Genomic DNA, 56,141 nt, shown 5'->3' with positions numbered 1-56,141 from the left:
ATCGTTGACGCCAAAGGCCAGACCTCGCTGCCCGGCGTGTTTGCCGCGGGGGACGCCACCACCGTGCCCTTCAAGCAGATCATCATTGCGGCCGGCGACGGCGCCAAGGCGGCCCTCGGCGCCTTCGACCACCTGATGCGGACCTCGGCACCGGCGGCCTGACAGCGCGGGGAGCGGACCTGCCGCTCCCCACTGCAAAGAAGAACGGCTATCACTCCCATTCGCGCTCATACCGCGCGAGAAGGGTTATGCATTTCCTCTTGCCCAATGGCGCCGGCCTGCCGACAATCGGGGCATTCAAAACAAAAAAAGGAATCGGCATGAAAGGCGACGCACAAGTCATCACCCACCTGCAGGCCCAGCTCAAAAACGAGCTCACCGCCATCAACCAGTATTTCGTGCACTACCGCATGTACAAGCACTGGGGCCTGGACAAGCTGGCCAAGAAGGAATACGAAGAGTCCATCGGCGAGATGAAACACGCCGACAAACTGATGGACCGCATCTTCATGCTTGACGGCCTGCCCAACCTGCAGGACCTCGGCAAGCTGATGATCGGCGAGGACGTGCCGGAAGCCCTGGCCTGTGACCTGAAGGCCGAAACCGGCGCCCAGGCCACCATCAAGGACGGCATCGCGCATTGCGAAAGCGTGCGTGACTATGTCTCGCGCGACCTGCTGCAAGGCATCCTGGACGACACCGAAGAGCACATCGACTTCCTGGAAACCCAGATCGAGCTGCTGACCAAGGTGGGCGTGCAGAACTACCTGCAAAGCCAGATGGGCGAACTCAGCTAGGCAGCACCCTGCGCAGCGCCGCAAGCGCTGCCTTGTTTCACGGCCGCCAAGGCCCTGCCTGAATCGAATGGCAGCCAGCATCTCCTGCAAACGAGAATAACTCTCATTCATGGGTTAAGCTATAGCCCCCGCCAGCCGACATGTTCATGTGAAGCCAGCCAGCAACCGGCCTGTGCTTCACCATGTCACTCCCCTCCTCTTTTTCTCACTCAAAAACCCTTCCAGCCCATGTGCAGCGGGTGCGAACAGCTAGCAAATTTGTAGCAACCTTCGTCCTCACGCCGCTGGCGCTGTGTGTGGCGCAACTGGGCCGGGCAGAAACGCCGCCGGCTCCGGCCACCGCCGCACCTGCCGGCAGCGAGCTGCCGCAGCTGCGTGAGGTGCGCATCAACGCCACTGTCGAAAAAGACGAGGGTTTTGCGCCCAATCAGGCGCAAAGCGCAGGCAAGGCGCCGATGCGCCTGCTGGAGACACCGCAGTCCATCAGCGTGGTCACACGCGAGCAGATGGAGTCGCGCCAGGCAACCAATCTGCAGCAGACCCTGCAGACGGTCGCCGGCGTCAGCCCGGTCAACTTCGGCCGGCGCGGTTTCGACGACATCAACATCCGCGGTTTCCGCTCGACCGAGTCCATCCTGATCGATGGCCTGGTGCAAAGCCCCGGCATGTGGACACGCCTGACGCCCTACGGCTATGAACGTTTCGAGGTGCTCAAGGGTGCAGCCTCGGTGCTGTACGGCCAGGTGCAGCCCGGCGGCATCGTCAACGCCGTCAGCAAGCGGCCCAAAAAGGAAGCGCTGTCCGAGGCTTCACTGGAGCTGGGAAGCTTCGGCCTGAAGACGCTGTCGGCCGACCTGAACCGCCCGCTGTCCGATTCGGGCAAGGCGGCATTTCGCATCAACGCCCAGATGTCCGACACCGAAGACCCGACCGACCTGGTCTACCGCAAGGACAGCTGGGTGGCGCCCTCGCTGGCGCTGGACCTCGGCCCGCAAACCGACCTGGTGCTTTTTGCCACCTACAGCCACAGCCAGTGGATGCGCCAGCAGGGCATCACCCCGTATGGCACGCTGCTGCCCAATCGCAATGGCGCCATTCCGCTGACGCGCTACACCGGCGATCCGGGCTTCGGCGCCTACGACATGGAACAGACCACCGTGGGTTATTCGCTGGAGCACCAGTTCAACCCCGATGTGGTGCTGCGCCAGAACGTGCGTTACGAAGAGGAAAAAGGCACCGGCAACTTTGTCGCCAACGGCACGCTGCAGGCCAACCAGCGCCTGCAGAACCGCACCGCCACCCGCCAGTACATGGACTACGACCTGCTGGCCACCGACACCTCGCTGCTGACGAGCTTCGAGGCGCTGGGCCTGAAGCACCGCGTGGTGACCGGGCTGGACGCCCGCACCGGTACCAGCTCGCAGGCCAGCCGCAGTTGCACGATTGCGCCCATGAACCTGTACAACCCGGTCTACGGCGTGCAGGCCACCTGCCCCGCAAACCTCACGAGCGACGCGCCATCGAAGCTCACGGCAACCGGGCTGTACGTACAGGACCAGATCAAATTCGGCCAAGGCTGGACGGCGCTGCTGGGCCTGCGCCACGACCATTCGACGACCGACACCGACAACCGGCTAACCAACCGGCGCACGGTGCAAAAGGACAAGGCCAACACCTTCTCGGGCGGCCTGGTTTACGAATTTGTGCCGGGCTGGTCCACCTACGCCAGTTATGGCGAATCTTTCCTGCCGGTATCGGGCCTGGCCTTTGACGGCAGCGCTTTCGTTCCGGAAACCGGCCAGCAATGGGAAGCCGGCCTCAAGTACGAGACGGCCAACCGGCAGGTCACCGGCGCACTGGCCGTGTACGACCTGCGCCGCCAGAACGTGACGACGGCCGACCCGGTCAACACCAATTTCAGCGTGCAGACCGGCGAGCAGCGGGCGCGCGGCTTGGAGCTGGAGCTGGGCGCCGACCTGCGCAACGGCTGGAAGCTGACCGCCGCCTACGCCTACACCGATGCGGAAGTCACGCGCGACAACAACGCCGCCATCGTCGGCAAACCCATCAACCTGACGCCCAAACACACGCTGGCCACCTGGGCCACCTACCGCCTGCAGGACCTCAAGCGCGTGACCGTGGGCCTGGGCGGGCGCTACGTCAGCGAGCAGGTGGGTGCGCTGCCGTTCACGCTGCCCTCCTACTTTGTGGCCGACACCTCGCTGAGTTACCACGGCGACCGCTTTCGTGTGACGGCAGGCATCAAGAACCTGTTCAACAAGGTGTATTACGCGGGCGCCATCAACGCCAACGTGGTCTCGCCGGCCGAACCGCGCAGCTTCGCGCTGAGCACCACGTTCTATTTCTGACACTCCCACCGAAGCCTGTCGTTTTTTGCCCTCAAAGGCAGCGCCACACAAGATCTCAAACGCGAATAATTCTCATTATTGTGTTAAGATTTGTAGATCGCCAGCCGACATCTCCGTGGAAATGTGAAGCCAGCCAGCAACCTGCCTGAGCCGTGCTTCACATGTCCTTTACATCCCGTTTCCTTGCGTCAAAAACCCACCCAGCCCTCGTCCTTCGAGCGCCGACAGCTACCAAACTGGTAGCAAAATTCAGCCTCACCCCGCTCGCGCTGTGCGCCGCGCAACTGGTCGGCGCCCAGGTCCTGCCGGACATCACCATCCGCGCCGACACCGAACAGGGCTACTCCCCGTCCAGCAGCACCGCCACCAAAAGCAGCGCGCCGCTGCGCGACATTCCGCAGACCGTCAACGTGGTGCCCGGCCAGCTGCTGCGCGACCAGGCCGCACGCTCCATGGAAGATGCGCTGCGCAACGTGCCCGGCGTGGCGGCCAGCCATGGCGACGGCCAGCGCGACCAGGTGATGATCCGCGGCTTCACGGCGATTACCGACCAGTTTTCCGACGGCCTGCGCGATGACGCCCTGTACTTCCGCGACCTGTCCAACGTCGAGCGCATCGAGGTGCTCAAGGGCCCTTCCGCCGTGCTGTACGGCCGGGGCTCCTCGGGCGGTCTGATCAACCGCATCACCAAAAAACCAAAATTCGGCGAGACATCGGGCGAGGCGGCGCTGATCCTGGGCAGCAACAAGCTCAGGCGCGTGGAGGCCGACGTGAACCTGCCGCTGGGCGAAGCGGCGGCCTTCCGCCTGAACGCGGCGCGCGAAGACTCCGGCAGCTACCGCGACCAGCAGTTCGTGGACCGCTACAGCTTTGCGCCGTCGCTGGCGCTCAAACTCAGCAACCAGACTTCCCTGCTGCTGCAATACACCCAGGCACGTGACCAGCGCGTGACAGACTTCGGCATCCCGGCACTCAACGGCCGCCCGGTCGATGTGCCGGCCAGTACCTATTACGGCTCGGGCAATGCCCGGCGCGACGACACCAGCACCAGCCTGGTCGACACCTACACCGCCACCCTGAACCACAGCTTCAATGATGCGTTCAGCGTGCGCAACACCACCCGCTACTACAGCTACGAGCTGGACCGCTACAACACCCTGCCCAGCGGCACGACGGACCCGGTAGCGCTGACGATAGGGCTGACCCGCAGCGCCGTCTTCCGCGACGAGTCGGGCTGGTTCAACCAGACCGACTTCACCTACAGGAACACGCTGGGCGGATTCAAGCAGGAGTGGCTGTTCGGCCTGGAAATGGGCCAGCAGAAGCGCCGCGCCGAATCGATCGCGGCCGGCACGGTGGCACGCGTGTCCATCTTCAACCCGGGCCTGGTGTCGGTGCCGTCATTCACCGCGGCCGCCAGGGCTGCCGACAGCGCCATACCGAACAACACCACGCAGGACGTGCTGGGCCTGTACCTGCAGGACCAGGTCACGCTGGCGAAAAACTGGAAGGCGCTGGCAGGCATCCGCTACGACGAGTTCAAGCAGTCCACCACTTTCGAGCGCAAGCTCGCACCGCTGGCCCGCACCGACCGCAGCTTCAGCCCACGCGCCGGCCTGGTGTGGCAGCCTACCGATGCGCAGTCGCACTACGTCTCGTACAGCCGCTCGTTCCAGCCCTCGGCCGAGGCCTTTGCCCTGGCCGGCAACAACGTGGCCAACGAACCGGAGATCACCCGCAACGTCGAGATCGGCAGCAAGCTCGGTTTCCTGGACGGCGCTCTCAGCGTGACGGCCGCCCTGTTCAACCTGCAGCGCAGCAACATCAAGAACACCGACCCGGCCAATCCCAGCCGGCAAATCAACGTGGGTACGCAGCGCACCAACGGGCTGGAGCTCACGGCCAGCGGCCGCCTGCCGGGCCGCTGGGACGTGAGCGCGGGTTACGCCTACCTGGACGGCGAAATGGTGGAGTCGGTGGCGCGTGTCACCTCGCTGCAGCTGCCGGTTGTTTCGGTGCCGTCGCTGGGCAAGGTTCCCGCGCTGACGCCGCGCCACTCGGCCTCCTTCTGGGCCATGAAAGACCTGGGCGACGGCTTCAGCGTGGGCGGTGGCCTCAACTACATGGGCGAGCGTTTCGCCTCGCTGACCAACCTTGTCGTGCTGCCGGCTTACCTGACCGGCGACCTGGCCGGCATTTACCGGACCGGCCGCTATGAATTCGGTGTGAACCTGAAAAACGTCACCGACAAGAAATACATCGTCTCCAGCCACGGCAGCAACGACAACCTGATCCTGCCCGGCGCGCCGCGCGAGCTGCAGCTGACGTTGCGCACCAGGTTCTGACCACCCCTTTGACGAGTCAAGCCATGAAATCACTTCAACTTCATCTGCTTTGTACGGCTGTGCTGGTACTTGCCGGCCAGGCCCACGCCCATCAAGTCTGGATCGAGCAAGACGCCCGGGGCGCCAAGCTCTACTTCGGCGAGTTTGGCGAGAATCTGCGCGAGGCCTCACCCGGGCGGCTGGACAGGTTTGTCAATCCGGTGGCGCACAAGCAGTCGGCGCAGGGCATGCAGCCGCTACACGCCGTCAAGACGGCCAATGGCTTTGCCCTGTCCGCCCGCGCGGCGAAAGGTGAGTCACTGTTGGCCGAGGAGCCCGTCTTCCCCATCGCCGAACGCAGGGATGGCGACAAAACCATCCGCAGCCTGTACGTGCCCGCCGCCCGGCTGGTGACGGGCCATGGCCGGCTGCAGCCCAAGCTGACGCTGGACCTGGTGCCTACCGGCCAGCCGGGCAAGGATGGCATGGAGGTGCAGGCTTTCTACATGGGCCAGCCCCTGCCCAAAGCCAAAGTGGCCGTGGCCACGCCTTCGGGCTGGACGCAGGAACACCGTGCCGACGAACAGGGCAAGCTCACCGTGAAGCTGCCGTGGAAGGGCCGCTACGTGCTGGAGCTTAAACACACCGGCGGCGCCGGCGAGCGCGCCGGCGAGCAGTACGACCGCGCCAGCTACGTCACCTCGCTCACGACGATGCAGCACCGCGGTTTGCCGGCCCTGCCCGCAGCGCCGCAGGCCTCACCGAACAAAAACTGACAAAGTCGGGGCCCAGCCATGCGATCAAGCCGGAATAGAGAGACAAATCAGTCCGCAGCCCCTATACATCGGGCGCAAGCAGCTATTGAATCAATAGCAAGTCTGGCCTGGCTCAGGATTTTGCAACGTGTTGCCGGCGCGCTGCTCGGCGGCTACGCCTTCACCGCGGCGCTGGTGGCGCTGCTGACCGTTGCGCTGGTGTACGCCGGCCTGTCGCGCAGCGAGGCCGTCGTGAGCGCGTCGATGTCCGGCTTTCTGGTCTACCTGTTGGTCTTGCTGTGGGCCTTCAGCGTGCGCAGCCTCACGCGCCTGTGGGCCATGCTGGCGGGCGCGACAGCGCTGACCTATGTGCTGACCTGGGGCTTGCTTCAGTTGCTTCGCTAAAGGAGTTCAGCGATGGAGACCACCTTCCGCAAATCCATGGCCTGGCTGCACACCTGGACCGGCGTGGTGATCGGCAGCGTCCTGTTCGCCATCTTCTGGATGGGCTCACTCAGCGTGTTCGACCGCGAAATTGACCGCTGGATGATGCCGGGCACGCGGCTCACGCCGGTCACCGCCGCGGCGCCTGTCAGGCTGGACGGCGCCATCAGCGCGCAAGCCCGGCTTTTTGCCAAGGGCTCCTCGCAGTGGTTCATCCGCCTGCCCAGCGAACGGGTGCCGGTGGTAGAGCTGGGCTGGCGCGACGAAGGCAGCAAACGCGTTGAGCGGCGCTACCTGCACCCGCAGACCGGCGCACTGCTTGAACAAACCGACACGCTCGCAGGCAGCGGCTTCATCTTCCCCTTCCACTACCGCCTGCACATCAAGTGGCTGGACCTGGGTTACTGGCTGGTGGGGTTGGCCGGCATGGCCATGCTGCTGCTGATCGTCAGCGGCGTCATCATCCACCGCAAGATTTTTGCAGACTTCTTTTTGTTCCGGCCCAAAAAACGCCTGCAGCGCGCCAGCCTGGACCTGCACAACCTGACCGGTGTGCTGGCCATGCCGTTTCACTTTGCCACTGCGCTGTCGGGCATCGTGATCCTGTTCACCATCTACTGGCCGAGCGCTTACCACGCAGCTTATGCGCAGGCCAAGGCTCCGCAGCGGGCTTTTTCCGCCGAGGGCTTCGGCCAATACCGCCGGCCCAAGGCGAATACACCGGGCCAGCCGCTGGCATCGCTTGACGCCATGCTGGCGAAAGCGGAGCAGCAGTGGCAAGGCGGCCGGGCCAGCTTCGTGCGGGTCTGGCACCCGGGCGACGCCAACAGTTATGTCGAGCTGCGCCGCGGTTATGCCGACAGGGTGACCATGAACCTCGACCAGCTCTACGTCGACGCAGCCACGGGCACCGTGCTGCGCAGCTTCGAGGCCGCGCCGGTGATGACGGTGCAGCGTTTTATCAGCGGCCTGCATTTCATCCAGTTCGACCACTGGACCTTGCGCTGGCTCTACTTCCTGGCCGGCTTGTCCGGCTGCGTGCTGATTGCCACCGGCAGCCTGTTCTGGCTTGAGGGCCGGCGCGCCAGCCATGCAAAAAAAGGACTGGCCGGCGTGCGGGTGGTGGAGGCGCTGACGGTGACCAGTGTGCCCGGCATCGTTATTGCCACGCTGGTGTTTTTTGCGGTCAACCGGCTGTTGCCGGCCGATGCGTCGCTGGCCGGCTGGAGCCGCGGAGAAGTCGAAGTCTGGGCCTTTTACCTGGCCTGGCTGACGACCCTGGCCCACGCCGCCCTGCGCGGCCGCGCGGCCTGGCGCGAACAAGCCTGGGCCGTGGCCGTGCTGGCCCTGCTGGCCGTGCTGCTGAACTGGGTCAGCACCGGTGACCACCTGGCCCACACGCTGGGCCAGGGGCTGTGGGCGGTGGCCGGCATGGACCTGCTGCTTCTGGCGATGGCCGGCCTGGCGTTTGTCACGGCGCGTCACCTGACCCGCAAGGCGCTCAGTGCAGCGCGCGCGCCGGCCGCTGCCGCCGAGCTGCCCGCCGCCTTGAAGAACCGCAACACCACCAGCCATGCGTGAAGTACTGCTGATGCTGGCCGCCTGGGTGGTTCTGCTGCTCGGCATGGCGTTGCTGGCGCTCAGCCAGGAGCGCCATCGGGATCGCATTTTTATATCAAACAGGCCTGCAGCCCTCGATATCCGGGCGCAACGAGCTACAGCTTTTATAGCAATCGGTCTGGGCCTGCCTGCCTGCATCGCCAGCCAGGGGGCCAGCTTCGGCAGCCTGTTGTGGCTGCTGCTGCTGTCCGCCGCCGCCCTGGCCGTGGCGCTCACGCTGACTTGGCGGCCGCAGTGGCTGCGCCCGCTGGCTGGCGCGGCACAAACAGTTTTTCAACGTCCATCCGCCTCAACCTCTAGGAGTTAAACCATGTTTCAAACCCTGCTGATCGCTTTTCGTGAGGGCCTCGAAGCCCTGCTCGTGGTGGCCATTGCCACGCTGTATTTGCGCCGCACCGGCCGGCTCCATTTGCTGGGAGCGATTCGCAGCGGCCTGGCCGTGGCCGTCTTGTTGTCACTGCTGCTGGGCTATACGCTGTCGCGCATCGGCGCCATGTCCCCCACGGCCGAGGGTGTCATGGCCCTGCTCGCCGCAGCGACGGTGCTCTGGTGTGTGGTGCACATGATGAAAGCCGGCAAGACCTTGGGCCGGGAAATCAACGCGCGACTTGACCGCGCCACCCTGCTCGACGGCTCCCGGGCCTGGCTGGCGGTGTTTGGCTTCACGCTGTTCATGGTCGGACGCGAAGGCGTGGAAACCGCCACCATGCTGGCCTCGCTGGCCTCCAGCGCCGAGCTGGGTTACATGGTCTGGGGCGGACTGACCGGCCTCGCTCTGGCCGCGGCGATTGCAGGGGCCTGGGTGCGTTACGGCAAGGCGGTGGACCTGGGCCGGTTTTTCCGCGTCACGGCCTGGTTCATGATGGTGTTCGCCTTGCAGCTGGTCATCTACGCGTTGCACGAATTCACCGAGTCTGCGCTGGTCCCCGGCATCGACAATGCCTGGTGGCATGCCGCCACCGAGGACCTGGCCGAAGGCACAACTGCGCAACTGGTTTCGCTGGCGCTGGTTCTGGTGCCCACGGTCTGGCTGGCGCTGGCGCACTGGCAGGACAGCCGCAGCGCTGGCAACACTGCCGTCAGGAGCTGAAGGCAGGTGCAGCTCACGCACCTGGCGGACAGAAAACCGCCAGAAAAGTAACCTGTTTGCACCAAGGTTATTGCAAATGCGATCGATTCGCATTTATACTTCAGACATCGACTTAACCACCAGCAAGCCAATCCCATGATCGTCTGTGTCTGCCGCCGAATCTCCGACCGCGAAATTGCCCGTCACGCCCGCGCGGGCCTGGGCTTTGACGAGATCCAGTTCGAACTCGGCGTCGCCACACAGTGCGGCCAGTGTGAAGGGTGTGCCCGGGACGTGGTGGCGCAATGCAGCGCCGCCTGTCCCACGGCCCACATCAAGCCGGGGATGCCTTTCCCCGCTCCCGCCGTGCGCGGCGTGGCTTTTGCGGGATGAGCCGCGAGGCGCAAAAGCCAAGGCAAGGCTGGGCGCCTTGCCTGATTTTGCAACGAAGTGGATTGCCCGCAAAACCACGCCCCTTCGGGTTCGGACCAAAACGGGCGCTTTCCTCACCAAACCCCTTGCGTGTGCCTTCGGGCACACGACGCGGCGTGTTGGCGAGCAAATCGTCCCGTTGTGGACCCGAACGCGCATGGCGGCAGTGGGGAGAGGCATCCCAACCACCACCCAACGGAAGGCCGCCCATGGAATCCTCTCTCACCCTCTTTGCAAGCCTCGCCGGCAGCCTGATCCTGGTGATCAGCCCGCTCTGGTGGATTTTCCGCCGCTAGCGCGTCCTTCGTTCCCGCACACGCGTTCCCCTTCGCATCCACTAGACTTCCGATGAACGCTCCCGCCATTTCGGGCTCCAACACCCCTGCACTTCCAACAAGCCCCGTGCGATTGCCGATCAGCCGCAACATCGTTATTGCCGCCAGCGTGGTCATCTTCCACGTGGCGGCACTGTGGGCGTTGCAAAACGGCCTGCTGCGCCGGGCCGTGGAACAAGTGGTGCCGGCCGAACTGCTGACGCGTATCATCGAAATCGAGCCGCCCAAGGTGGCACCGCCACCGCCACCGCCGCCCCCCAAACCCGCGCCGAAAACGGCCAAGCTGCCGCCGCCACCCATGCCCGTGGCCGTGCGGGACCCCGTGCCGGCGCCCCAGGCGCCCACCGGCGTGGTTGAACCCCAGCCGCCGGCACCCGCGGTGCTGGCGCCGGTGGCGCCCGCACCTGCGCCCCCCGCACCGCCGGCCCCGGCGCGCCTGGTGGAAATCACCCAGGGCGAAACCGAATACATCCGGCCGCCGCGTCCGGTCTACCCGGCCCTGAGCAAGCGCAGCGGCGAATCCGGCGTGGTCATCATTGCCGTTTACTACAGCAGCTCCGGCCACGCCAAACGTGCCGAAGTCTTCAAGTCCAGCGGCTTCGAGCGCCTGGACCGTGCGGCACGCGATGCCGTGATGGCCTCGCAGGTCACCCCTTTCCGGCGGGCGGGCGTCAACGAAGACACCCAGTTCCTGCTCAAAGCCCCGATTAATTTTGTTCTGGAGTAACTCATGAATTCACAATTTGGCCTGATGAACGTCTGGGCGCAAGGCGACTTCGTCACCCGGGCGGTGGCCCTGCTGCTGATCGGCATGTCGCTGGTGTCCTGGATCGTCATCCTCACCAAGACCCTGGACGTGCTGAAGTACAAGAAGATTGCCCGCAGCGCGGAAGACTTCTGGCACAGCGAAGACTTCGCCGCCGGCCTGGCCCGGCTGGGCAGCGACCCGGCCAACCCCTTCCGCCAGCTGGCCATCGAAGGCCGCGAGGCCACCGCCCACCACCGCAACACCAGGGCGCACCTGCACGACACGCTGGACGTCAGCGACTGGGTCACGCGCAGCCTGCGCAACACCATCGACGAGTTCACCTCGCGCCTGCAGTCGGGCCTGGCCATCCTGGCGTCGGTCGGTTCCACCGCGCCCTTCATCGGCCTGTTCGGCACGGTCTGGGGCATTTACCACGCGCTGCTGGCCATAGGCACGGCCGGCCAGGCGACCATCGACAAGGTGGCCGGCCCGATCGGCGAGTCGCTGATCATGACGGCGCTGGGCCTGGCGGTCGCCATTCCGGCGGTGCTCGGCTACAACGCGCTGGTGCGCGGCAACAAGGGGGTGCTGCACAAGCTCAACCGTTTTGCCCACGACCTGCACGCCTACTTCGTGACCGGCGCACGGGTCAGCAGCGGCGGCGCTGCCAATGTCGTGACCATGAAAAAAGCCTGACGCAGAAGGAGCACGCAGCATGGCCTTCGGAACCCAGGACGACACCGACGAGGTGATGAACGAGATCAACATGACGCCGCTGGTTGACGTGATGCTGGTGCTCCTGATCATCTTCATCATCACCGTGCCGGTGATGAAACACGCGGTCAACATCGATCTGCCGCGCGCCACCAACGAGGCGCAAAACGTCAAGCCCGAGACGGTGCGGCTCACGGTGGACGCCGACGGCGCCTACTACCTCAACGAGGCCAGGGTCGAGGATGCGGCGCTGGCGCCCAGTTTCCAGGCGGCGGCCGCGAAGGAGCCGCAGCCCGAACTGCACATCCGCGGCGACAAGGCGGTTCGCTACGAACGGGTGGCCCAGGCCATGGCCGCGGCGCAGCAGGCCGGGCTGCGCAAGATCGGCTTCATCACCGAACCCGTCAAGCCCTGACGGCCAGCGCTTGCGCCCTTCCGCATGACCACCTGGCGCTTGACGGCGCCAGGTTTTTTTCTGCGCGGCCCGTGGTGACCGGCACCCACGCCGACGCATTTTTTCAGGAAAAAATCGGGACCGGCGCTTGACTTTCAATTGAGAATAGTTATCATTACGATAACGACAACTCATCAGGTCCACCAAGGTCAACCATCATGTCCCCTGCACAACCTGCCTCCGCCACCCTGAGCCTGCCATCTCGCCGCAACGATCAGGCGGGAACCGCCACCCCGGCCGCCGCGCCCAGCTACAGCGCCACAGGCTCTGCCGTGGACAGCAACCAGTTGCTGCGCGGCCAGAAGGCCGTGGACATCATGCACAACGGCTCGACCTACCGCCTGCAGGCGACGCGCCTGGGCAAGCTGATCCTGACCAAGTAGCCGACAAATTTCATCGTGGGACGATCCGGGGCCGGCAACGGTCTCACAGGTCGTTTTTGCCAGCCAGCCAGCTGCCTTTCGGGCAGTTGCATTAGCCAGGCTTTTTTTCTCCACACGCCATGCAAAAAGCCGACCCGAGGGTCGGCTTTTATCATTGAAATCAGGCCCCGGCCCTTTTCCCGCCAGCGCGGTCAGCTATCAATTAAATAGCAAACACCCCCGGCAAACAACCGTTACAGACCGATGGCGGCCATGCCGGCACGCGCGATCTGCGCATCTTCGCTGGACTTCACGCCGCTGACGCCGACCGCGCCCAGGCACTGGCCGTCCTTCAGGATGGGCACGCCGCCCTCGAGCAGGCCCTTGAGCTCCGGCGCGCTCAGGAAAGAAAAGCGCCCGCCGTTGATCATGTCTTCGTAAATCTTGCTCTCGCGCCGGCCCATGGCCGCGGTATGGGCCTTGGCCGGTGCAATGTGGGCAGAGATGGGCGCGGCGCCGTCCAGCCGCTGCAGGTGCAGCAGGTGGCCGCCGTCGTCAACGATGGCAATCGTCACCGCCCAGCTGTTTTTCGTCGCTTCTGCGGCAGCGGCAGCGGCGATCGCCTGCACATCGGAAAATTCCAGCACTGTTTTTGATTTCATGGTGTTCCAGGGTTTGTTTGGGCAAAACATCAAGCATACGCAACTTTGCGGGCCGCAGCGGGTCCTATTGCGTACTTGGAAACTTGGAGAACCCTGACAAAAAGTAGGCAGTGCGCAGGGTTACTCCTTGAAAACCGCCACCGTCCCCTAAAATAACCTTGCCCGCATATGCAGGCCTCTAATGGAGAAGACCGGATGAATGACAATGTTCAAACCTTGGACCATGGCTACGTTGGCTCTGCCGAGCAACGCAACCGGGTCTTGCGCAACACTTACTGGCTGCTGGCGCTGAGCCTGCTGCCCACGGTGCTGGGCGCCTGGGTGGGCGTGGCCACGGGCATCACTGCCTCCCTCAGCGGCGGGCTGGGCCTGATCGTGTTCCTCGGCGGCGCCTTCGGCTTCATTTACGCTATTGAAAAGACCAAGAACTCTGCCGCCGGCGTGCCGGTGTTGCTGGCCTTCACTTTCTTCATGGGCCTGATGCTGTCGCGCATGATCGGCATGATTCTCGGCTTCAGGAATGGCAGCGAACTGATCATGACCGCCATGGGCGGCACCGCCGGCGTGTTTTTTGTCATGGCCACCCTGGCCAGCGTCATCAAGCGCGACATCTCCGGCATGGGCAAATGGCTGTTTGTCGGCGCCCTGGTCGTGATGGTGGGTTCCATCATCAACGTGTTTGTCGGCTCCACCGCCGGCATGATGGCGATCTCGGTCGCCGTGATCGGCATCTTCAGCGCCTACATGCTGTATGACCTCAAGCAGATCCTCGACGGTGGTGAAACCAACTACATCAGCGCCACGCTGGCCCTGTACCTGGACCTGTTCAATGTGTTCCAGGCCCTGCTGGCCCTGCTGGGCATCGCCGGTGGCGAGCGCGACTGAGCTTGTTCCCGTTCAGAAAAAGGGCCTTCGGGCCCTTTTTTCATGGGCACCCCTCGCCGGGGAAGCTCTGCAACCGATGGCGACCCGGCGTCAAGCCCGACAACACACCAACCGGGGCGCCGCCAATAGCTATCTATTCAATAGCAGCCTTCCCTTGCACACAAAGGGACGAGGTCAGATTTGATTGAAACCCAGCCACCAGGCCAATTTGCGCTGGATCAACAGAGCTAGCGTTAACCCCTATAAAGATGCACAACAAATACATCTTCTTACTACACTGGATGCAAGCACCCGGGCAACAGAGATCCGGATGCTTTCAAAGAAGAAAGAAGGTTGTTTGTATGCGTACCCCTCATTCAAGGAATTTTTCGCTGCTGGCCCTCGCGGCCGCCATGGCACTTGCCAGTCTGGGCGCGGCTGCGGCGCCGCCCGCAGCCACCCAGAGCGGCGCATCGCGCGCGCCGGCAACTGAGCAGGCCAAGGGCGCCGTCAAGAAGTACACGCTCGAAACCGGCATCGTCAACGGCAAGATGGTGTTCATCGACGACCGCGGCCAGGTCAACCCGGTGCTGCGCGCCAATGTGGGTGACACGGTTGAAATCCGCCTCAAAAGCGGCGAAGGTGCGCAGCACGACATCGCCATTCCCGACCTGAAGGTTCAGTCGCAGAAATTCGACGCCGCCAGCGGCCCCACGACCGTGCGTTTCACCGTCACGCAGGCGGGCAAATTTACCTACTACTGCACCATCGCCGGCCACCGCCAGATCGGCATGGAAGGCGTGTTCGAGGTCGCCGGCACCAGCATCGCCGGGGCGACACCAAAGGCCACCGCGAAGACCACCGGCGTCCCCGGTGCCGATCTGTACACCGCACCCGCCGTGCGGCCCGCCGACGCGGCCGCCGTGAGTGTGGCGATGGACCCGGCGGCCGTGCCCGCCCCGATTGGTGCCCGCGCGCCCCAGCACCTGAAGTACCGCATGGAAACCGTGGAACTGGCCGGCAAGCTTGACGACGGCACCAGCTTCACGTACTGGACCTTCGACCGCAAGGTGCCCGGCCCCATGCTGCGCGCCCGCATCGGCGACACCATCGAGCTGACCCTGGCCAATGCCCGCGACAGCAAGATGATCCATTCCATCGACCTGCATGCGGTGACCGGTGGCCATGGCGGCGGCGAACACACCCAGGTCGGCCCCGGCCAGGAAAAAACCATCACCTTCAAGGCGCTGAACGCCGGGCTGTATGTGTACCACTGCGCCACGCCGCTGGTGCCGCAGCACATCTCGGCCGGCATGTACGGCATGATCCTGGTCGAGCCCGAAGGCGGCCTGTCCAAGGTGGACCGCGAGTACTACGTGATGCAGGGCGACATGTACACCACACGGCCGCACGGTGCCAGGACGCACCAGGATTTCGACCTGGACAAGATGGCGGCCGAGCTGCCTGACTATTACGTCTTCAACGGCGCGGTGGGCTCGCTGACCAAGGAGCACAAGCTCACCGCCCAAGTCGGCGAAACCGTGCGCATCTTCTTCGGTGTCGGCGGCCCGAACAAGATCTCGTCCTTCCACGTGATCGGCGAGATCTTCGACAAGGTCTACAGCGAAGGGTCGATCAGTTCGCCCAAACGCGATGTGCAGACCACGCTGGTCGCCCCCGGCGGCGCCACCATCGTCGAGTTCAAGGTGGACTACCCGGGCAGCTACCTGCTGGTGGACCACGCCCTGTCGCGGGCCGGCAAGGGGCTGGTCGGCATGCTGGAAGTCACGGGTGCCGCAGACGCGGGCATCTACAAGGCACACTCGCCCGGCAAGGTCGGTGCCACGCACTAAGTCCACGCCGGTCAACGGCTTGTTCGGGGCTGTCCGCTGTCATGGCGGACAGCCTTTTTTACGTCCTCATGGGACGGCGCCGACCGGAAGCCGCTCAAACACGGCCATCGATTCCACATGCGCGGTGTGCGGGAACATGTTGACCACACCGGCGGCGGTGCAGCGGTAACCCGCGTCATTGACCAGCACGCCCGCATCACGCGCCAGCGTCGCCGGGTTGCAGCTGACATACACGATGCGCTGCGGTGGCGTCCAGTCGCCGATCTGCAGGTTTTGCTGCCCGCCAGCATCGTCGCAAGGCACACCGGTCACGGTTTGCTGATGCAGCGCGGCCAGCGCCTTGAACAGCTCGAACGCGCCTTCGCGCGGCGGATCGACCAGCCACTTGTCAGCGGCGCCGTCTCTGACCAGCATGCCGGGGCTGATCTCGAAAAGGTTGCGCGCTACAAATTTGGTAGCTGCCAGCGCCCGCCCCGTCCGGGCTGAGGCCTTGTTTGACGCATAGTTTTCGCGCGAGCGGGCGACCAGCACCTCGCTGCCCTCGATGCCCAGCACCTCGCGCGCCTGGGTGGCCAGCGGCAAGGTGAAATTGCCGAGCCCGCAAAACCAGTCGATCACACGCTCGTGCGCCTGCACGCCGAGCAGGCGCAGCGCGCGCGACACCAGCACCTGGTTGATGTGCGGGTTGACCTGGGTGAAGTCGGTCGGCTTGAAGGGCATGGTGATGCCGTAGTCGGGCAGGCCGTAGGCCAGCTGCATTGGGTCAGCCTGCCCTGAGCCTGTCGAAGGGTCGAGCAGCTTGACCGTCTCCAGCCCGCCGGGCTGCAGCCACCATTGCAGGCCGGGATGGGCCAGCGCAAAGGCGCGCAGTTTCGCCAGGTCGCCGCCGGACAGCGGCTCCATGTGGCGCAGCACCATGGCCGTCACCGTGTCGCCGCAGGCCAGCTCGATCTGCGGCAGGGTTTCCTTGGCGTCCATGCCGGCGATCAGCGCGCGCAGCGGCAGCAGCAGGTCGCTGACATGCTTGGGCAACACGTGGCACTCGCGCATGTCGGCGACATAACCGCTCTTGCGCTCATGAAAACCCACCAGCACCTCGCCCTTCTTGCGCACAAAACGCACCGACAGGCGGGCCCGGTAGCGGTAGTTCCACGCCGGTCCTTCAATCGGCCTGAGCACCATGTCGGCCTTGAGCTTGCCGATGTGCCAGAGGTTGTCTTCGAGCACACGCTGCTTGACGGCCACCTGGGCGCCCACCTGCAGGTGCTGCATCTTGCAGCCGCCGCAGGCGCCGGTGTGCAGGCCGAAGTGCGGGCACTGCGGGCGCACGCGCTGCGAGGACTCGTGCAGCACGGCCATCAGCGTGGCTTTCTCGAAACTCGGTTTCTTGCGGTAGACGCTGGCGCTGACGGTCTCGAAGGGCAAGGCACCTTCGATGAACACCACCTTGCCGTCCTCCCGGTGCGCAATGCCCTGGGCCTCGATGTCGAGCGATTCGACGGTGAGCACATCGGGCGGGTACTCGGTTAACGCGGGGGCCGGCTGGTGCTGCGGCTGCTGGTGTTTTCTTCTGGACATCCCCCATTGTCTCAGGCCTGTACTGCAGCCCGGAAGTAGCGAAACATAATGAAAGTGATGGCTTCGTGCCCAGGGCAAGGCGCAAGCCGCAGCGAAGGCTGTACGCCTTCGCAAGGATTGCAACGCCTCCATGGGTGCGAAGGCGCGCTTTCATGTTTCGATATTTTCGGATTGCAGTACTAAGCTACCATTTTCGGAACCCCTACACCCGACAAAGGAGTGAAGCATGGACATACGCATCTGCATCGACGTGGACGACATGGAACGCGCCATCGCGTTTTACACGGGCGGGCTGGGCCTACGCTGCGGCCGGCGGTTTCAGAATGCCTTTGTGGAACTGCTGGGCGCCAGCAGCCCGCTGGACCTGCTGCTCAATGCGCCTGGAACACACCCTGTTGCCGGCAGCACCGCGAGACGCAGCTACGACCGCCACTGGACACCGGTGCACCTGGACTTCGTGGTGGACGACATCGACGCCGCCGTCAGCCGGCTGCTGCAACACGGCGCCGTGCTCGAGCAGCCGGTGACAGACCGCGTCTGGGGTCGCATCGCCGGGCTGGCCGATCCTTTCGGCCACGGCATTGATCTGTTGCAGTTCACGGGCCGCGGATATGACGAGATCCCCAGCGGCCAGGATCAGCTACCAAGCTGATAGCAGCTTGCGCCCGCCGAATAAGGGCTGGAGGCCGATTTTATGCATCAACGGGCCGCCATCAGTCCATGAAAAAAGCCCTGCATGCAGGGCTTTTGGGTTCGAAGCGAAGCGCCGGTTTATTTGGCGGGCAGGAACTTGGCCGGGTCCACCGGTTTGCCCTGCTTGCGGATTTCAAAATGCAGCTTGACGCGGTCGGTGTCGCTGGCGCCCATTTCGGCAATCTTCTGGCCCTTGCGCACCGACTGGTCTTCCTTGACCAGCAGGGTGTGGTTGTGCGCGTAGGCGGTCAGGAAGGTGTTGTTGTGCTTGAGGATGATCAGGTTGCCGTAACCCCGCAGGCCGGCGCCGGCATACACCACGCGGCCATCGGCAGACGCCATCACCGGGTCGCCGGTTTTGCCCGCGATGTCCATGCCCTTGTTCTTGGCCTCGTCAAAACCTGCCAGCACCGGACCCTGCGCCGGCCAGATCCAGGCGAGATCGTCGTCGCCGCCCGATGCGGGAGCCGATGGCGCCGATGCCGCAGGTTTGGCGGCGCTGGCGCTCGCGGTGGCCGGGGCGCTGCTGGCAGGTGCCGGGGCAGTCGGCGTGACCGAGCTGGACGTCACGGGCCGGGACACGGCCACCGAACTCTCGACCGGCGGCGTCACGCGCAACACCTGGCCGACTTCGATCAGGTTGGGGTTCTCAAGATTGCTCCAGCGCCCGATGTCGCGCCAGTTCTGGCCGGTGTCCAGCCCGATGCGGATCAGGGTGTCGCCCGGCTTGACCGTGTAGTAGCCGGGCTTGCCGGCGTTTTCGGCACCCGGCAGCGGCTTGGCGCTGGCAGGGTCGACCGCGACCACAGGCGCACGCCCCATGCCGGCGCCGCGGTCCTCGACCGGTGCGCGGCCCAGGCTGCGCGTTCCGCAGGCGGACAGCAGCAGGACCACGGCGGCCAGAAAACAGGTCGTCAGCAGGCGGCCAGCACGCTGCCCGCCGGGCTGGCTTTCAGGAGCGGTGTAAAGAGACGCTGTCATGGCCGATCCGGCTTGTTCATTCATTGCTTGATTCACCCTTTTTTTTGCAAAGCTGCTGGTCAATTCTGCGTTCGTGACGCTGGGAGACACCATGAACGTACTTGGGTTCATGCCTGCTCAACTGGTTCCCGATTTTAAAGGTACAAAGTGCACGGCCTCCAGAACAGTCTGTGTAACACCGTTCGCCGTCCTGTCAAGCACCACCAGCGCCTGGGCACCGCCGGCCACATGCATGGGCGCCACCAGGCGACCGCCGACCGCGAGCTGCTCGACCCAGGCCGGCGGAATCGCCTCGCCGCCGGCCGCCGCAATGATGGCCGCGTAAGGCGCGCCCTTGGCATAACCGGCCATGCCGTCACCAAACAGCAGATGCACATTGGCCAGGCGAAAGGCCCGCAGGTTCTCGCGCGCCTTGTCGTGCAGCCCGCGCAGGCGCTCGATGCTGTAGACCTCGGTGGCGAGCTGTCCCAGCAGGGCCGCCTGGTAGCCGCAGCCGGTGCCGATTTCCAGCACACGCCCCAGCTTGCCCTCGGTGCTGCCCGCGCCTTGGCGCAGCAGCTCGAGCATGCGGGCCACCACATTGGGCTTGGAAATCGTCTGGCCCAGCCCGATCGGCAGGCTGGTGTCTTCATAGGCCTGGTTGACCAGCGCCGTGTCGACAAAACGGTGGCGCTCGACATGGCCCATGGCGGCGAGCACCTGGGCGTCCGAGATGCCCTGTGCCGCAAGCTTGCTGACCATGCGCGTACGCACCGCCCGGGAGTCCAGGCCGACACCGCTCGTCAGTACGGTTTTGGCTGGTTTTTTAGAGTCAAAAATGCCTGTATCCCTTTCCGGATGGACGCGACCAGCTACCTTTTTGGTAGCAGATGGCGTGCCGGCATCGGGCTCGAGGCGAACCGGAAAGCCCGGCCGCCGGGCCGGCGTGGCCCCGGCCGCGGAGGCCGCCGGAGCGGACGGATTGAAGGGCGGCTTCAGCGGGGACGTCATGCCGCGGCCTGGGCGGGCTCGGCCACCGGCCCGCTGCGGACGGCCTGGCTCAGCTGGGCGGCCGTCTGCGCCCAGTAGGGCAGCCGCTCATGGTCCGTCAGGTCGACCTGCAGCGGCGTGATCGAGACAAAGCCGTGCCGGGTGGCAAAAAAGTCCGTGCCCTCGCCCTCTTCCTTGGCCGCGCCGGCGCCGCCTATCCAGTACATGGTTTCGCCGCGCGGACTGGTCTGCATGATGACCCGCTCGGCCGCGTGGCGCCGGCCCAGGCGGCAGACCTTGAAGCCCTGGATCTGCGCGTCCGGCAGGTTGGGAATGTTCACATTGAGCAGCCAGGGCGCCAGCGTCGGCTGCGCACCTTCGGCAATCTTCTCGAGCGAAGGCATCAGCTGCTGCACCAGGTCGCGCGCACGCCGCCCGGCCACGTCGATGTGAGCCCAGCCCTTTTCGGTCTGCGAAAACGCAATCGAGGGAATGCCGAACAGATAGCCCTCCATGGCGGCCCCCACGGTGCCCGAATAAATCGTGTCGTCGCCCATGTTGGCGCCGTTGTTGATGCCCGAGACCACCAGGTCCGGCCGGTAGCCGAGCAGCCCGGTCAGCGCAATGTGCACACAGTCGGCCGGCGTGCCGTTGATGTAGCGAAAACCGTTGGCCGCCGTCTGCACGTACATCGGCGAATGCAGGGTCAGGGCGTTCGATTTGGCGCTGTTGTTCTGCTCGGGTGCAACAACCTCCACGTCGGCAATGTCCTTCAGGGCCTCGTACAGGGCAATGATGCCGGAGGCCTGGTAGCCGTCGTCGTTGCAGATCAGGATTTTCATGATCCGATTTTAAGGTCTCAAGGGTGACAAACCGGGGCCATGCCGCGTCTATTTGGCCCCGCAACCTGCCTATGATGTGTTCACCTGATCCCCAACGGAGACTCCCTCATGCATGCCTGGCTATGTGAAAACCCCACCGGCGTTGACGCCCTGACCTGGAAAGAACTGCCCACGCCCGAGCCCAAGGCCGGCGAAGTACTGATCGAGATCAAGGCCGCCAGCCTCAATTTCCCCGACCTGCTGATTGTCCAGAACAAGTACCAGATGAAGCCGCCGCTGCCTTTTGTGCCGGGCTCTGAATACGCGGGCATCGTGCAGGCCGTTGGCGAAGGCGTCAAACACCTGAAGGTCGGCCAGAACGTCGCCTGCCTGTCGGGCACCGGCGGTTTTGCCACCCACACCATCGCACCGGCGGCCCTGTGCATGCCGCTGCCGGACGGCTTTCCGTATGTCGATGCCGCGGCCTTCATCATGATTTACGCGACCTCGCACCACGCGCTGGTGGACCGCGCACAGCTCAAGGCCGGTGAAACCGTGCTGGTGCTGGGCGCAGCCGGCGGCGTCGGCACCTCGGCCATCCAGATCGCCAAGGCCATGGGCGCCAAGGTGATTGCGGCCGCCTCCACCGACGAAAAATGCGCACTGTGCAAATCCATAGGCGCCGATGCCACCATCAACTACAGCACCGAGAACCTGCGCGAGGCCATCAAGACCCTGACCGACGGCAAGGGCCCTGACGTGATTTACGACCCGGTGGGCGGTGATTTCGCCGAGCCGGCCTTTCGCTCCATCGCCTGGCGCGGCCGCTATCTGGTGGTGGGCTTTGCGTCCGGCCCCATCCCCTCGCTGCCACTGAACCTGACCCTGCTCAAGGGGGCATCCATCGTCGGCGTGTTCTGGGGCGGCTTTGCCAAGAACGAACCCAAGGCCAGCGCGGCCGCCCTGGCCGAACTGGCGCAGTGGTATGCGCAAGGCAAGATCAAGCCGGTCATCGACCGCACCATGCCCATGGCCGAACTCAAGGCAGCGTACGCCCACATGGGCTCGCGCGGCGTCAAGGGCAAACTGGTGATGGTGAACTGAGGAGGGCCAACCGGGGTCCCCTCGGGTCCCCCGGCGCCCGGGCGTGGAACTGTTACGCAGCACATCCCGGACACCGCGTACTTTGGGGGTATATTGATAGTTCATTAGCAATCGGGGAGGCGAATGGGCATACCAACCTTGCTGGTGGTGGAAGACAATCCCGACCACCTTGAATTGACCCTGACCATCCTCGAGCAAAACGGGGCGTCCCACCACATCGTGGTGGCTCGCGACGGTCAGGAAGCCCTGGACTACCTGTTCTGCCAGGGCCCCTACAGCGACCGCAACCCCGATGAACAACCCGAACTCGTCCTGCTGGACCTCGGCCTGCCCAAACTGAACGGCCTGCAGGTGCTGCAGTGCATGCGCGAGGATCCCCGCACCTTTTTTGTACCAGTGGTCATGCTGACCTCGGCGAGCGAGCAGTCCGACGTGATTTTGGCCTTGAAAGGCGGACTCAACAGCTACGTCAGCAAGCCGCTCGACTTTCGTGATTTCGAAGCCAGGCTCGAGGAAGTCCGGGAATACTGGCGCCTGTCCGGTCTGGCGCCATTGAGCGCCTGAACCACGCTTGCGCACCGCCCAAAGAAAAAGCCCCTTTGCAGGGGCTTTTTCTTGAAATACTGGGGTGGCTGATGGGGCTCGAACCCACGACAACAGGAATCACAATCCTGGACTCTACCAACTGAGCTACAGCCACCGAAGCCTCACATTATAGCGGGAACTGCGCGCCTTATGCGCCGCGCGCGCTGCTTTATGCGCCGGCTTTCTGCTCGGCGGGCTTGGCCACCTTGATGTCGGCCTTGAAACGCTGTTTCAGGATGTTGTAGTACGCCAGGCTTTCCGCGGAGGTCCACCACTGGGTGTACTGGGCCTGGTCCTGCTGGGCGATGTCGGCGGCCTGTGCCGGGCGCGGCAGCACCTTGGTCACCCGGACAATGGCATACCCCTGCGCGCCCAGGTCCACGCCCACCAGAGCGGGCGCAGCACCCGCGTCTGCGCTGAGCGCGGCGCTGACCACCGGCGCGGGCAACTGCTGCGTCTGGTCGCGCGAGATCACCACCGCCGCCGGGAAAGTGGCGGCTGCAGGGCTGGCTTTCCAGGCCGCGAGTTTTTCGGCGCCGTCCTTGCGGGCCATCTCGGCGCCGCGCTGCTGCTGCAGGCGTGCACGAACGCGGTCCTTGACCTCTGCCAGCGGCAAGGTCCGGGCCGGGCTGTACTGGGTGATGCGGCCGGACACCAGCTGGCTGGGGCCTGCTTCAAGGGCTTCGGTGTTGCGCTTTTTTTCCACCGAATCGGGCGAAAACAGGGCCGTCAGGAACTTCGGGTTGGCCAGCACGCCGGTGGCGCCCGCCACGGGGGTACGCGTCAGCTTGGCGGCTGCCCTGACCTCGAGCTTGAGCCGCTCGGCGATCGGGCGCAGGGTGTCGGACTGTTCGTACACCGCGTTGCTGAAGGTTTCTGCCGTTTCGGCAAATTTCTTCTGCGCCAGTTGCTGCCTGAGTTCCGCTTCCAGCGCGGGCTTCATCTCTTCGTAGGTCTTCTGTTTCGGGACCTTGACGTCGGTCAGCTTGATGATGTGGTAGCCAAACTCGGTTTCCACCACCTCGCTGATGTCGCCCTTCTTCATTGCAAATGCGGCGTCGGCGAAAGGCTTGACCATGGCATTGCGGGCAAAGAAGTCCAGGTCGCCGCCTGCTGCGGCAGAACCGGTGTCCTGCGAATTTTTACGGGCCAGCTCGGCAAACGTGTCAGGCGCTTTCCTGGCGGCCGCGAGCAGCTGCGCTGCTTTCGCCTTGGCCTTTTCGCGGTCGGCCGCGGGTGCGGAGGCTGGCGCCTCGATCAGGATGTGGCTGGCGCGGCGCTCTTCATTGCCTGCGAGTTGTGGTGCGTTCTGTTCGAAATACGTCTTCACGTCCGACTCGTTGACCGTGATGCCTTTTTTCACGGCATCCAGATCCAGCACCACGTATTCGATGCTGGCTTCTTCCGGGGCCTGGAACAAGGCCTGGTTGTCCTTGTAGAACTGTTCCAGGTCCGCATCGCTGGGGTTGACCTTGGCGGCATAGTCGGCCGTGTTGAAACGCGCCACCTGCGCCTCGCGCTTCTCGAAGAAGGCATTGAGTGAAACGTCAGCCACGGCCTTCGAGGCAAAGCCCGTGCCGGAGACACCCAGCATGACCTGCCGCGAGGCCAGGTCGGCGCGCAGGCCCGCTTCGTACTGCTCCGGCGCCATGCCCGTTTGCGCGATGAAGCCCGCACGGTCAAACTTGCCATCCGGCAGCCGGAAGGCGGCGATGGCCTTGTCCTCGGCATACAGCCGCTGCAGTTTCTGGTCCGCAACCACCAGGCCGCTCTTCGCAGCAGCGGCCGCCAGCACGCGGTCGCGCACCAGGCGTTCCAGCGTGCCATAACGCGCTTCAGGCGAGTCCAGCAGCTTGACATCCAGCGTCGGCATCGATGCGCTGAGACGGCTCACCTCGTTCTGGTGCGCCGCATCCCATTCGGGCTGCGTGATGTCCTTGCCGTCGACGACGGCAACAACGCCGCCGGCGTCACCGGTGGGGCCGTTGTTGTTCATGCCGACCAATATGAAGGACGGAACAATCAGCAAAAACAGCAATGCCATCGTGACCTTGGTGTGCTTGCGAATGAAATCAAACATCTCGAATTTCCTGTGCGGCTGTCAATCGGCCATTTAAAACTTGCGTCAAGCCATCAATAAAAAAGGCGAACATCTGTTCGCCTTTTTGTCCAGTCGGTGGTGGGTGCTGACGGGCTCGAACCGCCGACCTACGCCGTGTAAGGGCGCTGCTCTACCAACTGAGCTAAGCACCCCACCTCAACTTTTACTTCATGCCCATCAGTTCAGTGCGTCCTTGAGCGCTTTGCCGGGACGGAACTTGGGCACCTTGGCTGCCTTGATTTTAATCGCATCGCCGGTACGCGGGTTGCGGCCGGTGCGGGCAGCACGTTTGCCCACTGCAAAAGTGCCAAAACCCACCAGAGACACGGAGCCTCCTTTTTTCAGGGTTGACTTGACAGCGCCAATGGTTGACTCCAGCGCGCGCGTTGCGGCAGCTTTGGAAATGTCAGCGTTCTTGGCAATGTGCTCGATCAGTTCAGTCTTGTTCACAAGGAGCCCCTCGTTGTTAAAAGTTAATCTGGTTGTCTCTTGGATATCTCCCCTGGACACCTGTCACAAAGATGGCAGCGGGAGGCGGCATGTGCAGATCGTCTGCTGATTCCAATTAGAGCCATGGACTCCCATCGTGTCAATACAACATCAGATTTTTACAACGTGCGGTGGCGGATTCTAGCCTTATTTTTCACGCTTTCGCGCCCTATTCGTAAGCACACCCTGCATTTCAGGGGCCGCCTGTCACAGACTGAACAGCGCGCTTCAACCCAGCGCCGCCGCAATGGCCTTGCCCACATCGGCCGTGTTGGCCGTGCCTCCGAGGTCGGGGGTGCGCGGCGCACCACTGTGGGGAGCCAGGACTTTTTCAATCGCGGCAAGCACCGCATCATGTGCATCCTTGTGCCCCAGGAACTCCAGCATCATGGCACCGCACCAGATCTGCCCGATCGGGTTCGCGATGGCGCGCCCCGCAATGTCCGGCGCCGATCCGTGCACCGGTTCGAACAGCGAAGGAAACTTCCGCTCGGGATTGAGGTTGGCACTGGGGGCGATGCCGATGGTGCCGGTGCACGCAGGGCCGAGGTCGCTCAGGATGTCACCGAACAGATTGCTGGCAACCACCACATCGAAGAAGTCGGGGCGCTGGACAAAGTGCGCCGTCAGGATGTCGATGTGGAACTTGTCGAGCTGGATGCCCGGATAACCCTTGGCCATCTCGACGACACGTTCATCCCAGTAAGGCATGGAAATGGAAATGCCGTTGGACTTGGTCGCGCTGGTCAGGTGTTTCTTCGGACGCGATTGCGCCAGTTCGAAGGCGAACTTGAGCACGCGGTCCACGCCGATGCGCGTGAACACCGACTCCTGCAACACGAACTCGCGGTCCGTCCCGGGAAAAGCCTTGCCGCCAATGCTCGAGTACTCGCCTTCGGTGTTTTCGCGCACGATGTAAAAATCAATTTCACCGGGCGCGCGGGCCGAGCCATCGCGCCGCACCACGGGGGCGATGATGCCGGGCATCAGGCGCGCGGGCCGCAGGTTGATGTACTGGTCGAACTCGCGGCGGAACAGCAGCAGCGATCCCCACAGGGACACGTGGTCGGCAATCTTGTCAGGCCAGCCCACCGCGCCGAAATAAATAGCATCATGTCCACCGATCTGGTCTTTCCAGTCGTCGGGCAGCATCTTGCCGTGTTTTTCGAAGTAGTCCCAGCTCGAAAAATCAAAATGATCAAACTGCAGGTCGATGCCGAACTTGACCGCAGCGGCCTCCATCACGCGAATGCCTTCAGGCATCACTTCCTTGCCAATGCCGTCGCCGGCGATGACTGCAATTCTTTTCTTTCCGGTGTTCTTGCTCATGCTTGTCTTCCTTGGGGTTCAGGGTTTGAAAAAATTCAGGGCTTGCGCCAGCAGCAGTGCCGGCGCTTCTTCTGCAATGTAATGCCCACAGGGCAGGCTCAGGCCCGAGACGTCAACGGCCCGTTCGCGCCAGAGGCGCATCACGTCGAAACACTGGCCAACCGCGCCATGCTCGCCCCAGAGGACATGCAGGGGCTGCGTCAACCGCTTTGCCGCGGCCACATCGGCACGGTCATGCACCAGATCCACCGTGGCTGACGCGCGGTAGTCCTCGCAAATGCTCTCCGCCGTGCCGGGAATCCGGACACAGCGCTCGTACTCGGCAAGCGCGGCCGGCACAAAGGCAGCCAACCCGGCATGGCGCTTGCCCATCACGCTGCGCAGGTAACGCACCGGGCCGGATTCAATCAGGGCTTCGGGCAGGGGTGACGGCTGGATCAGGAAGAACCAGTGCCAGTAGGCACGCGCAAACGCCTCCGAGGTGTTCTCATACATGGCCAGTGTGGGCGCGATGTCGAGCAGCATCAGGCGTTGCACGGCCGCGGGGTGATCGGCGGCCAGCCGGTGCGCCACGCGCGCACCGCGGTCGTGGGCCAGCACCTGGAACGTGTCGAAGCCGTGGTGCTGCATCACCGCCAGCGCATCCCGCGCCATTTCGCGCTTCGAATAAGCCAGGTGCCCGGGGTCCGCAGCCGGCCGGCCGGAATCGCCATAACCGCGCAGGTCCATCATGACCACGGTGAAGTGCTGGGCTAGCGCGGGGGCCACCGCGTGCCACATCACGTGGGTCTGCGGGTGGCCGTGCAGCAGCAACAGGGGCTTGCCCTGCCCGCCCTTGCGGCCGTGCAGCCTGACCGCTCCGCGGCTGGCTTCGAAGGTCTCGAATGCTTCAAACATGCAGCGATTGTGATTGCCAGACCCCCTTGAATCAAGAAATAATCTGATAATTGATTATTCTCTAAATGGAAATTATGGAACGTGCCGACCTGGCCCTGGTGGTCGCGATTCAGCAGCATGGCAGCCTCGTGGCCACCGCCGAGGCGCTGCAGATGGCGCCTTCCGCCGTGACCAAGCGCCTGGCCCAGTTGGAGGCCGACCTCGGCCTGCTGCTGTTTCAGCGCACCACCCGGCGGGTGGCCGCCACCCTCGAAGGCGAGTTGCTGTGCGAACGAGCGCGCCTGATGCTGGACCAGTTCGATGCGCTGGAGCAGTCCCTGCAGGAACGCAAGTCGGAAGCCTCGGGCCTGATCCGCCTGGCGGCGACCTTCGGCTTTGGCCGCATCTGGCTGGGGCCGGTGCTGGCCGAATTCCAGGCCAGGCACCCGGCCATCCAGATCCAGCTGCAGCTCTACGAACAGCTGCCCGATCTGGCCGCGGAAGGGTTTGACGGTGCCGTCTGGCTCTGGTCACCGCGGCCGCAACGCGCGAGCGAGTGGACGGCACGCAAGCTGGCCAGCAACCAGCGCGTGGTCGTGGCCGCCCCGGCCTATGTCCGCCAGCACGGCAAACCCGCCACGCCGGCGGAACTGGCGCAGCACAACTGCCTGATCGCGCGGGAGAACGATCGCCAGTTCGACACCTGGCACCTGCAGGCCGTGCGCGGCCCGCGCAGAAAATCCGGTGCCGCAGCAGAGGCTCCCCCCGATCAGCGTGTTCGCGTGCAGGGCACCCTGTCCTCCAACTCGGGCGAACTGGTGCGCGACTGGTGTTTGCAGGGACGGGGCGTGATGCTCCGAAGCCTGTGGGACGTGCAGGCCCAGCTCAGCTCGGGCAAGCTGGTGCGGCTGTTGCCGCAGTACGCCATGCTGGACGCCGACATCCAGTGGCTGGCGCCCTTCCGGCCCCAGACACCGAAGCGGGTGCGTTTGCTGATTGACTGCCTGGCGGAAAAATTCAGGCACGAGCCCTGGCGCCTGCCCGCCTGATCCCGGACAGCCTCAGGCGGCCCGGGTCCCGTTGCGCACCACCAGCCAGACCCCGAGTGCCGTCAGCGCGGTCCCCAGCACCGTGACCACGGTGATGGACTCGCCAAACAGCAACCAGGCCATCAGCGCGGTGGTGGGCGGCACCAGGTACAGCAGGCTGGTCACGGCCGTGGCCGCGCCGCGCTGGATCAGCATGTAAAGCAGCGAGCTCCCACCCAGCGTGAGCGCGAGCACCGACCAGGCCAGCGCCCCCACGAACTCTCCAGTCAACCGCACAGGCTCTGCCTCGAACCAGGCGAAAGGCAGTGTCACCAGCAGCGCCGCGCCGAGCTGGATGGCATTGGCGCTGCGCACATCGGCCGCCTGGACAAAACGTTTCTGGTACAGCGTGCCGATGGTGATGCTGAGCAGCGCAAAAACAGCGCAAGCCAGCGTATAGGAGGTGGCCTCGTTGCCCGCACCGAACTTGCGCGAAACCACCAGCAGCAGGCCGGCCAGCCCGAGCACCAGGCCCAGCCACTGGCGGGCACTGACACGGTTGCCGCTCTGGCTGGCGTCCCCCATGCGCGAGACCCAGACCGCCGTCAAGACCGGCTGCAGGCCGACGATCAGCGCCGACAGGCCCGAACCCATGCCGCCCTTGACGGCCGACCAGACACCGCCGAGGTATCCCGCATGAATCAGGATGCCGGTGACACCGAGATGCAGCCACTGCGAGCGGCTGCCGGGCCAGGCCACCCGTGCGATGGCGATCCAGACCAGAAAGCAGGCCAGCGACAACACGTAGCGGATGGCCAGAAAGGTCAGCGGCGGCGCATAAGGCAGGCCGTATTTGGCGACGATGAAGCCGGTGCTCCAGATCAGCACAAACACGGCAGGCATGGCCCGGATCAGGGCGCTGTTCGAGCCGGGCGAACTCATTTGGCGCGCGCGCGGATTTCGGGAATGGCTTTTTTCAGGTAGTAGGCCATGGACCAGACCGTCAGGATGGCCGACAGCCAGATCAGCCAGGTGCCCCAGACGTTGGTGTTGATGATGCCGAACAGGATGCCGTCAAACAGCAGGAAGGGAATCGCGATCATCTGCACCGTGGTCTTGATCTTGCCGAGCATGTGCACCGCCACGCTTTTGGTCGCGCCTATCAGCGCCATCCACTCGCGCAGGGCGGAAATGGCGATCTCGCGCCCGATGATGATGAGCGCCACAAACACATCGGCGCGCTGCAGATGCACCAGCACCAGCAGGGACGCACAGACGAGAAACTTGTCGGCCACCGGATCGAGAAAGGCACCGAAGGAAGAGGTCTGGTTCAGCTTGCGTGCCAGGAAACCGTCGAGCCAGTCGGTGGCCGCAAACACCACGAACATGACGGTGGCAATCAGGTTGCGGCTGGCCGGTGTCATGTCGAGATAGAAAATGCCCACGATCAGCGGAATCGCGACAATGCGCGTCCAGGTCATCACGGTGGGTATGGTCAGAAACATGGCCTGATTTTGACATGCGCAGCGCCGGGCCGAACGGGCGGGCCGGCGGCCCCCCTCAAATACCGCCGCTTTCACGCCACTTTCCCACCGCTTCGTGGCGCAAATACGTCTTCCCGGTCAATGCAGCGCGCGGTAGATTTCTTCGGCAAGCTCGCGGGAAATGCCCTCCACCGTGGCAATGTCCTCGGCGCTGGCCGAACTCACGCCGCGTATGCCGCCGAAACGCTGCAGCAGGTTGGCGCGTTTTTTGGGGCCAATGCCGGCGATGTCTTCGAGGCGGCTGGCACCCACGCGCACCTTGGCGCGTTTGGCGCGCATGCCGGTGATGGCAAAGCGGTGCGCCTCGTCGCGGATCTGGGCAATCAGCATCAGGGCCGCCGAGTCGCGGCCCAGGTAAACCTTGTCGCGGCCGTCGGCAAAAACCAGCTCCTCCAGCCCGACCTTTCGCCCCTCGCCTTTCTCGACGCCAGCGATCAGGCCGAGGTCCAGGCCGAGTTCCTCAAACACCTCGCGCGCCATCGACACCTGGCCCTTGCCGCCGTCGATCAGCACCAGGTCCGGCAGCCGGGCGGTGTTGTTGCGCGCCGCTTCGGCGAGCTTGCTGTAGCGGCGCATCAGCACCTGGCGCATGGCGGCGTAGTCGTCGCCCGGCGTGATGCCCTCGATGTTGTAGCGGCGGTATTCGGCACTTTGCATCTTGTGGCCATGGAACACCACGCAGGAGGCCTGGGTCGACTCACCGGCCGTGTGCGAGATGTCGAAACATTCGATGCGCAGCGCATCGAGCTTGTCGAGCGGCAGGTCCAGCGCCTCGGCCAGCGCGCGCGTGCGCGCCTGCTGCGAGCCCTGCTCGGCCAGCAGCCGGGCCAGCTGCAGCTCGGCATTGGTCTGCGCCATCTCGAGCCAGATGCGGCGCTGCTCGCGCGGCTGGTGGACCGCCGTGACCTTGGTGCCGGTCTGCATGACCAGCGCGGCGATCAGTTCCTTGTCCACCGGTTCGCTGCACACCAGCACGGGCGGCACCGGCACACCCACATAGTGCTGGGCGATGAAAGCCTCCAGCACCAGGGCCTCCAGTTTTTTGGTCTTGCCGGCCAAGGCGCCCTCACCGCCTTCACCACCTTCGACGCCGCCCGCCGCGCCGCCTTCCACATCGTCTTCATCGAGTCCGGCCAAGTCGGCCGCATGTTCGACATGCGTGGGGAAATACGGCCGGTCGCCCAGGTGCCGGCCGCCGCGCACCATGGCCAGGTTCACGCAGGCCTTGCCGCCGTGCACCTTGACCGCCAGGATGTCCACGTCCTTGTCGCCGCCGGTTTCCATGGACTGCTGGTGCAGCACCTTGGACAGCGCCGAGATCTGGTTGCGCAGTTCGGCGGCCTGCTCGAACTCCAGCTTTTCCGCACGGCCCCGCATCTGCTTTTCCAGCTCGGTCAGGATCTCCCCGGCCTGGCCCTGCAGAAAACGCTCGGCGTTGGCCACGTCCAGCGCGTACTGCTCGGGCGACACGTGGCCGACGCAGGGCGCGGAGCAGCGCTTGATCTGGTACAGCAGGCAGGGCCGCGTGCGGTTGTTGAACACCGTGTCTTCGCAGGTGCGCAGCTTGAAGACCTTCTGCAGCAGCAAAATCGTTTCCTTGACCGCCCAGGCGCTGGGGTAAGGCCCAAAGTAGCGGTGTTTTTTCTCCACCGCGCCGCGGTAGTAGGCCACGCGCGGAAAGTCGTGCGACGCCAGCTTGAGGTAGGGGTAGCTCTTGTCGTCCCGGAACAGGATGTTGTACTTCGGGTTCAGCGTCTTGATCAGGTTGTTTTCAAGTAGCAGCGCTTCAGCCTCGGAGCGCACCACCGTGGTCTCCATGCGCGCAATCTTGGTCACCATGTGGCCAATGCGGGTGCCGCCGTGGTTTTTCTGGAAGTAGGTGGAGACCCGTTTTTTCAGGTCGCGCGCCTTGCCGACATACAGCACCGCACCCTCCGCATCGAAGTAGCGGTAGACGCCGGGCATGGCCGGCAGTGCCGCGACTTCGCTGAGCAGCTGGGGATCGAATTCGTGCGATGGGGTCATGGTGGTGGGGTGCGCGTTGGGCCGGCGGGGCCGTCTTCCGGTAGAAGTATCGGCATTTCTGGCTGGCAGCTCCCGTATTGTGGACAATCCGGACATGGATCATCGCCCGCAATGGGACATTTTTTGCAAGGTCATCGACAACCACGGCGACATCGGCGTCTGCTGGCGGCTCAGCGCTGAACTGGCGGCGCGCGGGCAGCGCGTGCGGCTGTGGGTGGATGACGCGTCCGCCCTGCACTGGATGGCGCCTGAAGGCTGCGACGGCGTCACGGTCCTGCCCTGGCTGGAACCGCTGGGCATGAACATCCTGCGCCTGGATGCCGCGCCCTGCGAGGTGCTGGTGGAGGCCTTCGGCTGCGACATCGCTCCTGAATTCATAGCTACTTGCGCAGACAGAGAAGGGGCTACAGGCCTAAAACCCGTATGGATCAACCTCGAATACCTGTCCGCCGAGCCTTGGGTGGAGCGCTGCCATGCCCTGCCCTCGCCAGTGCAGCGCGGCCCGGCCGCCGGCTGGACCAAATGGTTTTTCTACCCCGGTTTCACCGCCGCCACCGGCGGGCTGCTGCGCGAGTCCACGCTGGCGGCGCGACAAGCGGCTTTTGACCGCGAGGCCTGGCTGGCCGGGCGCGGCATTGACTGGAACGGCGAGATGCTGGTGTCGCTGTTCTGTTACGAGCCCCCCGCCCTGGCGCAGCTGCTGGACCAGCTGGTGCAGGCGGGCACCACCGCCGCGCCGGTGCGCCTGCTCGTGACTGCCGGCCGCGCCACAGCCGCCGTCCAGACCGCGGTTCAAGACAAAAAGTGGCCGAAGCCCAACCAGGGCGGGCTCGAGCCGCTATCAATTTCATACCTGCCCTGGCTGCGCCAGGACGATTTCGACCACCTGCTCTGGGCCTGCGACCTGAACTTTGTACGCGGCGAAGATTCGGTGGTGCGCGCGCTCTGGGCCGGCCAGGCCTTCGTCTGGCAGATTTACCCGCAGGCCGACCAGGCCCACCAGGCCAAGCTGCAAGCCTTTCTCGACATGCTGCAGGCGCCGCCGTCGCTGAGGCATTTTCATGAGGTGTGGAACGGCCCGCAGGCGGAATTGCCGGCACCCGAGCTGGCGCTGTGGACCGGCTGCACCCGCGCGGCCCGCCAGCGCCTGCAGCAGCAACCCGACCTGGCGACCCAGCTGCTGGACTTTGTCATGCAGAAACAGGCGCCGGCGCCATGAGGCTGCTGCTGGTGGAAGACGACACCATGATTGGCCGGGCCATGCGCCAGGGCTTGACCGACGCCGGGTTCAGTGTGGACTGGGTCATGGAAGGCCACGCCGCCGAGCGCGCGCTGGCCAACGGGGTTTACGACCTGGCCGTGCTGGACCTCGGCCTGCCAGGCCAGGACGGCATGGCGGTGCTCAAGGGCCTGCGCACGCGCGGCAACGCCGTGCCGGTGTTGATCGTGACGGCGCGCGACGCCGTGTCCGACCGCATCGCCGGGCTCAATGCGGGCGCCGACGACTATGTGCTCAAACCCTTCGACCTGGACGAGCTGATCGCCCGCGTGCGTGCGCTGCTGCGCCGCCATGCCGGCGGCGGCTCCCCGCTGCTGCAATGCGGCGAGCTGAGCCTCGACCCGGTTCGCAAACAGGTCAGCCTGAAAGGCGAAAACGTGAACCTGTCCGCCCGCGAATTCGCGCTGCTGGAGACCCTGATGCAGCGCCCCGGCGCCGTGCTGTCAAGGGCCCAGCTGGAAGACTCCATCTACGGCTGGGCCGAGGAAATCGGCAGCAACGCGGTCGAGGTTTACCTGCACAAGCTGCGCCGCAAACTCGGCGCCGACACCATCCGCAATGTGCGCGGTGTGGGGTACAAGGTGGTGGCACCATGAGCGACGCGGCGAGGGGTCCCGGCCTGCCGGGGATAGCCGCCATGCAAAACAACGCCGCAAGGAACAAGCCATGAGCACCCGTCCCGTTCAATCCATCCACCACCGGGTCCTGCTGTGGGCCATGGGTGCGCTGGTGGCGGGCGCCAGCCTGCTGGTGGGCATCTCGTACTGGACGCTGGCGCACGAAATGGGCGAGGTGTTTGAAGACAACCTCAAGCAGGTCGCGCTCGCGGTGGCCAACCACCACGGCACCTACGGCATGGCCCGCACCCCCAGCCTGGCCGAGCAGTTGCCGCGGGTCTATGAGGAATATGGCAAGTTCGAGTTCGTCACGGCGGCGTGGACGCGCAGCGGCACCCTGCTGAACCGGTCCGACCCGGCGGTCAACCTGCCCTTTCGCTCGCGCAGCGGTCTGAGCGTGGTCAACGTCGGCCAGGAGCGCTGGCACCTTTACACCATTGTGCTCGATGACGGCATTGTGCAGGCCGCCCAGCGGGACGGCGAGCGCCAGGCGCTGGCGCGCGACACCGGTTCCGTGCTGATCCTGCCCGCCCTCGTGATGCTGGCCCTGCTTGCCGGCATGCTGACGCTGGCGCTGCGGCGCGGCCTGGCGCCGCTGGCGCTGGCGGCCAGCGAGGTCACGACGCGCAGCGTCGAAGCCCTGCACCCCATCGCGCTTTCGGCCCATCCACCGGAATTGCACCTGCTGATAGGGGCGATCAACGACCTGATGGCCCGGCTGGGCGGCGCGCTGTCGCTGCAAAGGCTGTTTCTGGCCGACGCGGCCCATGAACTGCGTACGCCGATCACTGCGCTGCGACTGCAACTGCAGCTACTGGAACGCGCCAGCGATGAAGCCCAGCGCGAGGCGGCGCTGATGCAACTGCGCGCCGGCATCGACCGGGCCCAGCACCTGGTCGAGCAATTGCTGCAGTTGTCGCGGCTGGCGCCGGAAACCCCGGCCCTGCGCCGAGAGGCGGTGGATCTGGCAGAACTGGCCCGATCCACCGTGGGCCGTTTCAGCGCGCGTGCCGACGACAGGAACATCGACCTGGGCGCCGTGACCGAGGGCACGCCAACCGTCCACGCGGACGTGCAGCAACTGGCCATCCTGCTGAACAACCTGGTTGACAACGCGCTACGCCACACACCCCCGGGCGGACGCATCGACGTGGCCGCGCAGGTCGACCAGGGCCGTCCCTGCCTGCGCGTGACCGACAGCGGACCCGGCATCAGCGCCGCGGAGCGGGAGCGGGTCTTCGACCGCTTCTACCGGGGCACCAACATCAGTGCCAACGGCCACGCGCCGCATGGCAGTGGCTTGGGGCTGGCGATTGCCCGGGCGGTGGCCGAGCGCCACGGCGCCGACATCACGCTGGGCGAAGCGCCCGGCGGCACCGGCTTGCGTGTCAGTGTGCTTTTTCCAGCCCGTTGAGGGCCACCACCGGTGTCGGCGCCGGGCGACAGGGCGCAAACAGGTCCAGCGACTTGTCATAGGCCAGTGTCTGGACATCGAGCACACCCAGCAGGGAGTGAAACAGGTTGTCGTGGCTGACCTCGGCCCCCGCATTCGTGCGCAGGCATTCCTGGTCAATGTTGAAGCTGCGGCGAAATCCCGGTGACAGCCACATCACCAGCGGCACGCGTTTCTGGACCTCGGGCGCGATCGGGTAAGGCATGCCGTGCAGGTACAGACCGCCCTCGCCCAGCGACTCGCCGTGGTCCGACACATACACCATGGCCGTGTCGTACTGCTGCTGCGCACCTACGAGGAAATCAATCACCTTTGACACAAAAAAATCGGTGTAAAGCAGCGAGTTGTCATAGGCATTGACGATTTCGGCGGCCGTGCAGGCGCTCAGGTCCTCGTTCTGGCAGGCCGGGGCAAACTGCCTGAACACCGCCGGGTAGCGTTTGAAATAGGCCGGCCCATGGCTGCCGAGCTGGTGCATCACGACCAGCAGGTTGCCCTGGGTGTCCCGCGCGACGCCCTCCATGCCCTGCAGCAACACCTCGTCCAGGCAATGGCCTTCGGCGCAGAGTGCTTCCACCTTGGCGTCATCGAGTTGCTCGGCGGGCAGGCCGTCGCAGACACCCTTGCAGCCCGACTGGTTGTCGCGCCAGAGCACCTTGAAGCCGGCCCGGGCCAGCACATGCAGCACCGACTCATGCGCGCGGATCTTCTCTTCGTCATAGTGGATGCGGCCGTACGGCGAAAACATGCAGGGCAGGGAAACCTCGGTCGAGGTGCCGCAGGCAGTGGCATGCGGGAAATTGATCACGTCCTGCCGGGCCAGCAGCGGATTGGTCTGGCGCGCGTAACCGTTGAGAGAGAAATTCTGCGCGCGCGCGGTTTCACCGACGATCAGCACAAACATCACCGGCCGGGTCCGGCCGCTCCAGCTGGCGCCCAGGCGGGCATCCTCGCCGACCGGCAATTTGGGCTGCGACGGCCGCTGCACGCCGCCCAGCGCGTTGCCGGCCAGGGCGGCGACCACATTGCCCGGGGTCAGCAGATAACGCACCTCCTTGTGGTTGCGCATCAGCGAAGCGAAGTCGGCAAACACCAGCAACAGGCTGGCCGTGCCCACTGCCAGCGCGGCCGCAAGCCAGCCCAGGCGGACAGCCAGCGCCCGGCCCAGGCTGCGGCGCTTGAGTTGCGGCCACCAGACCAGCGCCGCCGGCAGCACGCCCAGCAGCAGCAGGTGCGGCAGCATGCCCCAGACAAACAGCTCCCGGGCTTCGTTGACATTGGTGGCCAACACGTTGCGCAGCATCGCCCGGTCCATGTAAATGGCGTAATGGTCCATGTACCACGAGGCGAAGGCCGTGCACAACACCAGCACACTCAGCAGCGGCCTGACGGTCAGGCGTGTCGCCAACAATGCCAGGAAGGCGAAGTAGAACGCAGAGAAAGCAGTCAACAGGGCGACCGCAAAACCCCAGGTCGCAGCCAGCCCCCAACCGCGGCCGGCCAGTGCCGCGCGCCAGAATGGCCCATTGCCGCTGAGCAGCAGAAAGCCGACGCAGAGCAGCACCAGGGTTTCGACCTGCAGGGCTGGTCGCTGAAACCACGGTTTCGAAGGCAATACGGTGGGCGGCGTCAGGACGCCGGTGGCAGAAACAGTCATCATTGCGGCGCGGAGGGAGTGACCGTGGAAGGCCACCCTGGAGTCAGGGAAGCCCGGAGTCTGTCGCCGGGACACTTAAACCACCCTTAAGCACGCCCTGCCGGGAGGGCTGGCGATTCTGCAGGTTGACCGAAAAAAACGTTAAAATACAGGGCTTTGCATTGCCCCAGATTTGGGCGATGCCACCCTCCCCGCCGCGGACCCGCATCATCCCAGACGCATTTAGCGGCCAACTCACTACTAGAAACTGTTATGAAAATCGCTCAAGAAATACGCGCTGGCAATGTCATCATGCACGGCAAGGACCCGATGGTGGTACTCAAGACCGAATACAGCCGCGGCGGCCGCAACTCGGCCACCGTGCGCATGAAGCTCAAAAGCCTGATCGCCAACTTCAACACCGAGCAGGTGTTCAAGGCCGACGACAAGATCGACCAGGTCATCCTGGACAAGAAGGACTGCACCTACTCCTACTTCGCCGACCCGATGTACATCTGCATGGACGCCGACTACAACCAGTACGAAGTCGAAGCCGAGAACATGGGCGACTCGCTGAACTACCTGCAGGACGGCATGGAACTCGAAGTCGTGTTTTACGACGGCAAGGCCATCTCGGTCGAACTCCCCACCAGCGTCAACCGCGAGATCACCTGGACCGAGCCTGCCGTCAAGGGCGACACCTCCGGCAAGGTGCTCAAGCCGGCCAAGCTGGCCACCGGTTTTGAAATCGGTGTGCCGATTTTTGTGGCGCAGGGCGACGTGGTTGAAATCGACACGCGTACCGGCGAATACCGCAAACGCGTCTGACCCGCCCCTTCCCGGCATCCTGGCAAAAAGGCTCCTGACGGAGCCTTTTTGCATCCCGAAAACTTTCAGAGCGACGTATGGAACAAACAGACGACTTATCCGGCAGCCGACTCGCAGACGCGTGGGCGGAACTGCAGGCCCACTCCGACAAGGGCATCCCGCTGGAGGCCAATGCCTACCGACTGGCTTTCGCCGATCCCGAGTTCCTGCTGCGACGCGAGACCCGCGGCATCCGTTTCCAGCTGGAGATGCTCAAACCGGACATGGAGCAGCAGGCCCAGGGCATTGAAAACACCATCGTGGTGTTTGGCAGTGCACGTTTCCCGGCGCCGGAACAGGCCGAGCAGGCACTGAAACTCGCCAAAGAGTCCGGTGATGCGCAGGCCCTGGCACTGGCCGAGCGGCAGGTGCGCAACGCCGCCTACTACGACCAGGCCCGGCTGTTCTCGCGCCTGGTCGGTGCCCACAGCAAAACCCGGTCCCCCGACGAGCAGCTGTTCATCTGCACCGGGGGCGGTCCCGGCATCATGGAAGCGGCCAACCGGGGCGCGCAGGAGATGGGCGTGCCGACGGTGGGTCTGAACATCGCGCTGCCGCACGAGCAGAACTCCAACCCTTACGTCACGCCTTCGCTGAGCTTCAAGTTCCACTACTTCGCGCTGCGCAAGATGCACTTCATGATGCGCGCCAAGGCACTGGTGGCGTTTCCGGGTGGTTTTGGCACGCTCGACGAGCTGTTCGAGGTCATCACGCTGGTGCAGACGCGCAAGGCCAAACCGGTGCCCATCATCCTGTTCGGCTCGGAGTACTGGCAACGCCTGATCAACTTCGACGTGATGATCGATGAAGGCGCGATTTCACCCGACGACCTCAAGCTCTTCCAGTACGTCGACGACCCCCAGGTGGCCTGGGACGCGATCAGGACCTTTTATCAGCTGTAGCTGGCCGCAGCAGCCAGGCGGCGCGGCTGCCCGCGCCCACCACCGCGCCGGTGGCCCAGAACACGCCGGTGATGCCGATGACGGCACCCAGGGTGCCGAACAGCATGGGCATGACCACGCTCGAGGCGTTGATCGCCATCAGGCGCAGGCCCAGCGCCTCGCCGTGCCTGGCCTCGGGCGTGATCTGGTGCAGCATGCTCATGATCATGGGCTGCACCGTGCCGAGCGCCAAACCCAGCAGCACTGAACACAGGCCCATGCCCAGCGCCGTCTGCATGAACGGGTAGACGCCGAACAGCACCGCCGTCACCAGCATGGCAACCACCAGCACCCGCCACTCGCGCAGGTGCGCTGCCACCAGCGGCATCACCATGCGGATGGCGGCTGCGGCCACGGCAAAGGCGCCCAGGATGGAACCGATCACCGAGGCGCTGATGCCTCGTTCAAAGCCGAGCACCGGCACGACAAAAGTGTGCACGTCCCAGCAGGAGGAGAGAAACCAGTTCACCAGCATCAGGCGGCGGAAGGTGGTGTCGCGCAGCAGGTCCCAGGCGCTGCCCCGCCCGGCGCCGTGCGCGGCAATCACGGGCGGCAGCTCGCGCGTTTTGCGCACCAGGAACCAGCTGGCCAGCGGCAGCACCGCCATCAGGAAAAAAGCCGCCCGGTAGCCTGACAGGCTGTTGGGCACGGCGCCCGCATGGTCGATCAGCAGACCGGCCGAAAACGGTCCGACAAAATTGGAAATCGCCGGGCCGATGGACAGCCAGCTGAACACCTGCCGCAACTGCAAGCCCCCCGTCGCGGCCCGTCCGACGTGGCGCTGCAGCGAAATCACGGCGGCGCCCGTTGCCCCGCCGGTGAGCAGCGCCGCCAGGCAAAGCACCGGAAACACCGGAAAAGCCACGGCCACCCCGGCCCCCAGCACGGCCGCCACGACGCTGTAACCCATGGGCCGGCGCAGGCCGTGCCGGTCGGCAAAACGTCCTGCGGGCAATGCCAGAAACACCTGGGTCAGGGCAAACAGCGCCAGCAACACGCCGACCGCGGCCGGACTGTAACCCTCGCGCAGCGCCAGCAAGGGCGCGGCCATGCGGGTGCCAGCCATACACGCGTGCAGGCAGATCTGGGCCAGAATCAGGCGGGCCAGTTCAGGTGTCATGCGGTCACCAGGGTGCCGGTCAACCCTCGTCCGGGTCCTTGTCCATCGGAATCAGCCGCGCCGAGTCAAGCTCCGGCAAGGCCTCGACGTTGCGCAGGGCCTTGCCCATGACCCGGCTGCGCTGCTCGGCGCTGCTCAGCGTGTTGAGCACGGTTTCAGTCTGCGACTTGACCTTGGCCAGCACGTCGCCAAACTTGCCGAATTCGGTCTTGACGGCGCCCAGCACCTGCCAGACTTCGCTGGAACGTTTTTCAAGCGCCAGGGTCCGAAAACCCATCTGCAGCGAGTTCAGCATGGCCAGCAAGGTGGTCGGGCCGGCCAGCGTGACGCGATGCTCGCGCTGCAGCACCTCCATCAGGCCGGGCCGGCGCAGGACTTCGGCATACAGGCCCTCGGTCGGTAAAAACAGGATGGCAAAATCCGTCGTGTAAGGCGGCTCGATGTATTTTTCCGAAATCGATTTGGCCTCCATGCGGATACGCACTTCCAGCGCCTTGCCCGCCACTTCGGCGCCAAGCACGTCGGCACGCTGCTGGGCATCGAGCAGGCGCTCGTAGTCTTCGTTGGGAAACTTCGCGTCTATCGGCAGCCAGACCGGATCGCCGTTGTCCGAACGGCCGGGCAGCCGGATCGCAAAGTCCACCGGGTTCTTGCCGCCGCGGCGCGTGATGACCTGCGCCGCATATTGGTCCACGGTGAACACCTGCTCGAGCAGGGCTGAGAGCTGCGCCTCGCCAAAAATGCCGCGCGCCTTGACGTTGGTCAGCAGATGCTTGAGGTCACCCACGCCCTGCGCCAATGTCTGCATTTCGCCCAGGCCCTTGTGCACCTGCTCGAGCCGGTCGGCCACCTGCTTGAAGCTTTCGCCCAGACGCGTTTCCAGCGTGGTCTGAAGTTTTTCGTCCACCGTCTGGCGCATCTCGTCGAGCTTGGCCGAGTTGGTCTGCTGCAACTGCGCGAGCTGTTTCTCCAGCGTTTCCCGGACCTCGCCCATGCGCCGCGCATTCGATTCGCTGACGGACTGGAGCTGCGTGGTCAGCGTGTCGGACAGGGTTTTCTGCAGCAGCGTCAATTGCTGGGAAAACGCGTCGATCTGCGCATTTTGCGTGCGGATGGCCTCGGCGCTTTGCTGCACCAGGGTTTGCTGGAAGGTGGCAAAACTCGTCGCCAGCTCCTGGCGGCTGGCGCGCGCGCTGTCGCCGATTTCCCGCCGCAGCTCACGCTCGAGCTTGTCGTTCCCGGCGGCCAGGCTGGCAAGCAGCTCTTCACGGCCACTCCCGGCCGGCTTGCGCAGCAGCAGCCAGACCAGCAGGAGCAGGACCAGCAGCAGCGCCGCGAGGATCAGCCAGGCTTGCAAGGGGTTCATCAGTGCTATTTACTTCGTAGCAAGAACCGCAGGATTCAGGGGCGTCAGTGGCCTTTTTTCCTTGAAAAATCCGATCAGGTTGTCAGCCGCCAGCATGGCCATGGCCATGCGTGTGGGCACCGTGGCGCTGGCAATGTGGGGCGTCAGCACGACGTTGGGCACCGTCAACAGGTCAGGATGGACCTGGGGCTCGCCTTCAAACACATCGAGGCCCGCGGCCGCAATGCGCCTGTCGCGCAGCGCAGCAGCCAGCGCGGCGTCGTCCACAATGCCGCCGCGCGCAATATTGACCAGGGTCGCGGTGGGTTTCATCAGCGCCAGTTCGGCAGCGCCTATCGTGTGGTGCGAGGCCGGTGAATACGGCAACACCAGCACCACATGGTCGGCGGTGCGGAGCAGTTCTTCCTTGCTGACGTAACTCGCCTTGCACTCGGTTTCCAGCGCAGCGTCCAGCCGCGAGCGGTTGTGGTAAATAACTTTCATGCCAAAGCCGTACGCGCCGCGCCTGGCAATGCCCTGCCCGATGCGGCCCATGCCCAGCACGCCCAGGGTGCTGCCGTGGATGTCGGAGCCGGCAAACATGTCGTAGCTCCACTTGGTCCACTTGCCGGCACGCAGGTAATGTTCGCTTTCGGTGATGCGCCGGGCCGTGGCCATCAGCAGGGCAAAACCGAAGTCGGCGGTGGTTTCGGTCAGCACATCCGGTGCGTTGGTGGCCAGCACACCGGCGGCCGTCATGGCATCGATGTCGAAGTTGTTGTAACCCACGGCCATGTTGGCGCAGATCTTCAGTGTCGGGCAGGCGGCCAGGACCTCAGCGTCGATGCGGTCGCCACCGGTGGTGAAGGCGCCGTCCATGCCGCGCAGCTTGTCAATCAGTTGGGCTTTCGACCAGGTTTCGTCTGCCTGGTTGGCATGCACCTCGAAGTGCTGCTGCAGGTGCGTGATGACCTCAGGAAAGATGGCGCGGGCGACGAGGATGTTGGGTTTGCTCATGGGGTTTCTTCGATGGGTTGAAAGGAATTTACCGGAACCAGATGAAGGTCATGACGATGAACAGCGGAATCAGCACCGCGCCCGACCAGGCCATGTAGCCGAAGAAACTCGGCATCCTGACGCCGCGGTCTTCGGCAATGGCCTTGACCATTAGATTGGGCGCGTTGCCGATGTAGGTGTTGGCGCCCATGAACACGGCGCCGGCCGAGATGGCGGCCAGCGTTGGTGCCAGCGTCGTCATCAGGATGGCCGGGTCCCCGCCGGCCGTGTTGAAAAACACCAGGTAGGTCGGTGCGTTGTCGAGAAAGGAACTCAGCGCGCCGGCGGCCCAGAAATACATGGCCGGGTCCGGCTGGCCGTCGGGCCGGGTGACGGCCGACACCACCGCACCAAAAGGCCCGGCGGTCCCGGCCTTGAGCATGGCAATGACCGGGATGATGGTCAGGAAAATGCCGGCAAACAGTTTGGCCACCTCGGCCATGGGCCCCCAGGAAAACTGGTTGTCCTGGTGCACCTTGTCGGCCGTCATCTTCAGCGACAGCAAGGTGATGGCAATCAGGCCGGCATCACGCACCAGCCCAGGCAGGCCGACCTCGGTGCCGTAGACATCGAACACCACCGCCGACTTCCAGAAGCCGCTGAGCAGCACCAGGCCAGCGACGCCGGCCAACAGCGCAAAATTGAAGGCCCCGTCGAAGCCCAGGCGGCCGGTGTCCGGCGTCGGGTCCACCGGCTGCACGCCCTCCCTGCGGTAATACCAGCTGTCCAGCAGGTAAAAAATCACCAGCAGGCTGCCGATCAGGAACAGGGTCTCCGGGAAAATATGCTTGACCGTCCAGAAGAAGTCGACGCCTTTCAGGAAGCCCAGGAACAGCGGCGGATCGCCCAGCGGCGTCAGCGAGCCGCCGGCATTGGAGACGATGAAGATGAAAAACACGACGATGTGGGCGGCGTGTTTGCGGTTGTCATTGGCGCGGATCAGCGGTCGGATCATCAGCATGGAAGCGCCGGTGGTTCCCATGAAACTCGCCAGCACGGCGCCGATCAGCAGCAGGGCGGCGTTGAGCCCGGGGCTGCCATGCAGGTTGCCGCGGATGAAAATGCCGCCGGCCACCGTGAACAGCGCCGTCAGCAGGATGATGAAGGGAATGTATTCGGCGACCAGCGCATGCACAAGGCTGGTGCCCGCCAGCGCCGGGCCGAACAGCACGGCAAACGGCAGGAAAAACGCCAGGGTCCAGGCCGCCGACACCTTGCCGAAATGGTGGTGCCAGAACGAGGGAAGCAGCAGCGGCATCACGGCGATCGACAGCAGCAGGCCGGCAAACGGAATGCCCCAGAGCGGCGACAGCTGGCTGCCGTCAAAGCCGGCCGCCATGGCCCAGCCAGGCAAAAAGGACAACAAGGCCGCGAGCGCGATCCAGCGCAGTTTTTTCATGAAGTCTCCTGTTTTTTTAAGTGGGGCCAGCCGGCTGCTTCCGACCACATGCGGTCGCGTAGGCCCGCCTATTGTCCATCTCATGCAATGTCAAAAACCTGCCGCAGGTAGGCCAGGTACTTTTCGTCATCACACATGTTTTTCGACGGCGTGTCGGACAGCTTGGCCACCGGCTGGCCGTTGCAGCGCACCATCTTGATGACAATTTGCAGCGGTTCGTAGCCGAGGTCATTGGTCAGGTTGGTGCCTATGCCGAAAGCGAGCTGGCAGCGGTCCCTGAACTGCTGGTACAGCTCGATGGTGCGCGGCACCGTCAGGGCATCGCTGAAAATCAGCGTCTTGGTCCGGGGATCGACCCGGTTCTTGCGGTAGTGCTCGATCAGGCGCTCACCCCAGGCGAACGGGTCGCCACTGTCGTGACGCGCACCGTCGAACAGCTTGCAGAAATAGAGGTCGAAGTCGCGCAGGAAGGCGCTCATGCCATACACATCGCTGAGCGCAATGCCCAGGTCGCCGCGGTACTCCTTGGCCCAGGACTCGAAGCCGAACACCTGGCTGTCGCGCAAACGCGGCCCCAGCGCCTGGCAGGCCTGCAGGTACTCGTGCGCCATGGTGCCCAGCGGCGTCAGGCCCAGCTTCATGGCAAACAGCACGTTGCTGGTACCGGCAAACTGGCCGGCACTGCCGGCGCCCAGGCGGGCAATCAGGGTGCGCAGCACTTCTTCGTGCCAGGCCTGGCCAAAGCGGCGGCGCGTGCCGTAGTCGGCGATCTTCAGCGTGGACAGGCCTTCGGCCTTCAATAGCCCGATCTTGGCGTCGAGCCGCTTGCGCCCTTCCATCACGTCGGCAAGCTTTTGCGTGTTGCGGAAATAGACCTCGTTGATGATGGCCAGCACCGGGATCTCGAACAGGATGGTGTGCAGCCACGGCCCTTCGATCACGACCTCGATTTCGCCCGAGGGCAAGGCCTTGACGCTGACGTATTTCTCGTTGAGGTGAAACAGCCCCAGGAAATCGACAAAATCGCTTTTGATGAACCGCATGCCGCGCAGGTAGGCGAGTTCGGCATCCTGGAAATGCAGGCTGCACAAGGCGCGGATTTCCTCCCGGATTTCACTGACATAAGGCGCCAGGTCGCTCACGCCGGGCGCGCCGGCATTGCGGCATTTGAAGCGGTATTCGACCTGCGCACCGGGAAACTGGTGCAGCACCACCTGCATCATCGTGAACTTGTACAGATCGGTGTCCAGCAGGCTGGTGATGATCATGGTCGGGCACCTCCATAAATCCATTTTTTGGGCGAATTGCTTCGTTGCGCGGTGCTCGGAATCCTCATGCACCCAAGTGCATTCCGGTATCCTGCGCGCCGCGCGCCTCGCACTTCATCCCAAAAAACTGAATTTCTGGAAGTGCCCAGGCCGCGTGGAATCACAGAATACTCAGCCCAGAAAATCGACTTCGAACAGCAGCGTGGCGTTTGGCGGAATCACGCCGCCCGCGCCGCGTGCACCGTAACCGAGTGCGGCCGGAATGACGAGACGACGCGTGCCGCCCACCGACATGCCCTGCACGCCTTCATCCCAGCCCTTGATGACCTGGCCGGCGCCGAGCGAAAACTCGAAAGGCTGGCCGCGGTCCTTGCTGGAGTCAAACTTGGCACCCTGCACGCCGTCGTTGTAGAGCCAGCCGGTGTAATGCACCTTGACGTTCTGGCCGGCCTTGGCGATCGCGCCGGTGCCCAACACGGTGTCTTCGTACTGCAGGCCGGAGGGAGTGGTGTTCATGGGGATTCTTTCTGTAAAAAAATGAAAACTACGCTGTTTGGCGCCAACCCCTGACTTTACCCGCAAGTGGCAGCCCGGAGGCGGGTTCAGGAGGCTGTCGAGCGCCGTGCAGTGGCAAGCGTGGAGCCCTTCCGATCCAAGCAGGGGCCGCGGATCTGGCTTCGCCAGTCCGCAGGCGCAGCGGCCCCCAAGGGGCTGGAGCCTGCGGCTCCAAAGCTGCCTGCGCAGCTTTGGACAGGCGACAGAGGCGAAGCGTCCCGCCAGCCGCGGCCTGCAAGGCCTCGGGAGCTACACGCAGTGAGCGACCGTGGGGGCCAAGGGCCGCAGCGCAGGGCCGCCCCAAGCAAGGCCAGCCCCCTCGGGGGGCAGCGCAGTACGCGAAGCGACAAGCGTGGGGGCCACCTAATCCAGCCAGGTCGTGAAGGCCTGCACGCCAACGCGCGGCGTGCGGAAGGTGTTCACCAGCGCGGACTCGTCGGCATAACCCAGCGCCATGCCGCAGACCAGCATTTCGTCGTCGCCAGCGCCGATGTGCGGCAGGATGATTTTGGCAAAACCGTTCCAGGCCGCCTGCGGACAGGTGTGCAGGCCGTGGCCGCGCGCGGCCACCATGATGTTTTGCATGAACATGCCGTAGTCCACCAGGCTGCCGCGGCCCATGACGCGGTCCAGCGTGAACATCAGGCCGACGGGTGCGTCAAAAAACCGGTAGTTGCGCTGGTGCTGGGCATGCATCTTGTCCTTGTCACCCTTGCCTATGCCGAGCAGGCCGTACAGGCCCCAGCCGTTTTCGCGGCGCCGGTCGATGTAGGGCGAGACCCATTTTTCGGGGTAGTAGTCGTACTCCTCCTTGTATTGCACGGCCTGCTCGGGGTTGGCGCGGATGGCGTCGTGCGCGGCGCAGACCTTGCCAACCAGGCTGTCACGGCTGCCGCCCTGCAGCACGTACACCTTCCACGGCTGGGTGTTGGTGCCCGAGGGCGCGCGGCTGGCGATCGCCAGCAGGTGCTCCAGCGTTTCGCGGGGCACGGCTTTCGGCAGGAATGCACGCACGGACATGCGGCTGTGGATGGCAGCATCCACAGCATTGAGGGGTTCGGTCACTTCAGGGTCTCCAGGATGGTCAAAAGTTGGGGCGGCAAGGGCACGGGCCGGCGGGTATGCCGGTCCACATACACATGGATGAAGTGGCCCCTGGCAGCGCTCAGGGCAGCGCCATCCTGGCCAGGGAACAGCCCGACCTCGTAGCGCACGCTGGACGAACCCACGTGCGCCACGCGGATGCCGGCAAGCACCGGCTCGGGAAAGGACAGCGGCGCAAAATAATTGCACTGCGTCTCGATGACCAGCCCGATGACAGGGCCGGCATGAATGTCGATGGCCCCGCGCTCGATCAGGTAGCCGTTGACCGCGGTGTCGAACCAGCTGTAATACACGACGTTGTTGACATGGCCGTACACATCGTTGTCGGACCAGCGTGTGCCGATGGGACGGAAGACCTTGTAGGCGCTGCGGGGTTCGGCCTCGGGGCGTGTCGGGGATGTCATGGAGGGCTATTTTGCCAGCAGGCCAGCGGCATTCTTCCGTCGAGTCGGGGCCGCGGGTCTGGCTTCGCCAGCCCGCAGGCGCAGCGGCCCCTTTTCAGGGCAAGGGGCAGGAAGATGCCGCAGGCTCGCAGTGAGCGACCATGGGGGCCATCTTCCAGCGTTTCCAGTACTCGATCGCCACGCGGTAGGTATTCATCTGCACCTGCACCGTCTCGTCGATGTTGACGCCGTAACCGCCGGCCATGGCGAAGGCCAGCGGAATGCGGCGCTGCCAGGCCCAGTCAAAAACGCGCCGGTCCCTGGCCTCCAGGCCGTCATAACTGAGCTTGAGCCGTCCCAGCCGGTCTCCTTCGAACGGGTCGGCGCCCGCCAGATAAATCACCAGGCCAGGCTCGAAGCGCCGTTCCAGCTCGTCGAGCGCATGCTCCAACGCCTGCAGGTAGGGCGCATCGGTGCAGCCGTCCGGCAGGTCCACGTCGAGGTCGCTCGCCTCCTTGCGAAAGGGGAAATTCTTCTGACCATGCAGCGACAGCGTAAAAACACCCGGGTCGTTTCTGAAAATGCTGGCCGTTCCGTTGCCCTGGTGCACGTCCAGGTCGATCACCGCCACCCGCAGCGGCGTGCGTTGCCTGCGTGCCCACTCCATCTGCATCTGGCGGGCCGCGACGGCCGCATCATTGAACACACAAAAGCCCCCGCCCTTGCCTGCCGACGCGTGGTGGGTGCCGCCCGCCATGTTGGCGGCCACGCCTTCGGCACGGCCCTGCAGCCCCAAGGCAGCACGTGCCGCCGCCACCGTGGCACCCACCGACCGACGTGAACGTTCGACCATCTCCGTGCTCCAGGGAAAGCCGATCTCGCGCATGAGCGCCGCTTCCAGCGTGCCCTCGGCCACGGCCTGGATGTAGGCCGGTGCGTGCGCCAGCGCCAGCTCGCCGTCGCTGGCCCGCGGTGCCACGCCCATGCGCACCTGCGGCAACTCGCCCGCCACGCGGTCGCGCAGTCGCTGGTATTTGGCCATCGGAAAGCGGTGCCCGGCCGGCAAGGGCAGGACAAAGTGGTCGGCGTAAAAAGCTTGCAAGATGGTTGACGCAGAGGAGTTGCTGGGTATGGGAGTGCACCGCCCGTGGGGCGTCCACCTGCATTGTGGCTGGAACCCCAACACCCGCGTTTTGCCTCTGTGGCTAGAGCTTGACCTCTAAAATGGTGCACTGCAGCAAAAATCGCTTGCAATCGTGCGCCCGATCCCTATACTTGAGTTATGTTGCAGTGCAGCAATCGACAAGACCAGCCAAACAGCAGATTGTCCAGCAGCGCAACTAATTGAATTCTTAACCCACCTCTTGGAGATTTAAATATGTTGACCGCTGAACAAATCATGGCTTCCCACAAAGCAACCGTTGAAACCCTGTTTGGTCTGACCAGCAAGGCTTTCGAAGGCGTCGAGAAACTGGTTGAACTCAATGTCCAGGCTTCCAAGGCTGCCCTGGCTGAAACCGCCAACCACACCCAGACCCTGCTCGGCGCCAAAGACGCCCAGGAACTGCTGGCCCTGCAAGCCAGCCTGATGCAGCCCCTGGCTGAAAAAACAGCCGCTTACAGCCGCCACCTGTACGACATCGCCACCGGCACCGGTGCTGAAGTCGGCAAGGCCTTCGAAGGCCAGGCTGCTGAAGCCCAAGCCAAATTCATGGGTCTGGTCGACAGCGCCGCCAAAAACGCACCGGCCGGTTCCGAATCCGCTGTGGCCGTGATGAAAGGCGCCGTGGCTGCTGCCACCAACGCTTTCGAGTCGGTCCAGAAAGCCGTCAAACAAGCCAGCGACATGGCTGAAGCCAACCTCACCGCAGTGACCAACACCGCCGTGAACGCCACCAAGACCGCTTCCAAAAAGCGTTAATGAACAGGGCTTGAATTGGCGGGCCGAGCCGCCAGTTGATTCAAGCCGGGTTTGAAATATTCAAACCCTACAGATTCCGGAGCCTGCTGCCGATAAACAAGTATCGGAGCGCAAGTTCCCACCAGTTGTCTCCTCGGGTCCTTCCAGAAATCAAGTTTCACGGACCCCTTCAAAGCCTGATCGCAAGATCGGGCTTTTTTTTGGCCAAAAAGGCCTTGAGTCCTTACCGGTATTGCGCCGGTAGCTATCAAAACAAGAGCATTAACGGGCCGCCGTGCGCAGGGTGTCCATCTTTGCCCTGAGGGCGGGTAGCGCCGCCCGCATTGCCGCCCGGCCCGCATCGATGGCACGTTGCCGGGCCGAGAAGTCGGCGCTTTTCAGGCCCGCCTGGGAAGGCTGCACCACCACATCGGCGTCCTTCAATTCATACTGGTTGATGCTTTTGCCCATGATGGCAAAGGTCTGCAGCAGGATCTGCAAGGTGCCGTCGGCCGTGTTGGCTTCGGGAGGATTGGAGATGTCGACGGCAATCACCAGCTCGGCGCCCATCTGCCGCGCAAAACGCACGGGCACCGGCGAGACCAGGCCGCCGTCCACATACTCGCGGCCATTGATTTTGACCGGCACAAACACTGCCGGCACGGCGCTGGAGGCGCGCACCGCCATGCCGGTGTCGCCGCGCTGGAACAGCACCGGCTGGCCGCTGCCCAGGTCGGTCGCCACGATGCCCAGCGGAATGGCCATGTTTTCCATCAGCCGGCCGGCGACCAGATCGTTCACATAACGGCCAAGGGCCTCGCCGCGAAACATGCCGCGGCCGAAAATCGGCAGCATCCAGTCGGTGATCGCGACCTCCTCCATGTTCAGCGCCGTCTGCTGCAGCTGCGCGCTGCTTTTGCCGCTGGCATACAGCGCTGCGACCAGGCTGCCGGCCGAGGTGCCGACGACCACGGCGGGCCGGATGCCGGCCTCTTCCAGCACCGCAATCACGCCCACATGGGCAAAACCGCGCGCCGCCCCGCCGCCCAGCGCCAGGCCGATGCGCGGCAGGCGTTGGGCCGGGGTCTCGACCACCGGCCCGACGGCGGGCGCCACCTTGCCGGCCGGACCCGCCGGCAGGCTGGCACAACCGGCCAGCAGGGCCAGCCCGACCGCGAGTGCGGCCCCGCGACCCAGCGCACCGGCCGCCGATTGCACGGTCACGCCCGCCCTCGAAAAGATATTGAGAATAATTCGCGTTTGTATTACACTGACTTCCATTCCAACTTTCACAGCTAGCACCATGTTGAAAAAATCCCCGATTCTGGCCACCCTGGCCGTCGCCGCCACCCTGATAACCGGCGCAGGCGGCGTCAGCGCGCAGGAACAGGTGGTCAACCTGTATTCTGCCCGCCACTACCAGACCGATGAGGCGCTTTACAACAATTTCACCAAAACCACGGGCATCCGGATCAACCGCGTGGACGCCGACGACGCCGGCATCCTCGCGCGGCTGAAAGCCGAGGGCGCAGCCTCCCCGGCCGACGTGATTTTGCTGGTGGACGCAGCGCGGCTGGCCAAAGGCGACAGCGAAGGCCTGTTCCAGCCCATCAAGTCGCCCCTGCTGGAAAAGGCGATTCCGGCGCAGCTGCGTGCCCAGGCCACGCCCGAAGGCACGACCTGGTTCGGTTTTTCCACACGCGCCCGCGTCATCGTTTATGACAAGCTCAAGGTCAACAAAGCCGATGTCGATACCTACGAGGAACTCGCCGACCCGAAAAACAAAGGCCTGCTGTGCACCCGCTCGGGTTCGCACCCCTACAACCTGTCGCTGTTCGGCGCGGTGACCGAGCACCTGGGCGCCGCCCAGGCCGAAGAATGGCTCAAGGGCATGGTGGCCAACATGGCCCGCCCGCCCAAGGGCGGCGACACCGACCAGATCAAGGGCGTGGCCAGCGGTGAATGCGGCATCGCGATCACCAACAGCTACTACCTCGCGCGCATCCTGCGGTCTTCCGCGCCGGAAGACAAGGCCATCGCCGACAAAGTCGGCGTGGTGTTTCCCAACCAGCAGTCCTGGGGCACCCATGTGAACATCGCCGGCGCGGCCGTCGCCAAAAACGCCAAGAACAGCGCCAACGCGGTGAAATTCATGGAGTACCTGGCCAGCCCCGACGCGCAAAACTATTTTGCCAACGGCAACAACGAGTGGCCCGCCGTCGCCGGCGTGAAGGTCAGCAATGCGGCCCTGCAGGCCATGTCGGGCGGCAGCTTCAAGTCCGAGACCATCCCGGTCAGCACCGTCGGCGCCAACCAGGTGAAGGTGCAGCAGATGCTGGACCGCGTCGGCTACAAGTAAGCTGGCCCGCCATCAGGAAAGAAAAAGCCCGGCTCGCCGGGCTTTTTTATGGGTGATTTTTATGCGTGATAATTGCCCTTGACGTTGACGTTAACGTCAACTCCGCAACACCCTCCCCTCATCATTTCCCCAAGGAACATCTCATGGACATCGCAGGCAAAGTATTCATCGTTACCGGCGGCGCATCGGGTCTCGGCGAAGGCACGGCACGCATGCTGGCGGCCCAAGGCGGCAAGGTCGTGATTGCCGACATGCAGGTCGACAAGGGCGAAGCCATCGCCAGGGACATCGGCGGCGCCTTCGTCAAGTGCGACGTGAGCCAGGAAGCCGACGGCCAGGCCGTGGTCGCCAAGGCCGTGTCCATGGGCAAACTGATGGGCCTGGTCAACTGCGCCGGCATTGCACCGGCCGAAAAAACCGTTGGCAAAAACGGCGCGCACAACCTTGGTGTGTTCAGCAAGACCATCACGGTCAACCTGATCGGCAGCTTCAACATGATCCGCCTGGCCGCTGACGCGATGTGCAAGAACGAACCCGAAGCCACCGGCGAGCGCGGCGTGCTGATCTCCACCGCTTCCGTCGCGGCCTACGACGGCCAGATCGGCCAGGCCGCCTACAGCGCGTCCAAGGGCGGCATTGTCGGCATGACGCTGCCGATCGCGCGCGACCTGGCACGCAACGGCATCCGCAACATGACGATTGCGCCTGGCATCTTCGGCACACCCATGATGTTCGGCATGCCGAAAGAAGTGCAGGACTCGCTGGCCGCCTCCGTGCCCTTCCCCAGCCGCCTGGGCACGCCGCAGGACTACGCCAAGCTCGCCCAGCACATCTTTGAAAACGACATGCTCAACGGCGAGGTGATCCGCCTGGACGGCGCGATCCGCTTGGCACCGCGCTAAGCCCCGCCTGACAGCTATCGTATTGATAGCTGCTTGCGACCGCCCTGTCTGGGCTGAAGGCCGACCTGACTGTGAACCCAGTCAGGTCGGCTTTTTTTCTGCTGCTTACAAAAATCAAACTCCCCACCGGGGCTGACCCGGCAGCGCCGCGCCGGGCTTCGGTTTACCATGACCCATCCCCACTGGAGAAGTCATGAAAACCGTCGCCCCTGCGTTCATGTTCAAGCGCCTTGCGTTCCTGTCTCCGCTTTCCGGCCTGGCACTGGCTGCCGCCCTGCTGGTGGCCGGCTGCGCCACGGCCCCGCCCTTTGCCTACAGCGTGCCGGCGCAGCCTGAAGGCACGTCGGGCTACACCGAAAAACCCGGCTGGGCGAACGCGAGCTTTGCCGTGGCCGCGGCCAACCCGCTGGCCACCGATGCCGGCTACCAGGTGCTCAAGGCCGGTGGCTCGGCGATCGACGCAGCGATTGCCGTGCAGATGGTGCTCACACTGGTCGAGCCGCAGTCCAGCGGCATAGGCGGCGGCGCGTTTTTGCTGCATGCCAGCGGCAGCAAGGTCGAGGCTTTTGACGGCCGCGAAACCGCACCGGCGGCGGCCGACGAAAAACTTTTTGTCGGCGCCGACGGCAAACCCATGACCTTCATCGACGGCGTGGTCGGCGGCCGTTCGGTCGGCGTGCCGGGCACCGTGCGCATGCTGGAGATGGCGCACAAGCAGCATGGCAAGCTGCCCTGGGCGCAGCTGTTTGTACCGGCCATCACGCTGGCCGAAGGCGGCTTCAAGGTCAGCGCGCGCCTGGCCACCCTGCTCAAGACCGAGCAACACCTGAAAAAAGACCCGGTCGCCGCCGCCTACTTTTACCCCGTCAATGGCGAGCCGCTGGCCGCCGGCAGTCTGCTCCGCAACCAGCCGCTGGCCGATGTCTTGAGAAAAATCGCCGCCGGCGGCTCCAGGGCCCTCCTCGAAGGCGACGTTGCCCAGGCCATTGTGACCAAGGTGCAGGGCCACCCAACCAACCCCGGCAAACTGAGCCTGGCCGACCTGGCCGGTTACCAGGCCAAAAAACGCGAGCCGATCTGCCACGACTACCGGGCGCAGGCGCGCGACTACCGCATCTGCGGCATGCCGCCGCCCAGCTCGGGCGCGATAGCAGTCGGGCAGATCCTGGGCATCCTGAACCACACGCCCGCCGCGACGCTGGCCCTGGACACCGGCATGAGCGGCACGCCGGGGACGGCGGGCGCGGCACCGTCGGCCGACTGGCTGCACCTGTACACCGAGGCCTCGCGCCTGGCCTTTGCCGACCGCGCGCAGTACCTGGCCGACCCCGACTTCGTGCAGCCGCCCGGCGGCAGCTGGCTGAGCCTGCTGGACCCGGCCTACCTGGCCGAACGCGCCAAGCTGATCGCCGCGCAGCCCGGCGGGCAAAGCATGAAGGTCGCCAAACCCGGCACACCGGGCGGCACGCGCATGGCCTATGCCCCCATGCCCGAGCAGCCCGAATACGGCACCTCGCACATCAGCATCGTCGACGCGTACGGCAACGCGATTGCGATGACCACCACGATCGAAGACGCCTTCGGCGCCCGCCAGATGGTCCACGGTTTCCTGCTGAACAACGAGCTGACCGACTTCAGCTTTGCGCCAACCGATGCCGATGGCAAGCCAGTGGCCAACCGAGTGCAGCCCAACAAACGCCCGCGCTCGTCGATGGCGCCCACCCTGGTGTTCGACAAGGCCACCGGCCAGCTCGTGATGAGCGGCGGCAGCCCGGGCGGCGCGCTGATCATTCACTACACCGCCAAGACCCTGTACGGCGTGCTGAACTGGGGCCTGATGCCGCAGCAGGCCATCAACCTGCCCAACTTCGGCTCGCTCAACGGCCCGACCCTGCTGGAAGAAAAACGCTTTGCACCGGCCACCGTCGAGGCGCTGAAAGCCCGCGGCCACGAAGTGCGCGAGATGGCCATGACCAGCGGCCTGCAGGCGATTGCCCGCGGCCAGGCGCACGGCAAGCCGCTGTGGCTGGGCGGCGCCGATCCACGCCGTGAAGGCGTGGTGATGGGAGACTGAGTACAAAAAGTGGCTGCAGCCCTTTTCTGGCGGGCGCAAGCAGCTATTTTTTTGGTAGCGCACTGGTCTGCATCGGCTCGGCCGGCGCGTCCTGTTTGCTCGTGCCTATGCGTTCGTACTCCGAAATCACCTGCGCGCCCAGCAACAGCAGCATGGCGGCCAGCTCCAGGCTCAGCAGGACAATGATGGCCGTGGTCAGCGAGCCGTAGACCAGGCCGACCTGCGACAGCGTGTCGAAGTACCAGACCAGCAGATGGCGCGTCACTTCCCACAGCAGCGCCGCCGTGATGCCGCCTATCAGCGCGTGGCGCAGCGAGAGCTTGCCGACCGGCATCACCATGTAGACCGAGGTCAGCACAAAAATCTCGCCGGCCAGTCCCAACAGGTAGAGCAACACGCCCGAGAAACCGCTGAGCGACCAGCTGTAGCCCAAAAACTCCAGGCTCTGGTCGCCCAGGGCCTGAAAGCTGCCGGAGACCAGCGTCACCAGCAGCAGGCCCACGCCCAGGCACAGGATGGAGATGTAAGGCAGCAGCGCGGACACCAGGAAACGGCGGCGCCGGATCGCCACGCGGTGCAGGAAAATCACCGACATCGCGTTTTCCAGCACGGTGAAGGCCAGGGAGCTGAAAAACAGCATGGTGGCCAGCAGCACCCAGCCCATGAACTCGCGATGGGCGAGAAAGTTTTCCAGTTCGCCCACGATGAAGTCGGCCTGGCCCGGCGCCAGCCAGCCGATGTAGCGGCCCAGCGCCTCCAGCAGCGCCGACTGGTCGATGACATGCGACAGCGCAATCGCCATCAGGATCAGCAGCGGAACAATCGATAGCAAGGCGTAATAAGCCACCGCCCCCGCCAGCAGCAGGCCCTGGTTGGCGCGAAAGCCCAGCAACACGCGCAGCGCAAAGGCGCCGGGGTGCCGGATCACATAGGCGGCCCGGGGTCCGGGGGTCATGGCAGTGGCCTGTTTATCATAAAAAGTGGCTAAAGCCCTTGCCAGACTTGCGCAAGCAGCTACTTTTTTGATAGCACACCAGCTTGGCGTCATACATCGATCGCTGCCGCCGAGCCGGCCAGCTTGCGCAGCTCGAACTTCTGGATCTTTCCGGTGCTGGTCTTGGGCAGCTCGCCGAACACAACCGCGCGTGGCACCTTGAAGCCGGCCAGGTGTTTCTTGCAGTGCGCCACGATGTCCTCCTTGGTCGCCGTCGCCCCGGCCTTGAGCTCGACAAAGGCGCAGGGGGTTTCGCCCCAGCGCTCGTCGGGCTTGGCCACCACGGCAGCGGCCAGCACGTCGGGGTGGCGGTACAGCACGTCTTCGACCTCGATCGAGGAGATGTTTTCGCCACCGGAGATGATCACGTCCTTGCTGCGGTCCTTGATCTTGATGTACCCGTCGGGGTACATCACCGCGAGGTCGCCGCTGTGGAACCAGCCGCCGGCAAAAGCCTCTTCGGTCGCTTTGGGATTTTTCAAATACCCCTTCATCGCAATATTGCCCCGGAACATGATCTCGCCCATGGTCTCGCCGTCTTGCGGCACCGGCTGCAGGGTCTGCGAATCGAGCACGCGCACATCGCGCTCCAGGTGATAACGCACGCCCTGGCGCGCGTTGAGGCGGGCGCGCTCCCCGATGTCGAGCTTTTCCCAGCCGTCCTGCGCGGCGCACACCGTCGCCGGGCCGTAGACCTCGGTCAGGCCATAGACATGGGTCAGGTCAAACCCGAGTGCCTCCATGCCCTCGATCATGGACGCCGGCGGCGCCGCCCCGGCCACCATGGCCTTGACGCCGCGCGGCAGGCCTTGTTTCATGCTGTCGGGCGAATTGACCAGCAGGCCGTGCACGATGGGCGCGCCGCAGTAATGCGTCACGCCATGCTGGCGGATGGCGTCAAAAATCGCCTTGGGCTCGATCCGGCGCAGGCAGACATTGACACCGGCGCGGGCCGCCACCGTCC

54 protein-coding genes and 2 tRNA genes (2 of these 56 cut by a window edge) are annotated in these 56,141 nt (G+C 64.4%); 29 read left to right on the top strand and 27 right to left on the bottom strand.

What is annotated here, in order from left to right:
* The 14 genes from ahpF to B7G52_RS03400 form a co-directional block, all read left to right on the top strand.
* Positions 1-162 carry the 3' portion of an alkyl hydroperoxide reductase subunit F gene (ahpF, locus tag B7G52_RS03465; RefSeq protein ID WP_096696254.1) on the top strand. The gene continues 1,398 nt to the left of window position 1, outside the view, so only the last 162 of its 1,560 coding nucleotides appear in the window; its start codon lies off the left edge, out of view; the stop codon is at positions 160-162.
* A gap of 158 nt (positions 163-320) precedes the next feature.
* The gene (bfr, locus tag B7G52_RS03460; RefSeq protein WP_096696253.1) at positions 321-797 is read left to right on the top strand and encodes a bacterioferritin; all 477 of its coding nucleotides are present in this window, start codon (positions 321-323) and stop codon (positions 795-797) included.
* A 182-nt stretch (positions 798-979) separates the two neighbouring features.
* Entirely contained in the window at positions 980-3,166 is a 2,187-nt protein-coding gene (locus B7G52_RS03455; RefSeq protein ID WP_096696252.1) for a TonB-dependent siderophore receptor, read from the top strand.
* 161 nt (positions 3,167-3,327) lie between these two features.
* Entirely contained in the window at positions 3,328-5,511 is a 2,184-nt protein-coding gene (locus B7G52_RS03450; RefSeq protein WP_096696251.1) for a TonB-dependent siderophore receptor, read from the top strand.
* 23 nt (positions 5,512-5,534) lie between these two features.
* A complete protein-coding gene (locus B7G52_RS03445) occupies positions 5,535-6,266 on the top strand; it encodes a DUF4198 domain-containing protein (RefSeq protein ID WP_096696250.1) in 732 nt (243 codons plus the stop codon).
* Positions 6,267-6,386: 120 nt separating this feature from the next.
* The gene (locus B7G52_RS03440; RefSeq protein WP_205853023.1) at positions 6,387-6,650 is read left to right on the top strand and encodes an iron uptake protein; all 264 of its coding nucleotides are present in this window, start codon (positions 6,387-6,389) and stop codon (positions 6,648-6,650) included.
* A 12-nt stretch (positions 6,651-6,662) separates the two neighbouring features.
* A complete protein-coding gene (locus B7G52_RS03435) occupies positions 6,663-8,270 on the top strand; it encodes a PepSY domain-containing protein (protein WP_096696249.1) in 1,608 nt (535 codons plus the stop codon).
* The gene (locus B7G52_RS03430) at positions 8,263-8,616 is read left to right on the top strand and encodes a DUF3325 family protein (RefSeq protein ID WP_096696248.1); all 354 of its coding nucleotides are present in this window, start codon (positions 8,263-8,265) and stop codon (positions 8,614-8,616) included. The genes B7G52_RS03435 and B7G52_RS03430 overlap by 8 nt, the downstream gene beginning before the upstream one ends.
* A 3-nt stretch (positions 8,617-8,619) precedes the next feature.
* Entirely contained in the window at positions 8,620-9,399 is a 780-nt protein-coding gene (locus B7G52_RS03425) for an FTR1 family protein (RefSeq protein WP_096696247.1), read from the top strand.
* Between the two features lie 135 nt (positions 9,400-9,534).
* Positions 9,535-9,771, top strand: a complete 237-nt coding sequence (locus tag B7G52_RS03420) for a bacterioferritin-associated ferredoxin (protein ID WP_096696246.1) — start codon at positions 9,535-9,537, stop codon at positions 9,769-9,771.
* Between the two features lie 441 nt (positions 9,772-10,212).
* Positions 10,213-10,872 carry an energy transducer TonB gene (locus B7G52_RS03415; RefSeq protein ID WP_240523305.1) on the top strand — a complete coding sequence of 220 codons (660 nt, stop codon included), beginning with the start codon at positions 10,213-10,215 and terminating at the stop codon, positions 10,870-10,872.
* A 3-nt stretch (positions 10,873-10,875) separates the two neighbouring features.
* Positions 10,876-11,589 (top strand): MotA/TolQ/ExbB proton channel family protein, encoded by a 714-nt coding sequence (locus B7G52_RS03410; RefSeq protein WP_096696244.1) that lies wholly within the window; start codon positions 10,876-10,878, stop codon positions 11,587-11,589.
* Positions 11,590-11,608: 19 nt separating this feature from the next.
* On the top strand, positions 11,609-12,022 hold the full coding sequence (locus B7G52_RS03405) for a biopolymer transporter ExbD (protein ID WP_096696243.1): 414 nt from the start codon (positions 11,609-11,611) through the stop codon (positions 12,020-12,022).
* Positions 12,023-12,219: 197 nt separating this feature from the next.
* Positions 12,220-12,444: a hemin uptake protein HemP gene (locus tag B7G52_RS03400; RefSeq protein WP_096696242.1), complete on the top strand. Its 225-nt coding sequence runs from the start codon at positions 12,220-12,222 to the stop codon at positions 12,442-12,444.
* A 233-nt stretch (positions 12,445-12,677) separates the two neighbouring features.
* Here B7G52_RS03400 and B7G52_RS03395 read toward each other — a convergent pair whose 3' ends face one another.
* A complete protein-coding gene (locus tag B7G52_RS03395) occupies positions 12,678-13,085 on the bottom strand; it encodes a heme-binding protein (RefSeq protein WP_096667921.1) in 408 nt (135 codons plus the stop codon).
* A 195-nt stretch (positions 13,086-13,280) separates the two neighbouring features.
* Between B7G52_RS03395 and B7G52_RS03390 the strand changes: the two genes are divergently transcribed.
* A complete protein-coding gene (locus B7G52_RS03390) occupies positions 13,281-13,970 on the top strand; it encodes a Bax inhibitor-1/YccA family protein (RefSeq protein WP_096696241.1) in 690 nt (229 codons plus the stop codon).
* Positions 13,971-14,311: 341 nt separating this feature from the next.
* A complete protein-coding gene (nirK, locus tag B7G52_RS03385; RefSeq protein WP_096696240.1) occupies positions 14,312-15,802 on the top strand; it encodes a copper-containing nitrite reductase in 1,491 nt (496 codons plus the stop codon).
* Between the two features lie 66 nt (positions 15,803-15,868).
* Here the strand turns inward: nirK and rlmD are convergent, their stop codons facing one another.
* Positions 15,869-17,380, bottom strand: coding sequence for a 23S rRNA (uracil(1939)-C(5))-methyltransferase RlmD (gene rlmD, locus B7G52_RS03380; protein WP_096696239.1), 1,512 nt, complete (start codon positions 17,378-17,380; stop codon positions 15,869-15,871).
* Between the two features lie 226 nt (positions 17,381-17,606).
* Here rlmD and B7G52_RS03375 point away from each other — a divergent pair, with 226 nt between their 5' ends.
* Positions 17,607-18,032 (top strand): VOC family protein, encoded by a 426-nt coding sequence (locus tag B7G52_RS03375; RefSeq protein WP_096696238.1) that lies wholly within the window; start codon positions 17,607-17,609, stop codon positions 18,030-18,032.
* Positions 18,033-18,151: 119 nt separating this feature from the next.
* Here B7G52_RS03375 and B7G52_RS03370 read toward each other — a convergent pair whose 3' ends face one another.
* The 3 genes from B7G52_RS03370 to surE form a co-directional block, all read right to left on the bottom strand.
* On the bottom strand, positions 18,152-19,054 hold the full coding sequence (locus tag B7G52_RS03370; RefSeq protein WP_096696275.1) for a peptidoglycan DD-metalloendopeptidase family protein: 903 nt from the start codon (positions 19,052-19,054) through the stop codon (positions 18,152-18,154).
* A 117-nt stretch (positions 19,055-19,171) separates the two neighbouring features.
* A complete protein-coding gene (locus B7G52_RS03365; protein ID WP_096696237.1) occupies positions 19,172-20,044 on the bottom strand; it encodes a protein-L-isoaspartate(D-aspartate) O-methyltransferase in 873 nt (290 codons plus the stop codon).
* Positions 20,041-20,865 (bottom strand): 5'/3'-nucleotidase SurE, encoded by an 825-nt coding sequence (surE, locus tag B7G52_RS03360; RefSeq protein WP_096696236.1) that lies wholly within the window; start codon positions 20,863-20,865, stop codon positions 20,041-20,043. The genes B7G52_RS03365 and surE overlap by 4 nt, the downstream gene beginning before the upstream one ends.
* A gap of 108 nt (positions 20,866-20,973) precedes the next feature.
* Between surE and B7G52_RS03355 the strand changes: the two genes are divergently transcribed.
* Positions 20,974-21,948 carry an NADPH:quinone oxidoreductase family protein gene (locus B7G52_RS03355; RefSeq protein WP_096696235.1) on the top strand — a complete coding sequence of 325 codons (975 nt, stop codon included), beginning with the start codon at positions 20,974-20,976 and terminating at the stop codon, positions 21,946-21,948.
* Positions 21,949-22,071: 123 nt separating this feature from the next.
* Complete coding sequence (locus B7G52_RS03350; protein WP_096667905.1) at positions 22,072-22,512, top strand: response regulator; 441 nt, start codon at positions 22,072-22,074, stop codon at positions 22,510-22,512.
* A 60-nt stretch (positions 22,513-22,572) separates the two neighbouring features.
* Here the strand turns inward: B7G52_RS03350 and B7G52_RS03345 are convergent.
* From B7G52_RS03345 to B7G52_RS03320, 6 genes are all read right to left on the bottom strand, one after another.
* Positions 22,573-22,648, bottom strand: a tRNA-His gene (locus B7G52_RS03345).
* A 54-nt stretch (positions 22,649-22,702) separates the two neighbouring features.
* The gene (locus B7G52_RS03340; RefSeq protein ID WP_096696234.1) at positions 22,703-24,613 is read right to left on the bottom strand and encodes a SurA N-terminal domain-containing protein; all 1,911 of its coding nucleotides are present in this window, start codon (positions 24,611-24,613) and stop codon (positions 22,703-22,705) included.
* 97 nt (positions 24,614-24,710) lie between these two features.
* A tRNA-Val gene (locus B7G52_RS03335) sits at positions 24,711-24,786 on the bottom strand.
* A 25-nt stretch (positions 24,787-24,811) separates the two neighbouring features.
* A complete protein-coding gene (locus B7G52_RS03330; protein ID WP_026779519.1) occupies positions 24,812-25,084 on the bottom strand; it encodes an HU family DNA-binding protein in 273 nt (90 codons plus the stop codon).
* A 267-nt stretch (positions 25,085-25,351) separates the two neighbouring features.
* Positions 25,352-26,452 (bottom strand): tartrate dehydrogenase, encoded by a 1,101-nt coding sequence (locus tag B7G52_RS03325; protein ID WP_096696233.1) that lies wholly within the window; start codon positions 26,450-26,452, stop codon positions 25,352-25,354.
* An 18-nt stretch (positions 26,453-26,470) separates the two neighbouring features.
* On the bottom strand, positions 26,471-27,349 hold the full coding sequence (locus tag B7G52_RS03320; RefSeq protein WP_096696232.1) for an alpha/beta fold hydrolase: 879 nt from the start codon (positions 27,347-27,349) through the stop codon (positions 26,471-26,473).
* Between the two features lie 74 nt (positions 27,350-27,423).
* On the opposite strand from B7G52_RS03320, the gene B7G52_RS03315 reads away from it, so the two are divergent.
* A complete protein-coding gene (locus B7G52_RS03315) occupies positions 27,424-28,377 on the top strand; it encodes a LysR family transcriptional regulator (protein WP_096696274.1) in 954 nt (317 codons plus the stop codon).
* A 12-nt stretch (positions 28,378-28,389) separates the two neighbouring features.
* On the opposite strand, the gene B7G52_RS03310 is transcribed toward B7G52_RS03315, so the two are convergent.
* From B7G52_RS03310 to uvrC, 3 genes are all read right to left on the bottom strand, one after another.
* Positions 28,390-29,298: a DMT family transporter gene (locus B7G52_RS03310; RefSeq protein WP_240523304.1), complete on the bottom strand. Its 909-nt coding sequence runs from the start codon at positions 29,296-29,298 to the stop codon at positions 28,390-28,392.
* Positions 29,295-29,861 (bottom strand): CDP-diacylglycerol--glycerol-3-phosphate 3-phosphatidyltransferase, encoded by a 567-nt coding sequence (pgsA, locus tag B7G52_RS03305; RefSeq protein ID WP_096696231.1) that lies wholly within the window; start codon positions 29,859-29,861, stop codon positions 29,295-29,297. Before pgsA ends, B7G52_RS03310 begins: the two co-directional genes overlap by 4 nt.
* 117 nt (positions 29,862-29,978) lie before the next feature.
* Complete coding sequence (uvrC, locus tag B7G52_RS03300; protein WP_096696230.1) at positions 29,979-31,925, bottom strand: excinuclease ABC subunit UvrC; 1,947 nt, start codon at positions 31,923-31,925, stop codon at positions 29,979-29,981.
* A gap of 94 nt (positions 31,926-32,019) precedes the next feature.
* Here uvrC and earP point away from each other — a divergent pair, with 94 nt between their 5' ends.
* From earP to B7G52_RS03285, 3 genes are all read left to right on the top strand, one after another.
* A complete protein-coding gene (gene earP, locus B7G52_RS03295) occupies positions 32,020-33,144 on the top strand; it encodes an elongation factor P maturation arginine rhamnosyltransferase EarP (RefSeq protein WP_096696229.1) in 1,125 nt (374 codons plus the stop codon).
* Positions 33,141-33,800 carry a response regulator gene (locus B7G52_RS03290; RefSeq protein WP_096696228.1) on the top strand — a complete coding sequence of 220 codons (660 nt, stop codon included), beginning with the start codon at positions 33,141-33,143 and terminating at the stop codon, positions 33,798-33,800. The genes earP and B7G52_RS03290 overlap by 4 nt, the downstream gene beginning before the upstream one ends.
* Positions 33,801-33,870: 70 nt before the next feature.
* Entirely contained in the window at positions 33,871-35,235 is a 1,365-nt protein-coding gene (locus B7G52_RS03285; RefSeq protein ID WP_170954666.1) for a HAMP domain-containing sensor histidine kinase, read from the top strand.
* Here B7G52_RS03285 and B7G52_RS03280 read toward each other — a convergent pair.
* Positions 35,210-36,934: a phosphoethanolamine transferase gene (locus tag B7G52_RS03280; protein WP_240523303.1), complete on the bottom strand. Its 1,725-nt coding sequence runs from the start codon at positions 36,932-36,934 to the stop codon at positions 35,210-35,212. The genes B7G52_RS03285 and B7G52_RS03280 overlap by 26 nt on opposite strands.
* Before the next feature lie 249 nt (positions 36,935-37,183).
* Here B7G52_RS03280 and efp point away from each other — a divergent pair, with 249 nt between their 5' ends.
* Positions 37,184-37,738, top strand: coding sequence for an elongation factor P (efp, locus tag B7G52_RS03275; protein ID WP_096667885.1), 555 nt, complete (start codon positions 37,184-37,186; stop codon positions 37,736-37,738).
* 77 nt (positions 37,739-37,815) lie between these two features.
* The gene (locus B7G52_RS03270) at positions 37,816-38,679 is read left to right on the top strand and encodes a TIGR00730 family Rossman fold protein (protein ID WP_096696226.1); all 864 of its coding nucleotides are present in this window, start codon (positions 37,816-37,818) and stop codon (positions 38,677-38,679) included.
* Here B7G52_RS03270 and B7G52_RS03265 read toward each other — a convergent pair.
* The 9 genes from B7G52_RS03265 to B7G52_RS03225 all read right to left on the bottom strand — a co-directional run bounded on the left by B7G52_RS03265 (position 38,657) and on the right by B7G52_RS03225 (position 48,050).
* Positions 38,657-39,838: an MFS transporter gene (locus B7G52_RS03265; RefSeq protein ID WP_096696225.1), complete on the bottom strand. Its 1,182-nt coding sequence runs from the start codon at positions 39,836-39,838 to the stop codon at positions 38,657-38,659. The two genes, B7G52_RS03270 and B7G52_RS03265, sit on opposite strands and share 23 nt — an antisense overlap.
* Positions 39,839-39,857: 19 nt before the next feature.
* Positions 39,858-41,204, bottom strand: a complete 1,347-nt coding sequence (rmuC, locus tag B7G52_RS03260; RefSeq protein ID WP_096696224.1) for a DNA recombination protein RmuC — start codon at positions 41,202-41,204, stop codon at positions 39,858-39,860.
* Between the two features lie 9 nt (positions 41,205-41,213).
* Positions 41,214-42,200 carry a D-glycerate dehydrogenase gene (locus B7G52_RS03255; RefSeq protein ID WP_096696223.1) on the bottom strand — a complete coding sequence of 329 codons (987 nt, stop codon included), beginning with the start codon at positions 42,198-42,200 and terminating at the stop codon, positions 41,214-41,216.
* Positions 42,201-42,228: 28 nt separating this feature from the next.
* On the bottom strand, positions 42,229-43,638 hold the full coding sequence (locus tag B7G52_RS03250; RefSeq protein ID WP_096696222.1) for a sodium:proton antiporter: 1,410 nt from the start codon (positions 43,636-43,638) through the stop codon (positions 42,229-42,231).
* Between the two features lie 80 nt (positions 43,639-43,718).
* The gene (gene pncB, locus B7G52_RS03245) at positions 43,719-44,906 is read right to left on the bottom strand and encodes a nicotinate phosphoribosyltransferase (RefSeq protein ID WP_096667872.1); all 1,188 of its coding nucleotides are present in this window, start codon (positions 44,904-44,906) and stop codon (positions 43,719-43,721) included.
* 171 nt (positions 44,907-45,077) lie between these two features.
* Positions 45,078-45,422, bottom strand: coding sequence for an FKBP-type peptidyl-prolyl cis-trans isomerase (locus tag B7G52_RS03240; protein ID WP_170954665.1), 345 nt, complete (start codon positions 45,420-45,422; stop codon positions 45,078-45,080).
* Positions 45,423-45,824: 402 nt separating this feature from the next.
* Positions 45,825-46,481 (bottom strand): nitroreductase, encoded by a 657-nt coding sequence (locus B7G52_RS03235; protein ID WP_096696270.1) that lies wholly within the window; start codon positions 46,479-46,481, stop codon positions 45,825-45,827.
* Positions 46,482-46,522: 41 nt separating this feature from the next.
* The gene (locus B7G52_RS03230; protein ID WP_096696221.1) at positions 46,523-46,969 is read right to left on the bottom strand and encodes a thioesterase family protein; all 447 of its coding nucleotides are present in this window, start codon (positions 46,967-46,969) and stop codon (positions 46,523-46,525) included.
* A gap of 94 nt (positions 46,970-47,063) precedes the next feature.
* Complete coding sequence (locus B7G52_RS03225; protein WP_170954664.1) at positions 47,064-48,050, bottom strand: histone deacetylase; 987 nt, start codon at positions 48,048-48,050, stop codon at positions 47,064-47,066.
* Positions 48,051-48,326: 276 nt separating this feature from the next.
* On the opposite strand from B7G52_RS03225, the gene phaP reads away from it, so the two are divergent.
* Complete coding sequence (phaP, locus tag B7G52_RS03220; protein WP_096696220.1) at positions 48,327-48,869, top strand: TIGR01841 family phasin; 543 nt, start codon at positions 48,327-48,329, stop codon at positions 48,867-48,869.
* 261 nt (positions 48,870-49,130) lie between these two features.
* Here phaP and B7G52_RS03215 read toward each other — a convergent pair whose 3' ends face one another.
* Positions 49,131-50,072, bottom strand: coding sequence for a patatin-like phospholipase family protein (locus B7G52_RS03215; RefSeq protein ID WP_240523302.1), 942 nt, complete (start codon positions 50,070-50,072; stop codon positions 49,131-49,133).
* 79 nt (positions 50,073-50,151) lie between these two features.
* On the opposite strand from B7G52_RS03215, the gene B7G52_RS03210 reads away from it, so the two are divergent.
* From B7G52_RS03210 to B7G52_RS03200, 3 genes are all read left to right on the top strand, one after another.
* Positions 50,152-51,207 (top strand): extracellular solute-binding protein, encoded by a 1,056-nt coding sequence (locus B7G52_RS03210; protein ID WP_096696218.1) that lies wholly within the window; start codon positions 50,152-50,154, stop codon positions 51,205-51,207.
* A 143-nt stretch (positions 51,208-51,350) separates the two neighbouring features.
* Positions 51,351-52,109, top strand: a complete 759-nt coding sequence (locus B7G52_RS03205) for a 3-hydroxyacyl-CoA dehydrogenase (RefSeq protein WP_096696217.1) — start codon at positions 51,351-51,353, stop codon at positions 52,107-52,109.
* Between the two features lie 217 nt (positions 52,110-52,326).
* Positions 52,327-54,183: a gamma-glutamyltransferase family protein gene (locus tag B7G52_RS03200; protein WP_096696268.1), complete on the top strand. Its 1,857-nt coding sequence runs from the start codon at positions 52,327-52,329 to the stop codon at positions 54,181-54,183.
* A 43-nt stretch (positions 54,184-54,226) separates the two neighbouring features.
* On the opposite strand, the gene B7G52_RS03195 is transcribed toward B7G52_RS03200, so the two are convergent.
* Both B7G52_RS03195 and B7G52_RS03190 read right to left on the bottom strand, forming a co-directional pair.
* Positions 54,227-55,138: a YihY/virulence factor BrkB family protein gene (locus B7G52_RS03195; protein WP_096696216.1), complete on the bottom strand. Its 912-nt coding sequence runs from the start codon at positions 55,136-55,138 to the stop codon at positions 54,227-54,229.
* Between the two features lie 89 nt (positions 55,139-55,227).
* Positions 55,228-56,141: the 3' portion of an acyl-CoA synthetase gene (locus B7G52_RS03190; RefSeq protein ID WP_096696215.1), read on the bottom strand. Its footprint extends 733 nt past the window's final position; only the last 914 of its 1,647 coding nucleotides appear in the window; its start codon lies off the right edge, out of view — the gene reads right to left on this strand; the stop codon is at positions 55,228-55,230.

This window comes from Polaromonas sp. AER18D-145 (assembly GCF_002379095.1).
Lineage (GTDB): Bacteria > Pseudomonadota > Gammaproteobacteria > Burkholderiales > Burkholderiaceae_C > Polaromonas.
The sequence above is the reverse complement of the archived record's forward strand: the minus strand, read 5'-3'. Positions and strand labels throughout refer to the sequence as shown.

Bases quoted from the DNA above. Each gene is read 5' to 3' on its own strand.
- bfr (WP_096696253.1), top strand. From the start codon at position 321: ATGAAAGGCGACGCACAAGTCATCACCCACCTGCAGGCCCAGCTCAAA.
- B7G52_RS03455 (WP_096696252.1), top strand. From the start codon at position 980: ATGTCACTCCCCTCCTCTTTTTCTCACTCAAAAACCCTTCCAGCCCAT.
- B7G52_RS03450 (WP_096696251.1), top strand. From the start codon at position 3,328: ATGTCCTTTACATCCCGTTTCCTTGCGTCAAAAACCCACCCAGCCCTC.
- B7G52_RS03445 (WP_096696250.1), top strand. From the start codon at position 5,535: ATGAAATCACTTCAACTTCATCTGCTTTGTACGGCTGTGCTGGTACTT.
- B7G52_RS03435 (WP_096696249.1), top strand. From the start codon at position 6,663: ATGGAGACCACCTTCCGCAAATCCATGGCCTGGCTGCACACCTGGACC.
- B7G52_RS03430 (WP_096696248.1), top strand. From the start codon at position 8,263: ATGCGTGAAGTACTGCTGATGCTGGCCGCCTGGGTGGTTCTGCTGCTC.
- B7G52_RS03425 (WP_096696247.1), top strand. From the start codon at position 8,620: ATGTTTCAAACCCTGCTGATCGCTTTTCGTGAGGGCCTCGAAGCCCTG.
- B7G52_RS03420 (WP_096696246.1), top strand. From the start codon at position 9,535: ATGATCGTCTGTGTCTGCCGCCGAATCTCCGACCGCGAAATTGCCCGT.
- B7G52_RS03410 (WP_096696244.1), top strand. From the start codon at position 10,876: ATGAATTCACAATTTGGCCTGATGAACGTCTGGGCGCAAGGCGACTTC.
- B7G52_RS03405 (WP_096696243.1), top strand. From the start codon at position 11,609: ATGGCCTTCGGAACCCAGGACGACACCGACGAGGTGATGAACGAGATC.
- B7G52_RS03400 (WP_096696242.1), top strand. From the start codon at position 12,220: ATGTCCCCTGCACAACCTGCCTCCGCCACCCTGAGCCTGCCATCTCGC.
- B7G52_RS03395 (WP_096667921.1), bottom strand. From the start codon at position 13,085: ATGAAATCAAAAACAGTGCTGGAATTTTCCGATGTGCAGGCGATCGCC.
- B7G52_RS03390 (WP_096696241.1), top strand. From the start codon at position 13,281: ATGAATGACAATGTTCAAACCTTGGACCATGGCTACGTTGGCTCTGCC.
- nirK (WP_096696240.1), top strand. From the start codon at position 14,312: ATGCGTACCCCTCATTCAAGGAATTTTTCGCTGCTGGCCCTCGCGGCC.
- rlmD (WP_096696239.1), bottom strand. From the start codon at position 17,380: ATGTCCAGAAGAAAACACCAGCAGCCGCAGCACCAGCCGGCCCCCGCG.
- B7G52_RS03375 (WP_096696238.1), top strand. From the start codon at position 17,607: ATGGACATACGCATCTGCATCGACGTGGACGACATGGAACGCGCCATC.
- B7G52_RS03370 (WP_096696275.1), bottom strand. From the start codon at position 19,054: ATGACAGCGTCTCTTTACACCGCTCCTGAAAGCCAGCCCGGCGGGCAG.
- B7G52_RS03365 (WP_096696237.1), bottom strand. From the start codon at position 20,044: ATGACGTCCCCGCTGAAGCCGCCCTTCAATCCGTCCGCTCCGGCGGCC.
- surE (WP_096696236.1), bottom strand. From the start codon at position 20,865: ATGAAAATCCTGATCTGCAACGACGACGGCTACCAGGCCTCCGGCATC.
- B7G52_RS03355 (WP_096696235.1), top strand. From the start codon at position 20,974: ATGCATGCCTGGCTATGTGAAAACCCCACCGGCGTTGACGCCCTGACC.
- B7G52_RS03350 (WP_096667905.1), top strand. From the start codon at position 22,072: ATGGGCATACCAACCTTGCTGGTGGTGGAAGACAATCCCGACCACCTT.
- B7G52_RS03340 (WP_096696234.1), bottom strand. From the start codon at position 24,613: ATGTTTGATTTCATTCGCAAGCACACCAAGGTCACGATGGCATTGCTG.
- B7G52_RS03325 (WP_096696233.1), bottom strand. From the start codon at position 26,452: ATGAGCAAGAACACCGGAAAGAAAAGAATTGCAGTCATCGCCGGCGAC.
- B7G52_RS03320 (WP_096696232.1), bottom strand. From the start codon at position 27,349: ATGTTTGAAGCATTCGAGACCTTCGAAGCCAGCCGCGGAGCGGTCAGG.
- B7G52_RS03315 (WP_096696274.1), top strand. From the start codon at position 27,424: ATGGAACGTGCCGACCTGGCCCTGGTGGTCGCGATTCAGCAGCATGGC.
- B7G52_RS03310 (WP_240523304.1), bottom strand. From the start codon at position 29,298: ATGAGTTCGCCCGGCTCGAACAGCGCCCTGATCCGGGCCATGCCTGCC.
- pgsA (WP_096696231.1), bottom strand. From the start codon at position 29,861: ATGTTTCTGACCATACCCACCGTGATGACCTGGACGCGCATTGTCGCG.
- uvrC (WP_096696230.1), bottom strand. From the start codon at position 31,925: ATGACCCCATCGCACGAATTCGATCCCCAGCTGCTCAGCGAAGTCGCG.
- earP (WP_096696229.1), top strand. From the start codon at position 32,020: ATGGATCATCGCCCGCAATGGGACATTTTTTGCAAGGTCATCGACAAC.
- B7G52_RS03290 (WP_096696228.1), top strand. From the start codon at position 33,141: ATGAGGCTGCTGCTGGTGGAAGACGACACCATGATTGGCCGGGCCATG.
- B7G52_RS03285 (WP_170954666.1), top strand. From the start codon at position 33,871: ATGAGCACCCGTCCCGTTCAATCCATCCACCACCGGGTCCTGCTGTGG.
- B7G52_RS03280 (WP_240523303.1), bottom strand. From the start codon at position 36,934: ATGATGACTGTTTCTGCCACCGGCGTCCTGACGCCGCCCACCGTATTG.
- efp (WP_096667885.1), top strand. From the start codon at position 37,184: ATGAAAATCGCTCAAGAAATACGCGCTGGCAATGTCATCATGCACGGC.
- B7G52_RS03270 (WP_096696226.1), top strand. From the start codon at position 37,816: ATGGAACAAACAGACGACTTATCCGGCAGCCGACTCGCAGACGCGTGG.
- B7G52_RS03265 (WP_096696225.1), bottom strand. From the start codon at position 39,838: ATGACACCTGAACTGGCCCGCCTGATTCTGGCCCAGATCTGCCTGCAC.
- rmuC (WP_096696224.1), bottom strand. From the start codon at position 41,204: ATGAACCCCTTGCAAGCCTGGCTGATCCTCGCGGCGCTGCTGCTGGTC.
- B7G52_RS03255 (WP_096696223.1), bottom strand. From the start codon at position 42,200: ATGAGCAAACCCAACATCCTCGTCGCCCGCGCCATCTTTCCTGAGGTC.
- B7G52_RS03250 (WP_096696222.1), bottom strand. From the start codon at position 43,638: ATGAAAAAACTGCGCTGGATCGCGCTCGCGGCCTTGTTGTCCTTTTTG.
- pncB (WP_096667872.1), bottom strand. From the start codon at position 44,906: ATGATCATCACCAGCCTGCTGGACACCGATCTGTACAAGTTCACGATG.
- B7G52_RS03240 (WP_170954665.1), bottom strand. From the start codon at position 45,422: ATGAACACCACTCCCTCCGGCCTGCAGTACGAAGACACCGTGTTGGGC.
- B7G52_RS03235 (WP_096696270.1), bottom strand. From the start codon at position 46,481: ATGTCCGTGCGTGCATTCCTGCCGAAAGCCGTGCCCCGCGAAACGCTG.
- B7G52_RS03230 (WP_096696221.1), bottom strand. From the start codon at position 46,969: ATGACATCCCCGACACGCCCCGAGGCCGAACCCCGCAGCGCCTACAAG.
- phaP (WP_096696220.1), top strand. From the start codon at position 48,327: ATGTTGACCGCTGAACAAATCATGGCTTCCCACAAAGCAACCGTTGAA.
- B7G52_RS03210 (WP_096696218.1), top strand. From the start codon at position 50,152: ATGTTGAAAAAATCCCCGATTCTGGCCACCCTGGCCGTCGCCGCCACC.
- B7G52_RS03205 (WP_096696217.1), top strand. From the start codon at position 51,351: ATGGACATCGCAGGCAAAGTATTCATCGTTACCGGCGGCGCATCGGGT.
- B7G52_RS03200 (WP_096696268.1), top strand. From the start codon at position 52,327: ATGTTCAAGCGCCTTGCGTTCCTGTCTCCGCTTTCCGGCCTGGCACTG.
- B7G52_RS03195 (WP_096696216.1), bottom strand. From the start codon at position 55,138: ATGACCCCCGGACCCCGGGCCGCCTATGTGATCCGGCACCCCGGCGCC.